Source organism: Ignavibacteriota bacterium, from assembly GCA_016212665.1.
Lineage (GTDB): Bacteria > Bacteroidota > Ignavibacteria > UBA10030 > SZUA-254 > FW602-bin19.
In genome coordinates, this window is the sequence record JACREZ010000032.1 from 173,015 (window position 1) to 230,685 (window position 57,671).

General features: G+C 42.2%; 51 protein-coding genes, 1 tRNA gene and 1 pseudogene (2 of these 53 running past the window's edge). 28 read left to right on the forward strand and 25 right to left on the reverse strand.

What is annotated here, in order from left to right; genetic code table 11:
• The 3 genes from HY960_11305 to HY960_11315 form a co-directional block, all read left to right on the forward strand.
• Positions 1-918, forward strand: the 3' portion of a protein-coding gene (locus HY960_11305) for an ATP-binding protein (GenBank protein MBI5216330.1). The gene continues 120 nt to the left of window position 1, outside the view; the window shows 918 of its 1,038 coding nt (coding positions 121-1,038); the start codon falls outside the window, past its left edge; its stop codon occupies positions 916-918.
• Between the two features lie 350 nt (positions 919-1,268).
• Positions 1,269-2,663, forward strand: coding sequence for a SpoIIE family protein phosphatase (locus tag HY960_11310; protein MBI5216331.1), 1,395 nt, complete (start codon positions 1,269-1,271; stop codon positions 2,661-2,663).
• 142 nt (positions 2,664-2,805) lie between these two features.
• Positions 2,806-2,946 (forward strand): hypothetical protein, encoded by a 141-nt coding sequence (locus HY960_11315; protein ID MBI5216332.1) that lies wholly within the window; start codon positions 2,806-2,808, stop codon positions 2,944-2,946.
• Positions 2,947-2,952: 6 nt separating this feature from the next.
• Here the strand turns inward: HY960_11315 and HY960_11320 are convergent, their stop codons facing one another.
• The 5 genes from HY960_11320 to HY960_11340 all read right to left on the reverse strand — a co-directional run bounded on the left by HY960_11320 (position 2,953) and on the right by HY960_11340 (position 5,899).
• Positions 2,953-3,684, reverse strand: coding sequence for an rRNA pseudouridine synthase (locus HY960_11320; protein MBI5216333.1), 732 nt, complete (start codon positions 3,682-3,684; stop codon positions 2,953-2,955).
• A 107-nt stretch (positions 3,685-3,791) separates the two neighbouring features.
• Complete coding sequence (gene scpB, locus HY960_11325) at positions 3,792-4,523, reverse strand: SMC-Scp complex subunit ScpB (protein MBI5216334.1); 732 nt, start codon at positions 4,521-4,523, stop codon at positions 3,792-3,794.
• Positions 4,510-5,259: a segregation/condensation protein A gene (locus tag HY960_11330; protein MBI5216335.1), complete on the reverse strand. Its 750-nt coding sequence runs from the start codon at positions 5,257-5,259 to the stop codon at positions 4,510-4,512. Before HY960_11330 ends, scpB begins: the two co-directional genes overlap by 14 nt.
• 8 nt (positions 5,260-5,267) lie before the next feature.
• Positions 5,268-5,612 carry a DUF86 domain-containing protein gene (locus HY960_11335; protein ID MBI5216336.1) on the reverse strand — a complete coding sequence of 115 codons (345 nt, stop codon included), beginning with the start codon at positions 5,610-5,612 and terminating at the stop codon, positions 5,268-5,270.
• Positions 5,609-5,899 carry a nucleotidyltransferase family protein gene (locus HY960_11340; protein MBI5216337.1) on the reverse strand — a complete coding sequence of 97 codons (291 nt, stop codon included), beginning with the start codon at positions 5,897-5,899 and terminating at the stop codon, positions 5,609-5,611. The genes HY960_11335 and HY960_11340 overlap by 4 nt, the downstream gene beginning before the upstream one ends.
• Positions 5,900-6,192: 293 nt before the next feature.
• Here HY960_11340 and HY960_11345 point away from each other — a divergent pair, with 293 nt between their 5' ends.
• Positions 6,193-8,910: a carbohydrate binding family 9 domain-containing protein gene (locus HY960_11345; protein ID MBI5216338.1), complete on the forward strand. Its 2,718-nt coding sequence runs from the start codon at positions 6,193-6,195 to the stop codon at positions 8,908-8,910.
• Positions 8,911-9,109: 199 nt separating this feature from the next.
• Here HY960_11345 and HY960_11350 read toward each other — a convergent pair whose 3' ends face one another.
• The gene (locus HY960_11350) at positions 9,110-9,460 is read right to left on the reverse strand and encodes an STAS domain-containing protein (protein MBI5216339.1); all 351 of its coding nucleotides are present in this window, start codon (positions 9,458-9,460) and stop codon (positions 9,110-9,112) included.
• A 144-nt stretch (positions 9,461-9,604) separates the two neighbouring features.
• Here HY960_11350 and HY960_11355 point away from each other — a divergent pair, with 144 nt between their 5' ends.
• The 11 genes and pseudogenes from HY960_11355 to HY960_11405 all read left to right on the forward strand — a co-directional run bounded on the left by HY960_11355 (position 9,605) and on the right by HY960_11405 (position 22,071).
• Positions 9,605-10,756: an NAD(P)/FAD-dependent oxidoreductase gene (locus tag HY960_11355; protein MBI5216340.1), complete on the forward strand. Its 1,152-nt coding sequence runs from the start codon at positions 9,605-9,607 to the stop codon at positions 10,754-10,756.
• A 113-nt stretch (positions 10,757-10,869) separates the two neighbouring features.
• Positions 10,870-11,553: a YggS family pyridoxal phosphate-dependent enzyme gene (locus HY960_11360; protein MBI5216341.1), complete on the forward strand. Its 684-nt coding sequence runs from the start codon at positions 10,870-10,872 to the stop codon at positions 11,551-11,553.
• Between the two features lie 6 nt (positions 11,554-11,559).
• Positions 11,560-12,387 (forward strand): purine-nucleoside phosphorylase, encoded by an 828-nt coding sequence (locus HY960_11365; GenBank protein MBI5216342.1) that lies wholly within the window; start codon positions 11,560-11,562, stop codon positions 12,385-12,387.
• Between the two features lie 33 nt (positions 12,388-12,420).
• Complete coding sequence (locus HY960_11370; protein MBI5216343.1) at positions 12,421-12,678, forward strand: type II toxin-antitoxin system HicB family antitoxin; 258 nt, start codon at positions 12,421-12,423, stop codon at positions 12,676-12,678.
• Positions 12,678-12,905, forward strand: coding sequence for a type II toxin-antitoxin system HicA family toxin (locus HY960_11375; GenBank protein MBI5216344.1), 228 nt, complete (start codon positions 12,678-12,680; stop codon positions 12,903-12,905). The genes HY960_11370 and HY960_11375 overlap by 1 nt, the downstream gene beginning before the upstream one ends.
• A gap of 3 nt (positions 12,906-12,908) precedes the next feature.
• Positions 12,909-13,751 (forward strand): annotated as a pseudogene (locus HY960_11380) (class I tRNA ligase family protein).
• 228 nt (positions 13,752-13,979) lie between these two features.
• On the forward strand, positions 13,980-16,457 hold the full coding sequence (locus tag HY960_11385; GenBank protein ID MBI5216345.1) for an isoleucine--tRNA ligase: 2,478 nt from the start codon (positions 13,980-13,982) through the stop codon (positions 16,455-16,457).
• A gap of 30 nt (positions 16,458-16,487) precedes the next feature.
• Positions 16,488-17,021, forward strand: a complete 534-nt coding sequence (locus HY960_11390; protein MBI5216346.1) for a TraR/DksA C4-type zinc finger protein — start codon at positions 16,488-16,490, stop codon at positions 17,019-17,021.
• 7 nt (positions 17,022-17,028) lie between these two features.
• Positions 17,029-17,664: a signal peptidase II gene (gene lspA, locus HY960_11395; GenBank protein ID MBI5216347.1), complete on the forward strand. Its 636-nt coding sequence runs from the start codon at positions 17,029-17,031 to the stop codon at positions 17,662-17,664.
• A 9-nt stretch (positions 17,665-17,673) separates the two neighbouring features.
• Positions 17,674-18,666 (forward strand): RluA family pseudouridine synthase, encoded by a 993-nt coding sequence (locus tag HY960_11400; protein MBI5216348.1) that lies wholly within the window; start codon positions 17,674-17,676, stop codon positions 18,664-18,666.
• Between the two features lie 267 nt (positions 18,667-18,933).
• Positions 18,934-22,071: a PD40 domain-containing protein gene (locus HY960_11405; GenBank protein MBI5216349.1), complete on the forward strand. Its 3,138-nt coding sequence runs from the start codon at positions 18,934-18,936 to the stop codon at positions 22,069-22,071.
• A 27-nt stretch (positions 22,072-22,098) separates the two neighbouring features.
• On the opposite strand, the gene HY960_11410 is transcribed toward HY960_11405, so the two are convergent.
• Positions 22,099-22,338: a hypothetical protein gene (locus HY960_11410; protein ID MBI5216350.1), complete on the reverse strand. Its 240-nt coding sequence runs from the start codon at positions 22,336-22,338 to the stop codon at positions 22,099-22,101.
• Positions 22,339-22,443: 105 nt separating this feature from the next.
• On the opposite strand from HY960_11410, the gene HY960_11415 reads away from it, so the two are divergent.
• Complete coding sequence (locus HY960_11415; GenBank protein MBI5216351.1) at positions 22,444-22,830, forward strand: co-chaperone GroES; 387 nt, start codon at positions 22,444-22,446, stop codon at positions 22,828-22,830.
• Between the two features lie 21 nt (positions 22,831-22,851).
• Here HY960_11415 and HY960_11420 read toward each other — a convergent pair whose 3' ends face one another.
• Entirely contained in the window at positions 22,852-23,274 is a 423-nt protein-coding gene (locus tag HY960_11420; protein MBI5216352.1) for a hypothetical protein, read from the reverse strand.
• Between the two features lie 114 nt (positions 23,275-23,388).
• Here HY960_11420 and HY960_11425 point away from each other — a divergent pair, with 114 nt between their 5' ends.
• The gene (locus tag HY960_11425; GenBank protein ID MBI5216353.1) at positions 23,389-25,464 is read left to right on the forward strand and encodes a T9SS type A sorting domain-containing protein; all 2,076 of its coding nucleotides are present in this window, start codon (positions 23,389-23,391) and stop codon (positions 25,462-25,464) included.
• A gap of 42 nt (positions 25,465-25,506) precedes the next feature.
• Here HY960_11425 and HY960_11430 read toward each other — a convergent pair whose 3' ends face one another.
• Complete coding sequence (locus tag HY960_11430) at positions 25,507-25,698, reverse strand: hypothetical protein (GenBank protein MBI5216354.1); 192 nt, start codon at positions 25,696-25,698, stop codon at positions 25,507-25,509.
• 190 nt (positions 25,699-25,888) lie between these two features.
• Here HY960_11430 and HY960_11435 point away from each other — a divergent pair, with 190 nt between their 5' ends.
• The 5 genes from HY960_11435 (at position 25,889) to trpS (ending at position 31,311) form a co-directional block, all read left to right on the forward strand.
• Positions 25,889-26,578 carry a hypothetical protein gene (locus HY960_11435; GenBank protein ID MBI5216355.1) on the forward strand — a complete coding sequence of 230 codons (690 nt, stop codon included), beginning with the start codon at positions 25,889-25,891 and terminating at the stop codon, positions 26,576-26,578.
• 229 nt (positions 26,579-26,807) lie between these two features.
• On the forward strand, positions 26,808-28,154 hold the full coding sequence (locus HY960_11440) for an insulinase family protein (protein ID MBI5216356.1): 1,347 nt from the start codon (positions 26,808-26,810) through the stop codon (positions 28,152-28,154).
• A gap of 3 nt (positions 28,155-28,157) precedes the next feature.
• On the forward strand, positions 28,158-29,603 hold the full coding sequence (locus HY960_11445; protein MBI5216357.1) for an insulinase family protein: 1,446 nt from the start codon (positions 28,158-28,160) through the stop codon (positions 29,601-29,603).
• 75 nt (positions 29,604-29,678) lie between these two features.
• Complete coding sequence (locus HY960_11450; protein MBI5216358.1) at positions 29,679-30,164, forward strand: HNH endonuclease; 486 nt, start codon at positions 29,679-29,681, stop codon at positions 30,162-30,164.
• 169 nt (positions 30,165-30,333) lie between these two features.
• Positions 30,334-31,311, forward strand: a complete 978-nt coding sequence (gene trpS / locus HY960_11455) for a tryptophan--tRNA ligase (GenBank protein MBI5216359.1) — start codon at positions 30,334-30,336, stop codon at positions 31,309-31,311.
• A gap of 37 nt (positions 31,312-31,348) precedes the next feature.
• On the opposite strand, the gene HY960_11460 is transcribed toward trpS, so the two are convergent.
• From HY960_11460 to HY960_11485, 6 genes are read right to left on the reverse strand one after another with little or no spacing between them, the layout of a single operon-like run.
• Positions 31,349-32,437, reverse strand: coding sequence for a DUF1028 domain-containing protein (locus HY960_11460; GenBank protein ID MBI5216360.1), 1,089 nt, complete (start codon positions 32,435-32,437; stop codon positions 31,349-31,351).
• 21 nt (positions 32,438-32,458) lie between these two features.
• Positions 32,459-33,601: a hypothetical protein gene (locus HY960_11465; GenBank protein ID MBI5216361.1), complete on the reverse strand. Its 1,143-nt coding sequence runs from the start codon at positions 33,599-33,601 to the stop codon at positions 32,459-32,461.
• Between the two features lies 1 nt (position 33,602).
• Positions 33,603-34,595, reverse strand: a complete 993-nt coding sequence (locus HY960_11470; protein ID MBI5216362.1) for a PorV/PorQ family protein — start codon at positions 34,593-34,595, stop codon at positions 33,603-33,605.
• A gap of 37 nt (positions 34,596-34,632) precedes the next feature.
• Complete coding sequence (locus tag HY960_11475) at positions 34,633-37,491, reverse strand: TonB-dependent receptor (GenBank protein MBI5216363.1); 2,859 nt, start codon at positions 37,489-37,491, stop codon at positions 34,633-34,635.
• Positions 37,488-40,112 carry a hypothetical protein gene (locus tag HY960_11480; GenBank protein ID MBI5216364.1) on the reverse strand — a complete coding sequence of 875 codons (2,625 nt, stop codon included), beginning with the start codon at positions 40,110-40,112 and terminating at the stop codon, positions 37,488-37,490. The genes HY960_11475 and HY960_11480 overlap by 4 nt, the downstream gene beginning before the upstream one ends.
• Positions 40,109-42,367 carry a hypothetical protein gene (locus HY960_11485; GenBank protein MBI5216365.1) on the reverse strand — a complete coding sequence of 753 codons (2,259 nt, stop codon included), beginning with the start codon at positions 42,365-42,367 and terminating at the stop codon, positions 40,109-40,111. Before HY960_11485 ends, HY960_11480 begins: the two co-directional genes overlap by 4 nt.
• 428 nt (positions 42,368-42,795) lie before the next feature.
• Between HY960_11485 and HY960_11490 the strand changes: the two genes are divergently transcribed.
• The 3 genes from HY960_11490 (at position 42,796) to HY960_11500 (ending at position 48,018) form a co-directional block, all read left to right on the forward strand.
• Positions 42,796-45,843 (forward strand): hypothetical protein, encoded by a 3,048-nt coding sequence (locus tag HY960_11490; GenBank protein ID MBI5216366.1) that lies wholly within the window; start codon positions 42,796-42,798, stop codon positions 45,841-45,843.
• An 81-nt stretch (positions 45,844-45,924) separates the two neighbouring features.
• Positions 45,925-46,434: a hypothetical protein gene (locus HY960_11495; protein ID MBI5216367.1), complete on the forward strand. Its 510-nt coding sequence runs from the start codon at positions 45,925-45,927 to the stop codon at positions 46,432-46,434.
• 123 nt (positions 46,435-46,557) lie between these two features.
• The gene (locus HY960_11500) at positions 46,558-48,018 is read left to right on the forward strand and encodes a tetratricopeptide repeat protein (protein MBI5216368.1); all 1,461 of its coding nucleotides are present in this window, start codon (positions 46,558-46,560) and stop codon (positions 48,016-48,018) included.
• A gap of 130 nt (positions 48,019-48,148) precedes the next feature.
• Here the strand turns inward: HY960_11500 and HY960_11505 are convergent, their stop codons facing one another.
• The 3 genes from HY960_11505 to HY960_11515 form a co-directional block, all read right to left on the reverse strand.
• Complete coding sequence (locus HY960_11505) at positions 48,149-49,330, reverse strand: DUF2130 domain-containing protein (protein ID MBI5216369.1); 1,182 nt, start codon at positions 49,328-49,330, stop codon at positions 48,149-48,151.
• 23 nt (positions 49,331-49,353) lie between these two features.
• Entirely contained in the window at positions 49,354-50,142 is a 789-nt protein-coding gene (locus HY960_11510; GenBank protein ID MBI5216370.1) for a hypothetical protein, read from the reverse strand.
• 128 nt (positions 50,143-50,270) lie between these two features.
• The gene (locus HY960_11515; protein ID MBI5216371.1) at positions 50,271-50,438 is read right to left on the reverse strand and encodes a hypothetical protein; all 168 of its coding nucleotides are present in this window, start codon (positions 50,436-50,438) and stop codon (positions 50,271-50,273) included.
• A 237-nt stretch (positions 50,439-50,675) separates the two neighbouring features.
• On the opposite strand from HY960_11515, the gene HY960_11520 reads away from it, so the two are divergent.
• Genes HY960_11520 through HY960_11530 form a run of 3 tightly spaced genes read left to right on the forward strand, consistent with a single transcriptional unit; the run spans position 50,676 to position 55,647 of the window.
• Positions 50,676-52,601 carry a PAS domain-containing protein gene (locus tag HY960_11520; GenBank protein ID MBI5216372.1) on the forward strand — a complete coding sequence of 642 codons (1,926 nt, stop codon included), beginning with the start codon at positions 50,676-50,678 and terminating at the stop codon, positions 52,599-52,601.
• A gap of 35 nt (positions 52,602-52,636) precedes the next feature.
• Positions 52,637-54,139 (forward strand): response regulator, encoded by a 1,503-nt coding sequence (locus HY960_11525; GenBank protein ID MBI5216373.1) that lies wholly within the window; start codon positions 52,637-52,639, stop codon positions 54,137-54,139.
• A gap of 20 nt (positions 54,140-54,159) precedes the next feature.
• Positions 54,160-55,647, forward strand: a complete 1,488-nt coding sequence (locus tag HY960_11530; GenBank protein MBI5216374.1) for a PAS domain S-box protein — start codon at positions 54,160-54,162, stop codon at positions 55,645-55,647.
• Positions 55,648-55,657: 10 nt separating this feature from the next.
• Here the strand turns inward: HY960_11530 and HY960_11535 are convergent, their stop codons facing one another.
• The 7 genes from HY960_11535 to acpS form a co-directional block, all read right to left on the reverse strand.
• Positions 55,658-55,858, reverse strand: coding sequence for a hypothetical protein (locus HY960_11535; GenBank protein MBI5216375.1), 201 nt, complete (start codon positions 55,856-55,858; stop codon positions 55,658-55,660).
• The gene (locus HY960_11540; protein ID MBI5216376.1) at positions 55,858-56,064 is read right to left on the reverse strand and encodes a hypothetical protein; all 207 of its coding nucleotides are present in this window, start codon (positions 56,062-56,064) and stop codon (positions 55,858-55,860) included. The genes HY960_11535 and HY960_11540 overlap by 1 nt, the downstream gene beginning before the upstream one ends.
• A complete protein-coding gene (locus HY960_11545) occupies positions 56,049-56,216 on the reverse strand; it encodes a hypothetical protein (protein MBI5216377.1) in 168 nt (55 codons plus the stop codon). The genes HY960_11540 and HY960_11545 overlap by 16 nt, the downstream gene beginning before the upstream one ends.
• A gap of 392 nt (positions 56,217-56,608) precedes the next feature.
• Positions 56,609-56,869: a GIY-YIG nuclease family protein gene (locus tag HY960_11550; protein ID MBI5216378.1), complete on the reverse strand. Its 261-nt coding sequence runs from the start codon at positions 56,867-56,869 to the stop codon at positions 56,609-56,611.
• 4 nt (positions 56,870-56,873) lie between these two features.
• Positions 56,874-56,948, reverse strand: a tRNA-Pro gene (locus HY960_11555).
• 76 nt (positions 56,949-57,024) lie between these two features.
• A complete protein-coding gene (locus HY960_11560; protein MBI5216379.1) occupies positions 57,025-57,429 on the reverse strand; it encodes a MerR family transcriptional regulator in 405 nt (134 codons plus the stop codon).
• Between the two features lie 75 nt (positions 57,430-57,504).
• On the reverse strand, positions 57,505-57,671 hold the 3' portion of the coding sequence (gene acpS / locus HY960_11565; GenBank protein ID MBI5216380.1) for a holo-ACP synthase. 208 nt of this gene lie beyond the right edge of the window; only the last 167 of its 375 coding nucleotides appear in the window; its start codon lies beyond the right edge, outside the window; it ends in the stop codon at positions 57,505-57,507.

Here is a 57,671-nt window from a genome sequence, read left to right on the forward strand (position 1 = left end):
GCAGAGTTCATTGATGATGCAGATATTCAAAATTTGGTAAATTCAATTTTAAAAAATCCCCCTTTAATTAAGTATGAGAATGTTTCTTTTCCTAATCTCAAAAAGGACAAGTCCGTTGGCTTATTGACAATTAGAAACAATTCTAAGACAACTTCCTTTCTTAAAAAAATATCGACAATTGAAGCGAATACTATCTATCACAGAATTGGTAGTAAATCAGAACCGACAAACGGAGAAATTAACAAAGTCAAAGAGAACAAAGAAATTGTTGAGAAGACATACAAATTCTCACAAATAAACATCAAAGACCTGTTAGATAATGTTTTCGATTTTTATAATCTTTGGGACAAAGCATATAACCCAACATACATCGTATTTAAAGACCAGTTTGTTGTTTGTTGGGCAGGCTATTCGACAAATGATGACTACTTGAGTGAAGTTGACATTCAAATTGTAAATGAAGGCACTCGACTCTTTTTTTCAGCAATTCAAGAAGTAAAAATGAATATCACAAATGAACTCATCAATATTATTGAATTTCAACGATTAGGCTTTGGTAATAATTTTGACAACTACGCAACTCATTCCAACTCAATAATCTTCAAAGACAATGGAACTTATAGTATTAACAAGCAATTTATTTTCACACCACCTCAATTTCCAATTGAAGATGTTGAAAGGCTTTATGAAAAAGCAAAGAAATTTGAGAATAGAATAAAATCAAATGAGAAAATGGACATCATAGATTGGGAGTTTGGAGAAGGGTTAGCGAACTACTATTTTCTTTGCTATTTAAATGGTATTAAAGAAGCCAGACAAGATTTTATTAATTCAATAGAATATTTAGACGGAGTCGCCGCTTTATGGCATCGGGAATGTAACGACTTATTAGAAGAGTATGAGAAAAACTACTGCTAATAGCCGTTTTGCAAAAGCGGTGGTTAAGTGCTTCTATGACAGTGAAGTGCTAAATCAATCTCTGTGCGTCTAATGAAGTTTAGTGCAAATAAACCCCGCCATCAAAATCCCGAAACGTTTTTCACTTTTAATAACATCTTTTATCGTGAAGTCAAGTTCGACACTGCAACATAAATACAAAGTCAGGATTGGCAATAGGTTACAATAGAAAATAAGGTAACAACAAACAACACATAGTAAAATCTAAAAAAACGAATCATGAAATTTGTAAAACACCAAAAGTACTTTTGAAAGATGTTTGGGTGAAAGTAAAACATTATATTTAGCCGGATGAATACTAACTTCCGATAATGCAAAACATCTTCGCACAACCATATTTATGGAACACCGTACTGGGAGTGATAGTCTCCGGTGTGGGATTCGCTGTACTTGTGCTTTCACTCTTCCGATTGAAGCAGAAAGATATTTCACTGACGGCGTTCGGTGCAACTTCCTTACTCTATGGATTACGACTGCTTATAGAAACACAACTGAGCCAATACGTTTCCTTAGAACCGCCGGCGGGATTGCTGTATCTCAATGCATTCTGTACCTACCTCATTCCTATTCCTCTTTCAGGATTTTTATCTCAGCTTTTTGGCAAGGGTTGGAGAAACTCAGGACTTTGGGTTTTTCGGGCGGCTACCTTGTTTGCCTTTGCCGGAATTGTATCTGATGCGATCCGAACAACGCCCTTGTCATTAGAGCGCCTTAACAATATTTTAGTTATCCTTTGGGCTTTCGTAATATTCAAAAACGCCTCATGGTCGGGCATACAGAAGACGAGGGAAACGCGTGTCGTGTTGATTGGATTTATCATGTTTGGACTATTCGCTGTCAATGATAATCTCGTTGCATTAAATCTTCTGCCCTGGGATTGGGGTGAAGAAGCAATTGGCTTTTTACTCTTCCTCATCTCTCTTGGATATGCCGTTGCGTATCGCTTCTTCAACAACGAGAAACAACTTCTCTCCGTCCGGCAGGAGATGGAAACCGCACGGCAAATACAATTCTCGATTCTCCCGACACGAATGCCTGACATTGATGGCGTTGAAATTTCTGCACGTTACATTCCAATGACAGCAGTTGCCGGTGACTTTTATGATATTGTTCATCTTGGTAAAAAACAGATTTGCGTTCTTGTTGCGGATGTGTCAGGGCATGGCGTTGGAGCCGCTCTCATTGCTTCAATGATTAAAGTTGCTTTTGCATCACAAACTCAGAACATGTCCAACCCTGCTGAAGTTATGAAAGCAATGAATACAATTCTTTGTGACAAGTTAGAGAGTAAGTTTATTACAGCGGGATGTGTTTTTATTGATGCAGAGAATGGAACATTGCGTTATGCAGGAGCTGGACATCCGCCGCTTCTCATCTGGAGAAAATCAGAACAACGAATGGTTGAATTGTGTGAAAACGGTCCGCTCATCGGTCCCTTCCCGGATGCAACGTATTCAAATACGAACATGAACCTTGAATCGGGTGACAGAATTATTTTATATACCGATGGCATTATTGAAACAACAAATGAATCCGGTTCTTTTTTCGGAGATGATTCCTTTACAAGGTTTATTCAATCCCATGAAAATGTTCCGGCAGAACAATTCACTGAAATGTTACTGAAACATCTTGCTGCATGGTCCGGAAAACGAGCGGATGAATCATTGGATGACGACCTTACTTTGATTGTTGTGGATAGAAGTTGAATTCACTACAGGGTAGTTCCTAAAACACTATTTTTCTTTGCGCCACTTTGCGTATTCTTTGTGTGCTTTGCGGTTAAACATTTTCATTGAGGTTTTTGGAACTACCCTACAGTATTTGAAATATTTTCATCAACACCCTTGGATGCAAGCAAAAGAATCAGGCAATAATTTGATTCATGTTCAGACTGGTCACGACACACGATTATTTATGTGGTACGATAATCCGGATGAAGTGTATTCACACATCAACACATTCTTCAAGGAAGAATTCCCAAACAAATGAAATTGACTACGCGGTCAACCCCGCCACATCCATTAACTTCTTTACTTCCGGTTTTGTCAGATGCCTCCATTCCCCTTTTGAAAGACCTTCGTACGTAATATCCGCATACGCAACGCGGTCGAGTTTTTCGACTTCGTACCCGAACGATTCAAACATTCTATGAACCTGACGATTTCGTCCTTCATGGATGATGATACCGATAACTTTCCCCTTTCCGGCACCGATGGTATAAACTTCAGCGGGTGAAGTTTTTCCATCAGAAAGCCGAACTCCCTGTTCAAGTTTTTTTGCATCATCTTTGGTCAACACTTTATCAAGCGTCGCTTTGTATGCTTTTTTAATTTCATGCCGCGGGTGCATGAGTTTGTGGGCAAGTTCTCCATCGTTCGTAAGCAAGAGAATCCCTGTCGTGTTTCTATCGAGCCGACCGATAGGAAAGATTCGTTCGCGAACTTTCACATAATCCATTACTGTCGGTCTGCCCCGTTCATCGCTCGCTGTTGTGATACAATCCTTCGGTTTGTGAAAAGCGATGTACACAAGTTTATCGAGGTTCACCACTTGTTTCCCGTTCACAAACACTTTGTCACGTTCGGTCTGGACTTTCGTCCCAAGTTCAGTTACAACCGTTCCATTGATTTTTACTTTCCCTTCGGAGATTAACTCATCCGCTTTCCGACGGGAACAGACTCCGGCATCTGCGATGAATTTATTCAGTCGTACTAAGCCTTTGGGCATTTTAAATTCGTTTCGGGTTTTCATTTCTTGCTCTTTTCTTGTGGTTCTAAAAAATAACTTTAACTTTTCACTTTGAACTTTAATCTTGTACCTATAACCGATAACGATTAACTGATAACACTTTCATCTCCGTTCGCAGGCGGCGGGAAACTTTCTTCCGGCGAAATCTCTTTCAGTTCACCTGTTTCACTCACAACCGTACTTCCAAGTTGCTCTTCAATTTCTTCTGGAGTTTTCCCCATTCGTTTCAAGATTTCCCGTTCCATTTCACTCGATTGTTCGGCAAGAATTTCATCTATCTCGCGCGGCTTGGGTAAATCCGCCAAATCGTTGATGCCGAAATGTTTGAGGAAATCGTTCGTTGTTCCGTACAGCAATGGACGACCGGGAGTTGCCGCACGACCGACAATCGTAATCAATCCTCGTTCGAGCAATTTGTGAATTGCATAATCTGCATTGACGCCGCGAATCGCTTCGAGTTCGGATTTTGTCACCGGTTGTTTGTACGCAATCACAGAAAGCGATTCAAGCACCGACTGCGAAAGTTTCCGCTTCGACTTTTCTTTTATCATCCGACCAAGCCAATCGGCAAACTCCGGTTGTGTTGCACATTGGTATCCGCCCGCAATGTGAATAATACGGAACGGACGATTCGATTGCGCGTACTCTTCGTTGATGCTCTGAATAATCGAGAGCATTTCTTCTTCCCTGATGCGAAACCGCATTCCGGTGTACTCAGTCGAACCCATGATTGTTTGAAGTTGCTTCACCGTCAGCGGCTCGTCCGAAGCGAAGATAAGCGCTTCTATGATTTGTCGTTTATTTTCAGAAGGTGGAATCGGCTGTTCCAACAGGTTGTTCTTCCTTTATTTTATACACAATAAAATCGTCTTCATGTTCCGATGGCTTCAGCCCGATAAATCTCTGCTTGACCATCTCCAACATTGCAATAATCGTGACTATGATACGAATTTTCTCCGTCATATGCTCAACTAACTCAATGAACCCGATTTCATCCCGCATCCTGAACACATCGGCGATGTAACTCATCTGTTCATCTATCGTTACGTTCATCATCTCGACATCGTGATACAATTTTTTCGGAATTCTATCAAGCACTTTCCTGAACGCGGCGATGAGATTGAACATTGTAATATCTTTCAGGCTTGCTTCCTGGTCTTCGATGGAAATCAATTTCGGGTCGGCATGAAATCCCTGACGATAGAAATACCTGCTTTGCTCAAATTCCAATCCCTGCATTGCAAGACTCGCCTCTTTGAAGCGTTTGTATTCCAACAATCGCCGGACGAGTTCTGCACGCGGGTCTTCTTCTTCTTCGACTCCCTCATCTCGCGGAAGTAACATCCGCACTTTAATTTGCATCAATTCCGCCGCCATGACGATGAAATCGCCTGCAATTTCCAAATCCAACTCTTGCAATAAATGCAGATACTCCAAAAATTCTCTGGTGATTCTCGCGATGGGAATATCATAGATATCCAACTCATCCCGTTTGATGAAAAAGAGAAGCAGGTCGAGCGGACCCTCGAATGTTTGGAGTTTTACTTTGTACATTCTGTGTTTTAAGATTTGAATGATGCCAAGACCATTTGTATTCGCAAGCCAACTTCAGGTAAATCCTTCTGGATTGTTTCCCAAATTATCTGAGTATCTACACCAAAATACTCATGTGTAACTTTATTTCGCATGGCAATCATTTCACTCCATGGAATTTCAGGATATCCGTCCTTAATTTCTTCAGGAATATTCTTTGCAGCCTCACCTATGATTTCTAAATTTCTTACTACGCCATCAATCGTTTTATCATCATCTTTGAAATCTGCATAAGACATTCCGTTTATGTATTTCTCAATTTTCGTTATTGAGGAGACAATATCCTCAAGAAACATAAGTGGTTTTCTTTTCATACTGTAATGAGAGCATTAATTATCTCTTCTCGCATTGCAGGTTTAAGAGCATCCTTCGTTACCAAATCAACCCTAATACCAAGCGAAGATGTGAGGTAATTTTCCAGATGTAGAAAATGAAAAAAGCCTACTGGCTTGGAAAATTCGACCAGCACATCAACATCACTTTCGTCATCTTGTTCGTTGCGAGTGTACGAACCAAAGATTCCTATTCTCTCCACAGAATAAGACACTCTTAAATTCGGTAGTTCTTCCACCAACTTCTTTTTGATTTCTTCTAAATTCATCATTTTGGCTGCATTAAAATACAAAGCGATTGAGCAAGATACAAACTGTAATTAGAGCGTGTTCTTATTCACTTGGTTTCTTTGTCTACATAATAAGAGTAACCAAAAATCACGGAAATGGTCCTGGACATATCAATGAGTTCAATCATCATCCTTTCCATCCTCCCTCGTCAACCTTTCCTCCCTTCCCACTGTCTTAATGCAGGTTAGAAAAAGTTCGGACAACCTGTAACCTTTTTCTTTTCAATTCCGTCTAATGGTTGTATTTGACTGTTAATATTTCAGAGTACCAAATGATTCAATCTTTACATCGTCAATCGTCAATCTTCTTTATTTTCCTGCTCCTCTTCGTCCCCGCATCATGGGCAAACGAAAGCGATGAACCGAGCAGTGTTGATACCTCTATCAAGCGTCCCGCGTTGGAAGCGCTTCGTCTTACAAACTCCATCGTTCTCGACGGCAAACTTGATGAGCCGGAATGGCAACGGGCAGGCATTACAAATTTCACTCAAAAAGACCCGAATCAGGGACAGGCAGCGAGCGAAAAAACAGAAGTATGGGTCGCCTATGATGATGCCTCATTGTACATTGCTGCGCGATTGCATGACAAACCTGATTCCATCGTCTCCCGCATAGGACGCCGCGATGCAAATATGAACTGCGATTGGTTTTATTTCGCGATTGATTCATATAACGACAAGCGAACAGGTTTTTATTTTGGTGTCTACCCGAGTGGCTCGATAACAGACGGAACGTTGTACAACGATTCATGGGATGATAACTCGTGGGATGGAGTCTGGGATGCGGCAACAAGCATTGATGAAAAGGGATGGACAGTCGAAATGAAAATTCCTTATTCACAACTCAGGTTTCCCAAGCAAGATGAATATGTTTGGGGTGTGAACTTTGGCAGGTCCATCGAGCGAAAAAAGGAAGAATCATTTTTTGTGATGGTTCCGAAAGGTGAAAGCGGCTGGGTCTCTCGCTTTGCGACTATGAACGGCATAAAAAACATCAACCCACCGACGCGTATGGAATTTCTCCCCTACACAGTTTCCAGTATGAAATTAACAAATCAGTTTTCTGACGGCGACCCGTTCAACAAAGCTGTTATGTTCAAAGGCAACCTTGGCGCCGATTTGAAACTCGGGCTCGGAAGCAACCTCACGCTCAACGCGACGCTCAATCCCGATTTCGGTCAGGTCGAAGTTGACCCGGCAGTTGTGAACCTTACTCAGTTCGAATCGTTCTTTCAGGAGAAGCGCCCGTTTTTCATAGAAGGCTCAGACTTTTTTAATTTTGGTTACGGCGGCGCAAACAATAACATGGGATTCAACTGGGGCAGTCCCGATTTCTTTTATAGCAGAAGAATTGGTCGCTCTCCATCAGGTTCGGAACAGCACAGCGGTTATGTTGACCGTCCGGCAAACACGACAATTTTGGGCGCAGGAAAAATCACCGGAAAATTGAGTGATAATTTTGCACTCGGTGGGTTAGTTGCACTCACTGAACGGGAATATTCTAAAATTGATGATGGCGCTGGAAATCAATACGATGACGTAGTTGAACCACTCGCAGGCTATTCTGTGGTTCGAGGTTTGAATGAATTCAATCAGGGAAACCAAGCAATCGGATTCATCGCTACAGGAACGAGAAGAGATTTGAATGAATCCTATCTGAAGCCATCATTCAATAAAAGCGCTTATGCGCTGGGAGTTGATGGTTGGACAAATTTAGATTCCGGTAAAACCTGGGTTTTGACCGGATGGGGAGCGGTAACACGTGTTGAAGGTTCCCGTGACCGTATCCTTGCTTTACAACAATCTCCTACTCACTATTATCAACGTCCTGATGCAGAGCATCTCGAAGTTGATAGTAATGCAACCCAACTTTCAGGATACGCAACTCGTATCGCCATCAACAAGCAACAAGGAAATGTCCGTTTCAATACTGCGCTAGGAATTATCAGCCCGGGATTTGAGACGAATGATCTGGGATTTTTATTTAGAACCGATCAAATCAACTGGCATATATCCACTGGCTATCAATGGTACGAACCGGATGATATGTTCAGAAGAAAAGGATTTCAGGTTGCAACCTTCCGGAATTTCGATTTTGAAGGGAATAAGTTTGGAGAAGGATATTTCTTCTTCTTTAACGCACAACTCCTGAATTACTGGACATTGAACGGCGATATCTATTTCAATAAAGGAATTCTTGATAATCGCATCACACGCGGCGGACCGTTAATGAAAACGACCGATAGATTCGGTGCATGGTTTGGTGTTGGAACGGACTCACGTGAAAAGATTGTCGGATTTTTAAGTTTCGATGGCGGGCGTTCAGAATCGGGCGCCTACAACTATTCGTTCAGTCCTGAGATAGAAGTGAAACCAAGTTCAAACATGAGTATTTCATTCGCCCCAAGTTACATGCGGAATACTGCTGTAGCACAATATGTCCAAACCGTCGCTGACGGTTGGGCAGACAAAACGTTTGGCAACCGTTATGTCTTCGCACATATTGACCAACATGAATTTTCGGGTAATATCCGAATGGATTGGACATTCACACCAAAACTTTCGCTTCAGTTATTCTTGCAACCGTTAGTATCTGCCGGTGCATATAATAACTTCAAAGAACTGAAAGAACCGCGCACGTTCACTTTCAATGAATATGGTGTTGATAACGGTTCTACCATTGCTTTTGTTGACTCAGTGAATACCTATGTTGTTGACCCAGACGGAAATGGCAGTGCCTCATCTTTCCTCATTTTAGATAATGGTCAGAAAAGAAAGCCAGATTTTAATTTCAAATCATTGCGCGGAAATGCAGTTCTACGATGGGAATACTTGCCCGGTTCAACACTCTTCTTCGTGTGGACACGAATTGGTTCGAGATTTGAAAACAGAGGCAACTTTGAATTCGGAAAAGATTTTGGCGATTTGATAACAAATCCGGACCACGAAGATGTCTTTTTAATAAAACTCGCGTATTGGATAACTCCGTAGATTGGTTAGGGTAAATACGGATTAGACTGCTTGGGGGCTGTCTCACAAGTTAGATTTCACCGTAGGCGCAACCTTCATGGTTGCGTTTCCACATCAATAACGCGGACATAAAGTCTGCGGCTACATCATAATCAGACTTATGAGACAGCCCCCAAGTTTTTTTCTATCAAACTGTAAACACGTTCACCTCCCACATAAGTTATTTTTTCTTCGTTTTGAAAACAGCGAGTGCGCGGTCAACTGTTTCGTACGTGTCGAAAACTTTTACTAACTGAGTAATCACAAAAAGGTTTTGCACGTTATCTCCGATGCGGGCAAGCAAAAGTTTTCCTCCTGCATCGCGTACTTTTCCAAGCGCGGAAATAAGTGAACCAAGTCCTGTGCTATTTACATATTTTACTTTTCCCAGGTCCATTACAATTTTTAAAATGCCATCAGCAATCAGGCCCGCAACTTTATCTTTTAATTCAGTTGTTTCCGGGTCGCCGATTAGATCGCCTTTGAGTGTTAATATTGCAACATCACCTTCGAATTTTTCTTTAAGCGCCATATCGTTCCTTTGGTTAATTGTTCATAGAAAAAAATGTTGGCACAAGAATACGAAACTCGGCGTTAATAATCAAACAATATTTTTATTTTCTGTTATTCGTTTTTCTCCGCCGATTTCTTATATTCATTTCCCAAAACCGAAACAATGGCAGAAAAAACAATCGCAGTCTTAGGCGGAGGAATTGGAGGGCTTGTCGCAGCGCGTCAATTACGCACATTGCTCGGCAGAAAACATAAAATTATCCTCATTGATAAATCTTCCTTTCATCATTTCCCTGCCTCTTACCTGTGGGCAATGTTAGATTGGCGAAAACCTGATGAAATCAGGAAGCCCCTTTCTTCGCTCAAACGGTATAATATTCGATTCCATAACGGATTGGTGCATGCGATGCATCTGACTCAGAATGTCATCCAAACAAATAAAGAAATCATCTGGTACGATTACCTTGTGATTGCGCTTGGCGCAGAACCTGCGTACCATCAGGTTCCGGGACTTTCGATGGCAACGCCGACATTCTACACGCTGGAAGGAGCAATCCATCTTCAACCTAAAATAAAAGCTTTGATGAATGGGAAAATTGCTATCATCATTTCGGGACTTCCATACAAATGTCCCCCCGCTCCATACGAGGCTGCGCTACTGTTAGATTATTATTATAAAAATCTCGGCAGAAAAAATATTCAAATCGAGATTTATTCTCCTGAAGAAACTCCCCTTTCTTCTGCAGGAAAAGGAATGGGAGAAGCCTTGCTAGAAATTTTGAAGAAGCGGGGCATTTCGTTCTACCCGAATCATACCATTTCCGATATTCAAGGGGGACGGAATGAAATCATTTTTAATAATGGAAGTACGATTACACCGGATATTTATACTGTCGTTCCCCCCTACCAACCTCCGCCAATTATTCGTGAATCGGGCATCACTGCGCCGAACGGCTGGGTTGCCGTTGACCCGGTAACTTTGCGAACCAAATATCCAAACGTTTTTTCCGTCGGAGATATTACCACGATTCCTCTTGCAAACGGATTGTTGCTTCCCAAAGCCGGTGTCTTTGCGGCTCGCGAAGCCGATGTCGTCGCGAACAATATCGCATTTGAAATTGCATCAAGCGGTAGCCCGAAAAGTTTTGATGGTCATGGATTTTGTTTCCTCGAAGCAGGGAACGGCACTGCTGGGTACATCAAAGGAAATTTCTTCGACCGACCTGCACCGAGTGTTTCACTTCACAAACCGAGAATGTTATATCATTGGAGAAAACTTCTCTACGAGAAGTACTGGTTCTTCCGGTGGTTTTAATCCTTTTTAATTAGTTTGCTTCACTGATTTTCTGTAGATTTTTCATCAAGATGAAGATGAAAAATCATTTTTATATTCCTTCTAAATGAACTATATTTGCACCTTAAATCTGCATGGTCGCTGAGAATGTAAAAAATATCCGCCGGCAAATCAGCGAGGTATGTTCACGAATTGGCAGGGATTCAAAAGAAATTACACTGATTGCAGTCTCGAAAACATTTGGCTCTGAACTTATCCGTGAAGCAATCTCGGCTGGAATCTCTGACATCGGTGAGAACTACGTACAGGAGTTGCAACGCAAACAACAGGAACTCTTTGCCGAACAATTTCGCTGGCATTTCATCGGTCATTTACAGAGAAACAAAGTGAAGTTTATTATCCCTTGGATTCATTGCGTCCACTCGGTTGATTCAATGAAGTTAGCAGAAGAATTGTCGCAACAATCCGGCAAGTATAACAGAACGCTCGACATACTCGTCGAAGTGAACACGTCCGAAGAAGAAACGAAGTTTGGTGTGCAACCGGAACAAACAGTGAGTTTAGTAAAAGATGTACAGCAATTGAAGAATCTCAATGTTGTTGGATTGATGACCATCGGGAAGTTTCCTGATGACCCGGAAGACTCACGTCCGACATTTCAGTTAATGCGAAGTCTTCGGAACGATGTGGAACGAAACGGAATCCGACTCCCTCATCTTTCAATGGGAATGACAAACGATTTTCACATCGCCATTGAAGAAGGCGCAACGTTCGTTCGCATCGGCACAGCGATTTTTGGAAAGCGACATTATCAATAAATCATTATGAGCAAACTCAGAGAACAAATCAACGAAGCAGTCAATTATATTCGTAAGCAGACGAAAATGAAGCCGGAAGTCGGAATCATTCTCGGTACAGGCTTGGGCGGTTTGGTGAAAGAAATCAAACAGGAATGTGTTCTTGAGTATGATAACATTCCGCACTTCCCCGTTTCCACTGTTGAGTCGCATCACGGCAGGTTGATTTTCGGTACGCTAAGTGGAAAAAAAGTTGTCGCGATGCAAGGGCGTTTTCATTTCTACGAAGGTTACACGATGCAACAAGTGACTTTTCCTGTTCGCGTAATGAAGGCGGGACTTGGTGTGAAGACATTGTTGATATCCAACGCCGCCGGTGGAATGAATCCTCTCTTCAAGCGCGGCGACATCATGCTCATCACCGACCACATCAATTTGCTTGGTGATAATCCATTGATTGGTCCGAATAATGATTCGCTTGGGCCCCGCTTCCCCGACATGTCCGAACCATACACGAAAAAATTGATTGAACTTGCACAGCAAGTCGCACTTGATGCAAAACTTCCTGTGCAAAAAGGTGTGTTCGTCGCCGTGCCGGGACCGAATCTTGAAACACGAGCAGAGTATCGTTTTCTCCGAAACCTTGGTGCAGATGTGGTTGGAATGTCAACCGTTCCGGAAGTTATCGTCGCAGCACACATGGGAATGAACGTACTTGGCTTCTCCATTATCACCGATGAGTGTTTCCCCGATTCTCTTAAGCCCGCGTTGCTTGATGAAATTATCGAAGTAGCAAACAACGCAGAACCGAAGTTGACGAGGATAATGAAGGAAGTGGTAAAGAGATTGAAGTGATTTCATTTTTCTGCATATTTATCTATCAATGAAATGACCAAAAAGAAAAAAGTAAATGAACTGAATTTTACAATCGTATTAGAAGAAGAACCTGAAGGCGGCTTTACCGTTACCGTTCCTGCATTACCGGGCTGTGTCAGTTTCGGTGAAACAATTGAAGAAGCAAGAACGATGGCACGTGAAGCAATAGAACTTCATCTCGAAGGACTTCTTGAGTTGGGCTGGATTAAGTCATCTGAACTCACTCATCGTGTTGAACTTGTTACAAATGTCAACGCCGCGATTGCTTAATGAGTAGAAAACTGCCGTCGTTTACTTGCCAGGAAGTTTTAAAGAAATTAAAGAAAGCAGGATTTATTGAGAGCCGTCAACGAGGCTCGCATTTACGTTTAGTTAAGTATGATGAAAAGCGAATGGTTACTCTTCCGATTCATTTTAAGAAGGATATTCCAAAAGGAACATTATTAGTTATCATCAAACAAGCCGGACTCACAATTGAAGAATTTTTATCACTATAATAAATGTTCAAACAACTCACAGATAAAATAAATTACTCTCAACTTGAGCAGGAAGTTCTCAAGTTCTGGAACGAACAGAAGATTTTTGAAAAAAGTATTTCCTCACGTGAAGGGAAATCCGGATTCACATTTTATGAAGGTCCGCCGACGGCGAACGGTCGTCCCGGAATTCATCATGTTATGGCACGAACCCTAAAGGATTTGGTGTGTCGTTACAAGACGATGCGCGGGTATCAGGTTCATCGCAAAGCGGGATGGGATACGCACGGTCTGCCGGTTGAAATCGAAGTGGAGAAATCGCTCGGCTTCAAACACAAAGAAGAAATTGTAAAGTTTGGCGTTGCAAAGTTCAATGAGGAGTGCAGAAAATCGGTCTGGAAATACAAAACCGATTGGGAACAAATGACACAACGAATGGGCTATTGGGTAAACTTGAATGACCCGTACGTCACGTTCGAAAATAATTATATCGAATCAATCTGGTGGTCGCTGAAACAATATTTCGACAAGGGATTGATTTACAAGGGCTACAAAGTTCAGCCATACTGTCCCCGCTGCGAAACGCCTCTCTCCTCTCATGAAGTTTCGCTCGGTTATGAAGATGTCAAAGACCCAAGCGTGTATGTAAAGATGAAAGTTAAAGGCGAGGAGAACACCTATTTTCTTGTGTGGACAACGACACCTTGGACACTCATCTCCAATGTTGCACTCGCTGTCCATCCCAATGTCGATTATGTTAAGGTAGAACATAAAGGCGAATATTTAATTCTTGCAGAAACTCGACTTGAAGTGCTTGATGGAGAGTTCATAATTATTAAAAGATACAAAGGGAACGAACTAGTCGGGAAAACATATTTTCCTATATTTTCCTCAAAGGTTAATTTGAAATATCGTTTTAATAAACGTGAATATTATTTATCTGTCAATACTGGAAGGGGGTATAAACTTCTTAATCAAAATCTAAATATTCAAGAACCCATTAAAAAAGCATATGTACGTTCTTCAAAAAAGGCAAAAAGAAAACACAATGACAGAACCCTCGTTATTGCAAGAGTAAGTAATGAACTTGTACTCATGCCTTTTGTACTCTGGTTAAAGTTGAAACCTAAGTCAACAATTATTACTTATCTATTTAACTTCAATATCTTAGATTATGATTTAGTCGATACAGATGAACTAAATCGAAATAAAAATCCGCATATATTTCAGATTTCTGGACCTCAAGCATTTTGTGTAGTTGAAGCAGACTTTGTAACAACGGAAGATGGTTCCGGTATCGTCCACATGGCCCCTGCATACGGCGAAGATGATTATCAAACAGGTCGCAAATACGGACTTCCGACAATCCATCCGGTCAACAAAAGCGGTGAGTTCAATCCCGAGGTAACCGACTTTGCAGGAAAGTTTGTGAAAGATGCCGACGCGGACATCATCCGCAATCTCAAAGAGCGTCATATTCTTTATAAGAAAGAGACTATCACGCACAGTTACCCACATTGCTGGAGATGTAAAACTCCGCTTTTGTATTATGCACGTGAATCGTGGTACATCGCCACCACAAAATATGCACAGCGCATGGTGGAGTTGAACAAGACAATCAATTGGTACCCGCCCGAAGTCGGCGAAGGACGTTTTGGAAACTGGCTTGCAGAAAACAAAGACTGGTCTCTCTCCCGCGACCGTTTATGGGGAACACCGCTTCCTATCTGGATTTGTTCCGATTGTGGAAAGCAACATTGTGTCGGTAGCGTTTCTGAACTTCAGGAGGTTTCAGGTTTGAGGTTTCAGGTTTCAGATAATAAACAGGAAACTGAAAACAGGAAACTGGAAACTGAAAACAGAAAACTCGATTTACACAAACCTTTCGTTGATGAAATCACATGGAACTGTTCTTGCGGCGGAACGATGAAGCGAACTCCAGAACTGATTGATGTCTGGTACGATTCGGGTGCGATGCCGTTTGCACAGTGGCATTATCCGTTCGAGAACAAAGAGTTGATTGACTCCGGCGAACAACATCCGGCTGATTTTATCTGCGAAGGAATTGACCAAACACGCGGTTGGTTTTATTCACTTCACTCCATCAGCACATTTTTGTTTGACAGACCTGCGTACAAAAATCTTCTTGTCAACGATTTGATTCTTGACAAAGACGGAAAGAAAATGTCCAAGTCGTTGAAGAACACGGTTGACCCGTTCATGATTATTGACAAGTACGGCGCGGATACAACGCGCTGGTATCTTGTTACCAACAGTCCGCCCTGGCGACCAACGTTGTTCAATGAAGAAGGAATGGGCGATACGCAAAGAAAATTCTTCAGCACGTTGTTGAACACGTATTCCTTCTTCAGTATGTACGCGAATATTGATGGTTTCACGTTCGATGGTCCCGGCATCAAAGTACAAGAACGACCGGAGATTGACAGATGGATAATTTCCGTGATGAATTCGCTCATCAAAGATTATATTGCGGCAATGGAAACATACGACGTGACAAAAGCCGCGCGCGCCGTCAGCGATTTCACGATTGACCAACTATCAAACTGGTATGTGCGACGCAACCGCCGACGGTTCTGGTCGAAAGCGTTACCGGCCGATGCGAACCTTGCGGCGAAAGATAAAGCGTCCGCTTATCAAACATTGTATGAGTGCTTGCTGACAATTTCGACATTGATTGCGCCCTTCTCTCCGTTCATTGCCGATGAATTGTATCGTAACTTGAACAGCGAATCGAAACGTGAACCGTTTGAATCGGTTCATCTTGCAGAGATGCCGACGCCGGATGAATCGGTGATTGATGCAGAACTTGAATCACGAATGCAGAAAACCGAAACAATCGTTTCACTCGTCCGTGCTATCCGAAACAAGGCAAATCTCAAAGTTCGTTTACCCCTCAAACGAATCATTCTTCCGATTGCTGAAGAGAAAAAGCGTCACGAAATCGAGATGATGGAAGCAATAATTCTGGAAGAAATCAATGTCAAAAAAATTGATTATGTTCATGATGATTCAGAAATTGTCTCGAAGAAAGTGAAGCCGAATTTCAAATCGCTCGGACCGAAACATGGCAAAGGCGTTCAACCGGTCGCAAATGCAATTCGGAACTTTACTCCGGCTGATATCAAACAACTACAAACAAACGGAAGTTTGACCATGCCGTTGAACGGGAGTGATGTTGTCATCGCTCTTGAAGATGTTGAAATCATTCACGAAGACATCAAAGGTTGGTTGGTCGAGTCAGACGGAACAATAACCGTTGCGCTTGATACTGAACTTACGCCTGAACTCATCGAAGAAGGATTTGCCCGTGAGTTTGTGAACCGCGTGCAGAACATGCGCAAGGATGCCGATTTTGAAGTGATGGACAGAATCAAAATTTATTTCAGCGGAACAGAATCTTTAACAAAAGCGTTACGTACATTCGATAAGTACATTATGAACGAAACGCTTGCAATAGAATTGAATAATAATTTCCAGCAAGGCGACTTCTCGGTTGAGGATGAAATCAACGGAGAACGTTGCTCGGTTGGAATTCAACGAGTTACAAATTAATCATTACAATTTTTTCAACGAGGAACGAACATGGCAACAAAAAAATCCGCTGCAAAAAAGACAACAGCAAAACCCAAAGCAAAGCCGAAGGCATCAAAGCCGGTAAAAAAGAAAGTTGTCAAAAAAACAGCGCCAAAGAAAGAAGTAAAAATCGAAATTGCTGCGCCCGTAAAAAAGGTCTCGCATAACTCTAAAGGCTACGGAAAGCGTGACCTCGAATTTTTTCGCGGAATCATTAACGAGAAGAAGAAAGAAATTTTCGAGGAACTGGAAACGCTTCGCGATACCATGATGGACTCGATGACGGGCGAATACACGAGCGAAAACCCGACATACTCCACGCACATGGAACAGGGAACCGATACGATGGAACGGGAAAAAACATTTTTGTTTGCCGCACGCGAAGGAAAATTTCTCAACTATCTCGAAGAAGCATTGAAGAGAATTGATGCAGGCGTCTATGGCAAATGCAATGTCTGCGGAAAACTTATTGAGAAAGAACGACTCGAAGCTGTGCCGCACGCTCAACAGTGTTTGGATTGCAAACTCAACAAAGGAAAATAATCTCCGAATGCGAATATTATTTCTCAGTCTTTTCATCGTCATCGCTGACCAACTCACAAAATTGTGGGTGAAAGGAATCAGTCTCCCTTCGCTTGGGATTGAGTTTCAGGGCTATCCCTACGGATACAGTCAACAAATTTGGGGAGATTTCCTCCGGATGACGTACATCGAAAATCCGGGAATGGCGTTCGGGATTGACATAGGTGGAAAATTATTTTTCTCCATCTTTTCCATTATCGCAAGCATCGGAATTATTTTTTATCTCTACAAGGTACGTGAAGAATCCATTTTCTTCCGACTTTCCCTTGCATTGATTCTCGGTGGTGCGGTCGGGAACCTGATTGACCGCGTTTTCTACGGAGTGATTTTTGATGAAGCGCCTTTATTCTATGGTCGTGTAGTTGATTTTATTGATGCTGATTTCTTTAACATCAATCTCTTCGGATATCACCTTAACCGATGGCCCGTGTTTAATATTGCCGATGCTTCTGTAACATGCGGCGTAGTATTGCTCCTCTTCGCTCAGAAAACATTGAAGCAGGAAACTCCTGCACTCCAACAATCCATTACTCCGGACATCAATAATATGGGGTCTGCGGAATCTCCTTCTCTTCCCGAAAGTTCCCAAGCGCCTCAACTTTGAGGCTCACGTATGAAAAATGTTGAAATCATCGTTCCCGACGTGAGGAAGCGGGAACGGCTTGATGTTTTTCTGACGAATCATGTTGAGAACGCGACACGCTCGAAAGTTCAACAGGCAATAAAAGAGGGCTTGGTGAAAATCAATGGTGAACCCGTCAAACCAAGCCACAAAATTTCAACAGGAGAGAAAATTACATTTCAACTTCCGAAACCTCCCGCGCCCGATGTCCTGCCTGAAAACATTCCTCTCGATATTTTGTTTGAAGATGATGAACTGCTCGTTGTGAATAAACCGGCAGGAATGGTTGTTCATCCCGCGTATGGAAATTATTCGGGAACACTTGTGAACGCGTTACTCTATCACTACAAAAACAATCTTTCCTCATTGAATGACCCGACTCGCCCCGGCATTGTTCATCGTCTCGATAAAGACACATCCGGTTTGATGCTCGTTGCAAAGAATGATGTCGCACACGCAAAACTTGCCCGGCAGTTTCTTAACAAAACAATTCATCGGGAGTATTGGTCAATCGTCTGGGGATTGTTTTCAAAAAGTCATGCACGGAAACAACGGAACACAGACATCACAGGAATTGTCGAAACATCACTCGGAAGAAGTAAATCAGACAGAAAAAAAATTGCAGTGACGGAAGACGGCAAATCGGCGATTACCGAATACAAAGTCATCGAAGAATTCGAATACCTTTCCCTCATTCAATGTAAACTCCGGACAGGTCGAACGCATCAAATCCGCGTCCACATGCACCACATCGGTCATCCCGTGTTCGGCGACCCGACGTATGGCGGAAGAAAAATCTCCTTCGGCGAAACAGATAACAAACGAAAACAGGAAGTCCATCATTTGCTGGAAATCCTCCCGCGTCAGGCGCTCCACGCAAAAAGAATTTCCTTCATCCACCCTACCTCAAAAGAAACGATGGTGTTTGAATCTGAACTGCCAATAGATATTTCATCCGTTCTGAAGATTTTACAATCTCATTAGGAATATGGAAACTGTATGTCAAGCAAAGAAAAAGGAGTGAATTACAACATCTTCACCTTTCTCCGGAACTCCCAAACTCCAACACTCCAATACTCCAATACATTACTTACTCTTTCCACACAATAACATTCGTTTCTTTTTCCAACCATTAGGAAAAGTTGAACGTTTTGCACTTTTTACAATCGGATTGTGTTGAGATAATGTTGCTTTTACCCAAAGCATTTTGTAAGTTTCTATCAGTCAATTACAATAATTCAATAATTCCAAGTGAATAAACTTTTTCTTTCTTGTTTGCTATTGTTTTGCACCGTCAGTGTTGCGCTTACTCAATCAACAGAATTCGGCAAAAACAAAGTCCAGTACAAAAACTTCGATTGGTATTTCATCCAATCAACCCACTTTGATGTTTATTTTTCCGATGGCGGAGAATACCTTTCAGAATACACTGCCGATGTTGCGGAATCCTCTTACAACTCCATCAGCAAATCGTTCCGTTATCAAATAACGAACAGAATTCCGATTGTCGTTTATAATTCTCACAACGATTTTCAACAAACAAACGTCGTCAACTCGTACCTCGAAGAAGGCATCGGAGGTGTAACAGAACTATTCAAGAATCGCGTTGTACTTCCGTTCGAAGGAGATTACGCCAAGTTCCGCCATGTCATCCACCACGAACTTGTTCACGCTGTCATCAACGATATGTTTTACGGCGGCTCACTGCAAAACATCATTGCCAATAACATCACGCTCCAACTCCCCTTGTGGTTCAACGAAGGACTTGCCGAATACGAATCGCTCAAGTGGGATACCGACTCCGATATGTTCCTTCGTGATGCAACCGTGCATGAATATTTACCGCCGATTCAATTTCTTGATGGCTACTTTGCCTATCGCGGCGGACAATCGCTATGGTATTACATCGCGACAAAATATGGTGAGGAAAAAATTGGGGATATTCTCATGCGAGTTAAATCCTCGCGCAGTGTTGAAGAAGGTTTCCGCTCTGCCATCGGCCTGAATATCAAAGAACTTTCAGAGCGATGGGAGAAAGAACAAAAAGTTCTCTATTGGCCCGACATTGCAAAGAGAAATGAGCCGGTTGATTATGCGCGACGCATCACCGACCACACGGAAGATGGAAGTTTTTACAACACAAGCCCGTCGCTTTCTCCGCTCGGCGACAAAATCGCATACATCTCAAATCAGGATGATTATTTTGATGTGTTCATCTCCAGCACCATCGAAGGTTCTTCGCCATCAAAGTTGATTAAAGGACAACGCACCGCTGACTTTGAAGAATTACATCTGCTCACGCCCGGCATGGCATGGTCTCCTGATGGAAAAGAAGTAGCGCTTGCGGCAAAAAGCGGAGAGCAGGATGCGATCATTCTTGTTGAAGTTGAATCGCAGGACGAACAGAAAATCGAATTTCATCTCGATGGAATTTTTTCTATTGATTGGTCGCAGGATGGAAACTACTTGACTTTCGGCGGCTCGAAAAACGGCCAATCCGATATTTATGTGTACAATTTCACGACAAAAGAATTGAAGAACATCACGAACGATATCTTCAGCGATGCCGACCCCGCGTGGTCTCCCGATGGAAAATCAATTTACTTTGTTTCCGATAGGAGCGAACATCTCTCGTTGATGAACAATCAACAGAATTTTAAGATGCAAACATATGCAAATCGGAAAACGGATGTCTATAAAATTAATGTTGAAAATTCAGTCGTAACCCGCCTGACCGATACCCCGCTCAACGACGAAGCCGGTCCGACTCCACTCTCAGACGGAAAACATCTCCTGCTGATTTCCGATTTGAATGGCATCAACAATGTGTACTCGCTTGATTTACAAACCGATTCACTTCGCCCGCTCACAAATTCGCTGACAGGAATTTATCAAATTTCTCTGTCGCGTGATGGAAACAAGATGGCGTTTTCTTCTCTGCACAAAGGCGGGTTTGATTTATTTTTAATGCGAACTCCCAACGAGAAAAAACTTGCGTCATCAACCATCGAGCCAACCGAGTTTATCAAACGACTAACAAAAGTTGAAACTCAAAGCGATTCCGTCTCATCCACGCAACATCAATTGGATATTTCCGATGATGTCATCGTCAAAACCGATGTTTCCGAATCTACAACGCGGCGGGAGGAAAAATCCGCTATTGACCTTCGACACTACATCTTCGATGAACGCTATCAAAAACCGGATGAAGAACCGACCGATTCGGCTACTAAAGCATCGTTTCAAAACAATGTTGATAAAGAAGGAAAATATGTCGTCAACAAATATCGCCTGAATTTCTCTCCCGACATTGTCTATGGTGCGGCGGGCTACAATACGTTTTACGGAATCCAAGGCTCAACCATCATGGCATTCAGCGACATGCTGGGCAATCACCAGATTTATCTCCTCACCAATCTTATGTTCGATTTGAAGAACAGCGATTACGCTCTCGCCTACTTCTATCTCCCCAAACGAATTGATTGGGGTATTCAGGGATTTCACAGCGCACGCTTCATCGCTCTCGATGACGGACTAACAGACGGAAGCCTCTACCGGTTCAGAAACTACGGCGCAAGTCTCATGGCAACATATCCGCTCGACAAATTCCGTCGTTTGGATTTTGGTCTCGGTTGGTTGAATGTCACCCGCGAAAATCTTTCGTACGATTTCTTCCCGCTTCAACAACGCTCGGTCATCACTCCGTCAATCAGTTATATCCATGACAATACATTATGGGGAATGATTGCCCCGGCAAACGGAACACGTTACAATATCAGTCTGCTCGGCAGTCCGAAACTCGGAGAAAACTCACTCGGCTTTTATAGTGTCACTGCAGATTACCGTCGCTATTTCAAACTATGGAAAAACTACACGTTTGCGTTGCGTTTTGCAGGCGGCGGAAGTTTTGGAGAGAACCCACAACGCTTCATCGTCGGCGGTGTTGATAATTGGATTAACAGAAAATTTGAAGACGACCGGCTCCCTATCGAAAATGCGGAAGATTATATTTTCCTCACGTCTGGAATTCCCCTTCGGGGCTACAACTACGCGGCAAAGGAAGGAACAAAGTACGCTATGACAAACATGGAATTCCGCTTCCCGTTTTTTGGATATGTTGCCGCAGGTCCTCTTCCGGTCTTCTTCCAAAGTTTGAACGGAATCTTTTTCCTTGATGTCGGCACCGCCTGGCACTCCGCATCTAACTTCAAGGGCTTCGACAAAGACGAACTTGGAAACACGTATGCAAAAGATTTATTGATAGGAACCGGTTACGGCTTACGAATGATCTTCCTCGGCTTCCTCGTCAAAATGGATGTCGCCTGGACGATTGATTTCCAATCCTCGTCACATCCACGGTATAATATTTCTTTGGGGGCGGATTATTAAATGATTTTAGCAGACAAGTACTATTTATTACTTGTCTGCTTTCTTTTCAGGTTCAATTTCTTTTTTTGATTTCTCCTGATTCAGTCTTGCTTTCCTCTTCTGCATCCCTTTATGCACCGGCGCTTTCCCTTCGCGTTTCTTCTTCTCGCGTAATTCGTACGCCTGTTTCTTCTTCTGCTTTACAGTCTCTTGTTGTGCTACAGCAACAAGAGTCGAACTGAAAAATAGTGCAATAAGTACTGCTAAAAAATATCTTGAAAGTTTCATTGTTTTTCCTTTTGAATTTTTCATTTTGAATTGATTGCAATATAACATTTTTCCCAAAATCTCCGTATGCTCTCCCCGATAAATTTTGTATATTCGGAGTGCGTTATGGACTACACAAGAAAAAAACAAATCATCATCGTTGGCGATAGAGTTCTCATCCTCCCAGAAAGCGACCGTGACCGCTCCCAGCATGGACTCTATCTCCCGCCAAGCGTCAAAGAAAAAGAAAAAGTCCATAGTGGATACGTCGTCAAAGTTGGTCCCGGCTACGCCGTTCCCAACCCGTCATTCATTGACCAGGAATCATGGTCAACAACTCCAAAAGACCCCGTAAAATACATTCCGCTGCAAGCCGAAGAAGGCGACTACGCCATCTTCCTCCGCGACCAATCCATCGAAGTCGAAATAGACGCAAAGAAATATCTCATCGTTCCCCAAACAGCAATCCTCATGCTCTTCCGGAAAGATATTCTCGGCGAACTCAACGTCTAAGAGATTCAAGTCCGTACAGGTTCATAATATTTTTCTTGATGCAACAACAGTCACCAAATGCCACAACTCCCGGTGAATGTAATGTGTAATCAGTGAGTTCATCTCCGAAACAAGCGAGGAAGGAACGATGATAAACAACCGGTAAGATTTTCCACTCTGTTTATCCTTCTGGTCAAGGAAAACATCATACTCGGTCAATGATGCCTCTATATCAAGTTCCTCAAACGATGTGCGCACAATACCGAGAACATATTCTTTCATAAGTGTATCATAAGCAAAAATATCGGGCATCTTCCCCTGCTGGTCGCCGTAGCCATCATTGTGCAACAACGCCGGTTGCGGGAATCCAAAGTCTCCCCGTACTCCCCGAACTTCAAACCCTACGGCTTGGAAATATTCGAGCAGTTCCTGAGTCAAAATATGGTTCTTTTCATCTTGCAACATTGTTGTCTTTGAGAAAAATTTTCCTGAAATTTGTACTGAATTACAACGCTTACATTCTCATGAATGTAATGATAATAAATTTTCTTCATTAAAATCAAGACTAAGGAGCTAAGGATGAGTAAGAAAATTATTGTGTTATTAATGTTAATAATTCCCCTGCAATTACCTGCACAGTGGGAAAAATTGGACGGACCATATGGTGGTTCTGTGAATTTATTTGGTTCGGTCGGTTCAGACTTGCTTGTAACAGTTAGTAATGGCAGAGAAATAAAATCTTATTTTTCGACTGACGAAGGAGCAAAGTGGAATATTATCACTACCCTTGAAGATAATATTATTAATTCTACTTTGAATACCGAGAATTATTCCTATGTAACCACAAGTAACCACGGAGTCTACCGTTCTTCCGACAATGGTTCTCACTGGATTCCTGTGAACGACGGATTGACATCACTTCAATATGGAGTTTTAGCATTGTGTGATTCATTCATATTTGTTGCTTCCCCCGACGGAGTTTTTCGTTCAACTGAACTTGATACCACCTGGGAATCTTCAAATGTCGGTCTCTCAGTTCATAAAGTTAATACCTTTACTGTTCTTGGAAATATTATTTTCGCGGGTTCTTACACTGGCGGAATTTTTCGCTCCACTGATTATGGTCTTACATGGAATGATGTTAACAGTGGTTTGATTAGCAGGTCTATTACTTGTCTTGCAAGTTATAATACTATTATCGTAGCAGGATTTGACGGCACTGGCATTTATCGTTCGTTAGATAGTGGCAAAACCTGGAATGCTATAAACTCAAGGATACCATCACTTGATATTTATGACATCATTTTTTTCGGCAATGAATTGTTTGCTAGTACTAACAATGGTGTTTTTCGCAGTTCAAATAACGGTTCAACATGGATTCTGACAAATAACGGATTATTTAGTTCCTTTGTTTACGAATTATTTTCTTCCGGGATTTATCTTTTTGCCGGTACCTATAGCGGTATTTTTCGTTCAACCGATTTTGGTTCGAGTTGGGTCTATAGTAGCAATGGACTTTCAGACTTATCCATAATTTCGATTACTGCACTTGATTCATTTTTCTTTATTGCAAATAGTAGCCATGGTGTATTTCGTTCAACTGATAATGGTGTAGGTTGGACAGAAAGTAATTCAGGAATAGTCAACCCGTTTGCAACTCAACTGCTGGTGAAAGATAGTATCCTTTTTGTCTGTACATCAGATAGTGGTATTTATAGTTCAGTCAACAAAGGGAATAGTTGGTCTGCCGTTAACTATGGTCTCTCAGACTATTATATTACAACTCTTATTAACAAGGACTCTATCCTGATAGGGGCATCATCTTCAGGAGTGATTTTTCAATCTTCCGATAATGGGATGAATTGGAAATCAGTTAACTCGGATTTCAATTCTAATGATATTCACGTTTTCGCTGTAATAGATACCTTACTTTTTGCAGGATGTAAAAATGGAGTTTTCCGCTCCCATGATAACGGTTCAACTTGGACTGCTGTAAATTCAGGATTAACCACACTCAACACATATAGTTTATCAATCGGGGATACTACTCTTTATGCAGGTACTGTAGCAGGTATTTTTAGTACAACAAATTACGGCGACACATGGAATGAGATTGGACTCGGTTTAAATTTATCTTGGGTTCGTTCTATTTTGGTAATAGGAAACGATATCATTGCGTCCACATACAATGAAGGTATTTTCAAATTCAATCGTGAAGATGAAATTTGGTATGAAGTTAACAATGGCTTAACAAGTTCGAGAGTGTTTGCTCTAACAAGTATAGGTGATTACCTGTTCGCTGGAAGCAAAGGTATTTGGAAACGCCCCCTCTCGGAAATACTAACTTCTGTTAAAGAAATTCCCAGTAATGAAATTTCAACGCATTTTGCATTAGAACAAAACTACCCAAATCCGTTTAATCCGACAACGAAAATTAGATTTCGTATTACAAAATCTGAAAATACTTCACTTAAAATTTTCGATATTCTTGGAAAAGAAATTTCTGTTCTCGTTAATGCGTATCTTCACCGGGGCGTATATGAAGTTCATTGGAATGTAAACACTCTATCATCCGAACAACCGGATGGGGTTTATTATTATCAGTTGAAAACCGATTCATACATAGAAACAAAAAAAATGTTGCTCTTGAGGTAACACGATTACTGCTCAGAACATTTTGAAGAAGAATAACCCTGCTTATCTACTACAAGTATCATAAGCAAAAATATCGGGCATCTTCCTCTGCTGGTCGCCGTAGCCATCGTTCTGAACAAAGGGCGGTTGGGGAAACGCCATCTCCCCGCGCACTCCTCTGATTTCAAATCCTATAGACTGAAAATAGTCGAACAATTCCTTAATCAGGCGATGATTCTGTTCATCGTGCAACATATGTGAGTAAAATAGTTGTCTTTGACAAAAAATTTTCGGAAGATTGTACCACGTAAGCCGAATCGTTATGTCAATGTAAAGAATTTGGTGAGATTTTTCCAACTCTGTATCGAAATCAATTTTCCATTTCTTGAGAGAACGAGAAGGCTTATGAACTAAAACTATTTTTTCAACTATTTCGGAGTCTTGTATGGATACCACTGTTATTTTCGATCCGTGGCGGGCGTTCGTGTTACAACTTGCCGAGTTTTTACCTAAGATTCTCGGCGCACTTGTTATTCTCGTCGTCGGCTGGATGATTGCTAAAGTTACTCAACTCGGTGTCACCCGTTTCCTGAAATTAATGCGTGTCGATTTTATTTCAGAGAAGGCGGGTGTGGACGAGTTTCTCCTTCACGGCGGGCTAAAACAAACCGCTGTTGATATTCTCGGGATGCTTGTCTATTGGGTTCTCATGTTGATTGTCATTCTCATCGCGCTTAATAGCATGGGTCTTCAAACAGCATCCGAACTGTTGAACCAAATTATTTTATATATTCCCAATGTCATTGTCGCAGTTGTAGTTTTTATCGTTGGATTATTTTTTGCAAAGTTCCTGCAAGCCTCGGTGGCAACATACTTCAGCAATGCCGGGGTAAAAAATGCACGTGCGTTGGGAACCATTACACAATATGCTGTAATTATTTTCGTCGTCTCGATTGCTCTGGAACAATTATCTATCGGGAAAGAGTTGGTCGTTAGCGCGTTCCAGATTGCGTTTGGTGCTATTTGCCTCGCTCTTGCTCTGGCATTCGGGCTGGGCGGAAGAGAGTGGGCTGCAACTATTTTATCAAAACATCTCCCGGTAAACGATGATGTCGAACAGCAAACGGAAGAATAATCTTCTTCCTTTACCTATGTTTGATTGATTCAATATTTGAGTCTATACTAAAAACTCTTCACAGAGTATATTCGGACTTGAAAACAATCTGTTCTCATTATGATTCTGTCATGGAATACTCTTTTTATTGCAGACTCAGAAATGAATGAAAAACTTGTTTCTCACCTCCCAAATCTTTACATTTTTGCCGTTTGAAACTATCTCTAACACTTAAAGTGAGATTTCATTAATGAAAATTTTTCTTCTATGCTTTACAAGTTTACTGTTTGTTAGTGCAATGAGTTTTGCACAATTAAATATCAAGTTCGAGCAATACCAACTCGGAAACGGAATGAATGTTATTCTTCATGAAGACCATTCCGCTCCGGTGGTTGCCACTGTCGTCATGTATCATGTCGGTTCAAAGAATGAGAAAGTCAAAAGAACCGGTTTCGCTCATTTATTTGAACACATGATGTTTCAGGGTTCCGAACATATCGGCGACGATGCACATTTCAAATTACTTTCGGAAGTCGGAGCAAGCATTAACGGCTTCACCACAGAAGACGGAACAACCTATTACGAAGTCGTCCCGAGTAATCATCTCGAACTTGCATTGTATCTTGAATCGGACAGGATGGGCTTCCTCCTCCCTGCTATGACTCAGGAAAAACTTGACAACCAACGCGACGTAGTAAAAAATGAACGCCGTCAACGGGTTGATAATGTTCCCTATGGTACGGCAGACGAGAAGATTGCAAAAGCAATGTTTCCGTCCGACCATCCGTACAGTTGGCCCGTCATCGGTTACATGGAAGATTTATCAGCCGCTTCAATGGATGATGTAAAAGATTTCTTCCGCACCTATTACGCACCGAACAATGCGTGCCTTGTTCTCTCCGGTGATTTTAATCCTGCCGAAGCGAAGCAACTTGTGGAAAAATATTTCGCCTCGTTTCCAAGGGGAAAATCGTTCGAACGTCCCGAAGCAGTTCCTGTTTCGATGAAAGAACAAACAATCGAAATCTTTGAAGATAAAGTTCAGTTGCCTCGTCTTTATGTAACGTGGCATAGCCCGAAATCGGAAACACGCGAAGATGCAGTCATGAACGTCTTTGCCCGGATTCTCAGTAGCGGGAAGAATTCACGATTGTTCAAATCATTAGTATATGAACAACAAATCGCACAATCTGCTTTTGCATTTCAAGGCGGTTCAGAAATTGCAGGTCAGTTCCAGATTCAAGTAACAGCAAAACCCGGAAAGACATTAACGGAGATGCACTCGGCAGTTACAAATATCATCAATGAAATACTACAAGGCGGCGTGGAAGAAAAAGAAATCGAAAAGGCAATCACGGGAATTGAATCTCAAATTATCAACAGCGCATCAACCGTGCTGGGAAAAGCGACCGCCCTCGCTTCTTACTACTCATACACGGGCGACCCGGACAATATCAACAAACAATTGGATGACTATAAGGGAATCACGTCCGATGAAGTAGTTTCCGTCGCGATGAAATATTTAGATAAACCGAACATGATACTCAGTATCGTGCCTGTCGGAAAACAGGAACTTGCAGTATCGAGAGGAGAATAAGCCATGAACAATATTTTTAAATACTCATTGACAATATTATTCACATTCATTTTTGTAATGACTTCATTCAGCGCTGACGAACTTGACAGAACAAAACGACCGACACCGAAACCCGCTCCCGTGGTTTCCTTGCCGGATATTCAAAAAGCAACATTAAGTAACGGATTGCAGGTCTGGTTAGTTGAGCAACACGAACTTCCGACATTTGCTTTTAATCTCGTCATCCATGCCGGTTCCGACCACGACCCGGTTTCAATGCCGGGACTGGCCACAATGACTGCCGATGTTCTTGATGAAGGAACCGCCACGCGTGACGCTCTCGCCATCGCTGAAGAACTTGAAACCATCGGCGCATCACTCAATGTCAATGCTGGCACTGACGGTTCGTTTTTCACGCTCAGTTCCTTATCCAAACATTTTGATATGGCATTGAATGTATTTGCCGATGTTCTGTTGAACCCGGTATTCCCGGAAAAAGAATTTGACCGATTGAAAAAGCAACGACTCACAACGTTACTTCAACAAAAAGACCAACCGGTCTCGATTGCCAACAATGCGTTTTCGTTCTTGCTCTATGGCTCTTCGCATCCGTATGGAAATAATTCATTAGGGACCGAAACATCACTCAATGCATTGACACAGAGCGATTTGGTCAAGTTTTATCAATCATATTATGTCCCGAACAATGCAACGCTCATCGCTGTTGGCGATTTGAACATGAACGATGTTGTTTCAAAACTTGAAGCAAGTTTGAAATCATGGAAAAAAAATGCGGTTGCGCCTCTTAACATTCCAACTCCGGCTGCAATAGAGAAATCCAAAATTTTTATCATTGATAAACCCGGGGCGGCACAATCGGAAATTCGTATGGGCTATCCTGCGTTAGCACGAAGCACACCCGATTATTTCCCTGTGCTTGCAATGAACAGAATGTTAGGCGGGCAGTTCAGCAGCCGCATCAATATGAATCTCCGCGAAAAACATGGCTTCACGTATGGCGCCCGTTCAGGATTTTCCTTCTATAAAAATGTCGGACCGTTTATCGCGAATGCGCCTGTTGTCACGGAAAAAACAGACAGTTCGTTGCAAGAACTATTCTATGAAATTAATCTCATGCGCGATAAAGGTATGACTGACGACGAATTGAAATTCGTCAAGAACGGATTGATTGGCGGTTTTGCCCTCACGTTTGAAACTCCGGCGCAAATTGCAGGCGGGTTACAAAATATTGCCTTGTACGGTTTGCCGGATAATTATTTTGCTACCTATCTCCAAAACATCGAAAATGTTTCACTGGATGATGTCCAGCGGGTGTCGAAAAAATATCTCGACACATCAACAATGTACACGCTGGTCGTCGGGGATTTGGCAAAAATAAAGGATGGAATTAAAGCATTAAATGTATCAGAAGTCATCGAATGTACGATTGATGGAACACCAAAACAATAACAGTATTCAGCAGAAGGAGTAACTGTCTTCAGCGCGCGACATGATTTTTTTAGAGAATTAAACAACAAAGTTCTTATCCTCAATAACAACTATGAACCGTTGACCATTTGCAACGTCCGGAAAGCAATCATCCTCTTATACCTTGGAAAGGCAGAGATGATTGCCGCTCGTGACGGGAAAATGGTTCGCTCGGTCAGTGTTGCAATGCCCTATCCCAGCATTGTTCGGCTTGGTGTCTTCATTCATGTTCCGTATAAAAAAATTATCCTCTCACGGAAAAACATTCTTCGCCGCGACGGACACCGGTGTCAATATTGCGGTCGGAATGAACCGACGTTGACGGTTGACCATATCATCCCGAAAGCGCGTGCCGGAGAAGATACATGGGAAAATCTTGTAGCCGCATGTGTGCAATGTAATAACCGAAAAGGAGATAAAACACCTGAGGAAGCGCACATGCACCTCAACCGGAAACCGATGCGACCGCATCATCTGTTTTTCATACGACATTTCGTTGGCTCGATTGATGAGCATTGGAAGCCGTATTTGTTTATGAATTGACGTAACGGTCAATCAACCTCACTTATACTTCCTCATTTGTTGTTCATCATTCGATATTCATTATTCTTTGACAATGAGAATATCGAATGATGAATGCTTGCCCGCCTAAGGCGGTTGAAAGTAATGAATGAAGAAGTTTTTTAAACTCTATCAGTAACAACATTAATTCATGAAAAAACGAATCTTAAGTGGAATGCGCCCCACGGGCAAACTCCATCTCGGTCATCTTGTCGGAGCGCTCGAAAACTGGGTTGCGCTTCAGTCCGAATACGAAAACTTCCACCTGATTGCAGATTACCATGCGATCACCACGAATCTTGATTCTTCCGAATTGTATCAGAATTCGCTTGACATGGTAATTGATTGGCTCGCCGCAGGAATTGACCCGGTGAAAAGTCCCATCTTCCGTCAATCGCAAATTAAGGAACACACAGAACTCCATCTCATCTTTTCGATGCTCATAACAAGCGCGCGGCTTGAACGGAATCCAACATTGAAAGATCAGGTTCGTGACCTGAATATTGAAAATGTTATTTACGGACATCTTGGATACCCTGTTCTTCAGGCGGCGGATATTTTATTGTACAAAGGAGATGTAGTCCCGGTTGGAGAAGATCAGGTTCCACACATCGAAATTACACGGGAGATTGCCCGGAAGTTTAACACACAGTGGGGAAATGTTTTTCCTGAACCGGAAGCGAAACTGACTAAGTTTGCACGCCTTCCCGGTTTGGATGGAAACATGAAGATGAGCAAATCTGCAGGTAATACAATCTTACTCTCTGATTCTCCCGATGAAATAAAAAAGCGACTTCGGACAGCAGTCACCGACACACAAAAAGTACGGAAGGGTGACCCGGGACGCCCGGAAGTTTGCTTAGTGTTCACGTATCACCAAAAATTTAATCCGTCCGAAGTTCCGGAAATTGAGCAGTACTGTAAAAGCGGTGTACTCGGATGTTTTGATTGTAAAATGAATTGTGCAACAAAAATTGCCGAAGCGTTAGCCCCAATGCGTGAAAAGCGAACTCATTATGAATCTCATCTGGGACAGGTGAAAGAAATTTTATCTGACGGAGAAACAAGGGGAAAACACATCGCACAGCAGACGATGGCTGAGGTGCACCAAGTAATGAAACTTGGATGATTGTTGATTGACGCTTGAATCAATCAATGAACCAATATTAACGATTCTCTTTCTCTTCCCGGTATTTCTGAAGCCGTTTCCAAAAGTTATCGTTTGCGGGACTTCGTTTGACAAGTTCCGCACCGATAGCAATTGCTTCATCGTAGTGTCCGAGATAGAAATGACATTCGGCGAGAGTTGAGAGAACACGGTCATTTGTTGGTTCAAGTTTCGCAGCACGTTTTGCCAAATCAAGCGCACGCTCACGGTCAATATCATACGTGGCAAGTATAAAAGCGATTCGGTTGAGAACGTCCGGGTCGTCGGGTTTGTCGCGAAGTTGAGCGTTTAAGTCGTTCACCAATCGCTGTAATTCCTCTCTTGCGGCGGTAACGTTATTCTGTTGCATAAATACTTCGATACTTTTTATCTGTGTATCGAATGTAAATCTGTTCACCCAGAGTTTATACAATCGCTTGAGTTCCTCCATCGGCGTCGGGCTGTCATCAACACGAATATCTACATACCTATCGTTCAATCCCAAATAACCGCCGTTCGCTCTCACAACAAGAAGCGCGGCAGAACGATATCCTGCATCGGCGCTCGCTCGTTCACCGCTTTCCAACGCGCTCAATAATCTGTCCGATAATGTACCACGGGCAAGTTCAAACGTTCTTGCAATAACTTTGATTATGCTTTCCGATGAGAGAATATTTCCCTGCACGGAAAATCCCGGACCGTATAAATGCGTCGCTCTTTGTACACATCCTGACCCGGTGAACGCATACGAATTTCCTTTCGCATCCACCATTCCCACCTGACGCTGTGTTGTGTCGCCATCGTTGAGAAGCATTGCACCGATAATTTCATACGGCTCCAGTCCCCGTGCAAGCATTTCTAATCCAACAGGTCCATAGGTGGTGTTTGCCGTTGCCTGTGTTGCCACAGCGCCGACACCCGCCTTCGCATACGGAACAATCGCACCGACACTAAGAACACGGGAAAGTACGGCTACACCGATGTCGCCGGTGAGCGAATCAACTGCGACAATGGAAATTGTTCCCACAACTTCTGAAGGAGTTGAAGACTGAGCCTGAGCAGAACAAATCGAAAAAAGAAAAATACAAAGTAAAAAAAGAGATTTCATCATCATACCCTAATGCTGAAATTAAAAACAGGTTGTTTGGAGAGAGAGTTTAAACCTTCGGATTATTTTGTTGCCGGTATCGGCAATGTAAATTGTACAATCGTTCGAGTAAGCAATTCCGCGCGGGTTCTTTAATCCCGGGAGAAGAGAACTTGCAGTTCTGTATTTGCCGAATGATTCGGCTTTGAATCGCCCGTTCCTGTCGAACTTCAACACGCTATCAAGTTCAGAATCTACAATAAAAACATCGCTTCTTCTTCTGTCCATTGTGGCGGCCGTGGGAACTCTGAAGCGGAAAGTTCGAATAAAATCTATACTACGTTGTTCGGGTTTTGAAGGGTCGAAGCGCGGTTCCCACCCTGAAAACTCAGCTGAAGTACGGTACGTCATCCAAATGGCGGCATAGGCAGCGCATAACGAATTTTGTAATACAATAAAATTCCTGCTTGATGGGAACATTGCAAATCCTGTTAATTGACTTATATCAGTAATTGCTGTTCCACCACAAGTACGGGTGGCGAGCGCTCCTAAAGGAGTAATCATCTTATCTTTTTTATCAAAAGAAATGACACGTGTATCCGGGTCAACAACACTGGTATTATCCGGTCCGGTACGTGCGGCTAAGAATTCATTGTCCGGCATTATCCCGATGCCCACAAATCTTCTTTTGGGTCGCTCGGCTTCTTTTCGGATAATACGCATGGGGGCGTTCTTCAAATCATGATTTATCATTATTGATGTATCGCGGCCACCAATAGTTGTGTCAAACCGAACAAGATAAATTTTATAAATTGCACCGATGGTATCTCGTCCGTTTTGTGCCATCGTTTCTCCGCAAACATATAAATCAAGTTTGAGGTTTTGAGCAATAGCAACCGGGTGGGGAACCGTTTGACTATCAAGAATTACACCCGCCGCATCCATCATGAAAATTTTGTTTCGGTCGTAATCTGCAACATAAATTAACTGGTCATTCCCGACAAGGACGGAAACAGGAGTTTCAAAACCACCATACGGCGGCGTTACTTCAACGTAACTGGTATCGCCGCGCGAACTATTTTCATTGGGATTCGGTAGTACAGCTGTGTCAAATTTTACATCGCATCCACCAACAACCATTAGCAGGCTCAGCGTAATCAACATGGAAGAGAACATCAGTTTCATATTAGAAACCCACCCGTAGGGAAAGACGATGGACACTGCCTAATTCATTAAAATTGGCATATGCATAATCAAACGTTAATGATGCAAGCGTTGAAGGTGCAGTAACACCAAATCCTAACGTCACATCATTCGCACCTGTTTTATCTCTACCAAGCAACGGTTCCCCAATCGTACGCTTCACTCCGCCACGAAGTGAGAGCCATTGGTTCCAGTTATACTCCACGCCAAGACGAACATTCTCCGCATTGTCATTCGGGTGATTAAGTTCAATTGAAGTGGTAATTTTTTGCCCTTCCATTTCAAGCGGGTCCCAGGCAATTCCGAATTTGAATTGAGTCGGCGGTGAGAATGACTGGAATGAACTGACCGTTGAATCATTGTACAATGTTACATTTCCTTTCGGAGCAACGTCCGCTCCAAAATTTGAAACAACAACCGCAAAGCGAGTTGAACCGATTCCCGTCCAATAATATGTTCCGATATCAACGAGAACTCCACGCATCTTCAATATATCAAGAGTCTCTTCAATATATTTTATAGTCACCCCGAAACTAAACTGGTCAGTCATCGTTCTGCCGTACGAAAGACCAAGTGCAACATCGCCGAAGGAAAAATATTTTCCTGTTCCTTTTGGTTGAGTCTCGGTGGTAATTTCCATGTCGTCCATGTGTAAACTTGTTAATGACATCCCTACGACATCGGTTGGCGTAAGATGATAGGCAACTCCGGCAAATTCATGTTTGATATCAACAACATATTCTGAGTGAGCAAAGACAGCCTGATTATCTGCAAACTGAGTCAAGCCTGCCGGATTCCAATAAAGCGCAGTGACATCATTTGCAATTGCAGTGAACGATTCACCCAATGCAACACCGCGTGCGCCCGCGCCAATTTTTAGAAATTGAAATGCAGAAATTCCGGCTCGTTGCCCGCCTAAGTTTGGAACGAGTTGAGCGTTCACCAAAGAAGCACAACCGAATGCCAACGCACTCATCCAAATCAGTATCGAACGCTGTAGTTGTATTTTCATCTCAGAACCTAAAAGTCAAACCAAGTAAATACGTTCGTGGATTGAGATACCTCGCCGGATTGTAAGGAAACGCATCGACAGGATATGTTAGATCAGGATACAACGGGTCATTAACAGCAGGGCTCGGATATTGCGTATTGTCTCCGTACTCGTATGCCTTTCCCGTTATCGGGTTAACAATTTGTGAATTTTTTCTATCAAATATATTTTTGATTTCAAGATTCATCGAAAGTTTTCCAAAACTCAAGTCAATAAATTTTTCGATGTTCAAATCTACATAAAACCAATCATCTCCCAACTCTGAAAGCGGATTTTTGTAATCGGGTTGGTACATATTTCTCCCAATGAGTGAATCTACATCGTACAACGAATAGTAGGTATGTCGTTTTCCTGATTGATAAAACAGTCGTACAAAGATATTCATGTTATCAAGTAAACCCTTCCCAAATCCGAATAATGGCTCGTTCTTTTTGGAAGTAACACCAATGTTCGCGCTGAATTGTAACGGTCGGTCAAATATCATCGGGACTTCCTTAATGTTTTCTTCCAAACCTTGTGAAAGATTAAAAAGCGCTTCATCAGCAGACGAACTTTTTCCCGTTGCGATGGAGTACGAACCTGAGAGGGTCGCTCTCAGTTGTTGTGAAAATCTTGTTTTATATTCAAGTTCAATTCCCCGTACTCGACTGTAATCCTGATTGATATACGTTGTGAATGAACCCCGGCGTTGGCTTGTTGCCCGAATAGTTCTTGATGTGATGTAATCAAAAATGTCTTTATAATAAGCCGTAACTGTCAAAACATCACTTTCGCCGAATTGATTACGCAATCCGAGTTCGTAAGAGACAGTTGTTTCTGGATTCAGATTCGGGTTACCGACTGTTTGTGAAGATGACCTTGCACTTGTTTTTTCAAGTTTGGAATAGACAAATTGCGGACGTGGGAGTTTCGAGAAATGTCCATACGAGAAAAATAATGTTTGGTTATCTGAGACCGGGTGAGAAATACCGAGACGTGGACTCATTCTAGCCTTGAATCTGGTATTAAACAAACTCATCGTTTCTTCGAAATATCCCTTAACGATTGATGGTGCAACATTGATTGAATCTGGATGAAGATTAAGTGCATCATCAACAAATTTTCCGGGGAACCAATAATCTAATCGTAATCCGAAATTGAGAATCATTCCCTTAATAGTAATATTATCTTGAGCGTAGAATGCGCCCTGACTCGGGTAAGTAGTATAAACATCATTATTCAAACCGAGCGGCTTAAACCAAGGAGAAACAATATCAACCATTTGCATTTCCTGATAACGATGCTCGACACCTGCTTTGAATTTATGCTTCTCTGTGAAATTATTGGTAAAGTCACCTTTGAATGTGTACTCGTTTAAATTATGGTCGCGCCATCGCGAAGGATTTCCCACATCGTAAAATCCGTCTCCCGGGATAACACCGATTGTATCCTTTTCGATATTATAATAATCCACCGGAAGAGTTATTACGTCTCTGTATTCGTTGTATTGGTCAAAATATTTTCCGTTTGCATCGCCTCGAACGTGCGCCGAGTAACGACTGAACTTTAATTCATAAAAGGCTTTCGAACTCAGTGTATGCGTGAGTGCAAATGAGTGCTGGAAATTTTTTTGTGTAAACGTATTCGCGCTATCCGGGATATACATAAACTCGTATTGAAATCCAGGGTTCGGTTCCACACGGTCAAGAGTTGAGGAAACAGTCTGAGAGTTCTGGTCAATAATCAGAGAATGAGTAAACGCGTATGTCAACTTCACTATTGATGATGGTCTCCACGTCACTTTCGATAAAAGCGACCATACATTGCTTCGTCTCGGAGCGTACAATCGGTCATCATCAATGAGCGAAGAATTCAGTTGGTTCGGAGTAATGAGAATTCTTCTGTTTGTCGGTCTCCCACTGACAATTTCGTCAGCCCATCTGGTATAACTATCTGTAAAGTTGCCTGAGAGAGTAGTAAAAAATGAAAGTTTGCTTTGCTCAGTACCCAGGATTTGGTCAAGCATCAAAGGTCCGCTCAAACTTGCTTCAATAATGTCTGTGTTAAACGAATTGAGATTGAGATGGTCTTGCTTATAGCCGAGCGACCCACTGAACTTCGGGTCGCCGTCTTTCGTGGTGATGTTTACGATACCTGAAGTTGCCTGACCATACTCAGCATTGTAACCGCCTGAAATAACTTCCATTTCCTGAATTGCTGCTGGCGGAAGTTGTAATCCGAAACCCATTCCAGCAAGTGGGTCTTGCACTGAAACTCCATCTACCAGATATGCGTTTTCGTAGGCACGGCCGCCACGGATATGAATTTCATTATCTGACTGAACAACACCTGCCTGCATCGAAACAATATCCTGTACACTCTTTACTGCCGCAATCTGAATATCCTCGCTTGTCAGTGAACGCCTGCTTTGTGTTTCTTCAAGATTGAACAACGGTTTCTCACCTACAATTACCATTTCCTGCCCGATACTGAGTACCGTTTCCTCCATCCTGATATCAAGAGTTGTTTTTTCATTGGCAACAACCTTCACGGATGAATATTGCATTGACTTATACCCCAACAACGAAACTTCAACGACGTATGTTCCGGGATTCACGTTTACGATTGTAAACTTTCCATCAAAATCACTCGCCGCACCATAATACGTTCCCTTCACCATCACGTTTACACTGGGAAGAGGTTCTTTACTCTTTGCATCAACGACGGTTCCGGTAATTGTACCTTTCGCTTGGGCAAACAGAGTCTCGTTGTGAAAAATAAACAATACACACAAGAACAGAAGTGCAAGGTTGACAGTGAATGAAGAGTTGTTCTTTTTCATCGCAGATTAAACTCCTCGAACAACACGTGCTCAAGAAAATCCTTTACCGTGTTCGCTCCGTTTAACCGATGCAAAGGTAAACCAAGAAATACAAACGATTTCGCGCCATCAATAATTCCAACATTGATATTTCCTTGCGGCTGAGTACTCCATGAACTTCCTCCATTCGAAGTGGAAAGAATTGTTCCAAACGAACCAACTCCCCAGCCAGTATCATTCGAAGAAAAGAAAATCCCGTAGAGATGTTGAGTAACTCCGGTCGGAACGGTTATCCAAGTAGTTCCTCCATTAGTTGATTTGAAAACAACTCCGTTTGTACCGCTAATCCAGATGTTTGAATTATCAAAGAAAAATATTGAATGCAAATCAGAAGCAGTTCCAAGTGTAAATTCGTTGCTGTTCCATGTAGTTCCGTTGTCAGTTGAGTTAAGCCGGACAACCTGTCCCCTATCCCCTACAATGATTGCATTGTATGTATCGGTAAAGGCGAGAGCATTTAAATCTTTAGTAGAAATACTTTGCTTTGACTGCCAGGTAGAACCACCGTTCGTGGTTGTAAGAATCAAACCTCCATCACTAACACTAATTCCGATTTGTTCTGTTGAAAACCGGACTGCATTTAGTGTTTGTTCAGTCCCGCTTGTTTGCGATTGCCAGTTTTGTCCTCCATCCGTTGTACGAATAATCAAACCATAATTTCCAACAACAGCGCCATGAGTGTTTGATATAAAATGAACATCAGTAAGGTCAGCAAATGTCACGAGGGAGCGGTTTATCCACGTTGTACCACCGTTTGTTGTTTGAAACATTGTCCCGGTATTGCCAACTGTCCATCCGTTATTTCTGTTAATCATCTGAATTGCGTTCAGCGTATCACCGTTTCCTTCGGTTTGACTTTCCCAACTAACACCGCCATTTGACGTGTGATAAATTATTCCGTTTACACCGCAAGCCCAGACATGGGTAAGTTCTCCACTGACTGCACGGAACTCACCTAAAGTTACTCCGTGTGCATAGCGAATGGGAAGCCGCGTATCTTCCTGAACATGATAGATGTACCTGCTGTCAGGTCGCTTATACACAGGACGCATGTATAAAGTATGTGTCGGAACATTTGTATTGAACATCAGATTCGGGAATATATCGGGGTCAGAAGAATCGGCATAAACATATGAACCGCCAGGCAACCGAGTATCGCCTTGTGCTGGTAACAATCTACTCGGTGTGACAAGGTCAACAGGACTAATGCTATCAATTGGAGCGAAATCTTTCAACGCACCTGATGGGTCTATCGAAGTTTCAAACATCGTTGAGTAAATTACTTTTCCCGGATGATTAGGATTGTGGATGTATTCGTACAACGGGATTTGTGCAACATTCAAACTCGGATACGGGTCGGTGTACCAAAAAACAACATCGAACAAATGCAATGTAAAAATCATCGCCGGGTCGAAAAATGGGGGTACATTCTTACTGATAAGAGCGTCTTTTTTATTTTGAGCAGAAAGTCCACGCGCCACATTCATTACTTCAAACTGGGCGAACTCCCCTCCAAGAACTTGCGGGAAGATGGAACGATAAAATGTCAAAGCGTTCACGCTATCAGAGACGATATAATCAGACACAATCAGTAATTTACCTTGGGGTTTCTTCACATACCACTTTCCACTCCCTTGTGGCATTCCGATATAGTGACTTGAGTCTCCTGCGACATCAATTGCCTGCACGAAGAAACGATTCATGTCGTTCAATTTTAATCCGCCTATGGTGCCCACCTTCACAGGAGGAGTTTTATACGTACCGGTGTAAACATCTGCACTAACAATGCTTGTGGTAGTATCGCTCACAGAACGTGGAACAACAAGAGTAATGAGTTTGACAGTGCCGGGTAAAATAATTTGGTGTGATGGATTGATAGTATCATTCAATCCAACAACATATTTGGAAATAGTTTGGTCGCCATCAGCATCGGTCCCATACCACGCGAATGTTGCGGCAGTAAAGGTTGTTTCAGGTTGTTTGAAAACTTCTGCTTGTGTGTTCGGGTCAACTGCGAAATATATTTTCGGTGGTTGATTTTTCAATGGCATTGGTTGTGTCGCACCTTTCGGGTCAACAGCATTTTCAATTCCGTGCAAATAAACATCATTGCCATCGAACATTCCATTTTCGTTTTTATCCCAATACGGTGAAGGAGAAAATCGAACTAACGCATTTGAAAAAAACGGTGTGTCTTGTTTTGACTGAGGAACAGGAATTGAGAATGTATTATCTACAGCACGAATCGCAATATGGAATGTATCTTGTTTCGTCAATAAAGGAAAGGAAACAAGAGAATCAGTTTTTGTCGTAAATCTCCAGCCAATTGTATCGGGTGAAGGCAGTTGCCCCGCTGAATCCAAGAACTTGCCTAATGCAAACAAATATCCCTTAACAACACCATCTCCATCTTCGCCCCACCAATGTATTCGCTGACGACTATTTCCTTCATGAATCATTGTATCGGGAAATATCCAGAAAAAAGTTTTGGGCTTTTTATTCGGTAACGGTCTGTCTTCTTCATTTTTACATGCAAACAAAAAAACAGTAAGAATCAAACAAAAGCGAAGAAACAATTTCATTTTATCACCAGGAACTTTCCTCGTTTGATTTCCCCTGTAGTTCTATCTTCTACCGTGAAGAGATACAGTCCGGTTGCAATTGCCTGGTCATTTTTTGTGATTAAATCCCACGCATGTTCACCACCGGCAAATTGTGCTTTCGTTGAAGCATCTCCATACTGATTAAACCACTCAATCTCCGCCCCATCATACGATGAACCTTCATGTTCAAGTTCAGTAACGACATCACCAGCGAGTGTATAAATTCTAATAAGACAACGCTCCGGTAAATTGTAAAAGTAAATCTTTCTGAGTCGTTCTTTACCACCATCCCAATACGCATTGACATAATAGGGATTCGGGTACACACCAACTTCATCTGATGAAACGGATGTAGGAGTAGTGCCGGGAACCAACCGCAATAACGACTTGGAACTTTCAAGACTAGTTACATTGGAGTCACCCTTATCATACGCTGTAACTGCATAGATATATTGCCATCCGTTCAAATGTTCAACATTAGAGCCAGCGGGGGGAAAACGATACCAGTATCGAGTTGCTCGAATTGTATCACAGACTGTTATTCCCGCACTATCTCTACAACTTACAGAATCCGGTTCAAAGGTTAATGGCTCATCGAGTAAAATATTTCCAAAACCTGTATTATAGCCAATGTCGTTATCAGTTCTGTCGAATTCGCCAACCAATTGCAGATTCAATAAAAAGTTTTCGTGGTCAAGAAAATCTTTTCCCGTTCCTGAACGATAAATTCTGTAACCTTCAAAATCTTTCGAACCACTAATCGGGTCAATAGATTCTTCGGCTGTTGTTTTGTCCCAATAGATGGTGATAGATTGGTCTTTCACTTCCGCACGAACTTTCGGTCTGCGCGGCGGAGTTGGTAATAAATATCGCGTTACTTTTCCGTCCGGCTCATACCTCAACCCAACTTCTGTTGGAGAAACAGAATCGCGACGGGCGATGTCTTCACCGTCGTCCAAAATATTGTTGCCGTTTGCGTCCTCGCCGTTGTAGGCTTGCTGAGCCCACGAGGCATTTGCGTACAAATTCTTTCGCTGTTCAACTTTATCGAATTGTGGTTGTTCACTTCCGAATTTACTGGCACACACAACTGCAAACACAACTTCTAATGTATCGTTGGGTTCTAATCTACTAAAAGGACCAGTTGAAAGAAGATACGTTGCATTACGGGGTGTGGTCCTGAGCGTCGCAAGTAAGTTTCTTGGCATTGTCCTAGTCATTCTTGAGTAACGACTTAATACTTCCCGGGCATTCCAGTCATCAGTGGGAGAAAGAAATTCTTCTTCACCGCTATTTAATCGAAATGTCCAAGCATTGTAATAGGTACGTTTGAATAAATCAGCAAGAGAATCAACTCCCGATGGAAACGGAGTTGTGCCAAGTAATTTTAATCCTACATAACTATCAGCAGGCTTGATTCCGGGGCGACCATCAAAATCAAATGAATAAGCCATCCGGTTGAGGGAATCGTATCCTTGTCCGGTTCTCTCAAAATAACCAACCGTTCCCGGGATTACACCACCAACCCGACTCGTGTTCCTCACTACCGCATTGTTCCAAAATCCTACGTAGACCGAATCAAGCGTGTCCGGACTTGCATTATAGATTTGATAACGAAGAATGGTAAAAAAGTCTGCAAAAGGAAAATTCCATGCATAACTTTCCTGATGGATTGTAATTTTCAATGGACTATGATAAAGAATTGAATCGCCTGTTGCAGGAACACGCGTATTCGTGTCAAGATAATCACAAATAAAATCCTGATGACTGACGGCATTCAGACTAAATTTTGCCGTTAATGGGCGATCATCAGCCAATGATGATAGTTCAGTCATGGTATCGCCAGAAATTGTCGTGTATTCATTTCCTTCGCCGCCCCTTCGCGAACCGCCCGCCCTATCCGTAGTACCCGTAGAGACGAGGTATTGGTTATTTCTCGAATCATTTGAATCAGCGGTAAGTACAAGCGCTCCGACCCAGATACCTCCTTGATAAATGTGTTCCTTAAAACTTCCCCGAGGATATTCACAGGAAGGTTGAGATGGCCAACGACTATTTCTAGTTCCGATGGTTCCAAAATTTGTAATCGTGAGACCTATTTGCCCTACTGTAGTATATTTATTTTCAATATCATCTGTCACTTTAGGAAAAAGTAACGGTTGTGAATAACTTTCAGAGAAGAGAAAAGTAAACATTGCAAAAACAACAAAGAAAAGTTTTCGGAGAACTTTCATAGTGTTGTTTTATGGGGGTATAGCTTGGACATAAGAAATCGTGTTGCAAATATAGATGAATTTCAAAGAATGTCCAAAAAGAAAATCAGAAAATAATTTTCCACTCAACTTTTCATAGTCGTGAGTGAAATGTTCTGTTATATTTTTGTCATTCAATTTTTGTGAACATGATTTCACTTAAGTATGAAAAATAATTTCTCATAGAAAGTGTTGACTGTTAATAAATGAATCCGTATTTTTGTGCTGTAATTTTTTTCTATTCATGCTTTCTCCCTAGGGCATGGATAGACTCCACACAGACGCTCAGGTATGCCCCCGACCTGAGCGTTTTTTTTTGGACTTTCCTTCTTGCAACCTCTTTTCTTTTTTCCTATTTTCTCATCGTTCGGTGTAACATAATTATTTACAGAACTATAACTTTTATATACATGAAACACTTATTTGTTTTCCTCCTTCTCATTCCATCAGTATTGCTTGCTGAAAATTATTGGCAACAACATGTTCATTATAAAATTGATGCAACTCTTGACCCGAAGTCACACAAGATTTTTGGCAAAGAAAAACTTATCTATACAAATAATTCACCTGATACTTTGAAAGAAATTTATTTTCGTTTGTACTGGAATTATTTCACTGAAGGAAGTCGAGGTGAAGAACTTGCCCGGCGTGCAAAATACTACTGGCATGAAAGTTCAGGAGGAACTACGATTAATAAATTTTCTATCGTTGATGGTGAAAGTGAAATTTCTCCCAAATATTCAATTGATAATACAATCATGAGAATTGAATTACCTTCTCCCTTACCTCCATCGAGCGTAATTACATTTTCGGTAGATTGGACTGGTAAAATCCCACAGGGTGGTAATCGAACCGGACATGATGGTCGGGATTATGATATCGCACAATGGTACCCGCAAATCTCGTGTTATGATAAATACGGATGGGACAAAAGCCAATACCTGGGACCTGCGGAGTTTCATAATGATTATGGAACATTTGATGTCAACATCACTCTACCAAAAAGTTTTACGCTTGGGTTTACGGGTGAATTAACAAATCCTGAAGAAGTGTACGCCGATAGCATCAGGCAAAAACTTCTCGATGCAACTGGTAAAACCGAAACTGTGCGCATTGCGGATTACTCAACGACACAATGGAAGAACGGAGAAGACTCAACAAATATTACATGGAAATTTCATGCAGAAAATGTTCGCGACTTCGCCTGGTCGGCAAACGAAAATTATATCTGGGATGTCGCTCATTACAACCCGAACGATGGTCAACAGGAAGTTACCATTCACTCACTTTACTTTCCCGATAAGGCAGAGTTCTGGAAAAACGCCGCAGAGTATGGACGCTTTTCGATTCAGTTCTTCAGTGAACACTTTGGAAGATACCCATACAAAAATTGCTTCGTTGTTGAAGGTCCGATTGGTGGTGGAATGGAATATCCCGGAATAACATTCATAGGACATTACGGTGATAAAAATTCCCACTCTCCGTTCGGAGTAATTGCACACGAGGTGGGACACAACTGGTTTCCGATGATTGTAGGTAGTAACGAAACTAACTTCGCATTTATGGATGAAGGATTTGCTACGTTCATGACTGCAAAAGCGACTGAGGAATATTGGGGAAGATATGACAATTCATTTATCTGGACTGAGTGGTATCAAAAGTTTTTTGCATTTCCGAATGACAATGTTCGCGATGCAATCCAGCGTGAATCAATTGAACTCGCTCAATCTGGTTATGAGGAACCAATTGCCACACATATTTACAGGTTTACTGAATCTCACTACGGAACTTCGATATACTCAAAAACTGCCGCATCATTATACATGCTTGAATATGTTCTGGGCGATTCCTTGTTCGAAACTGTTATGAAAGAATATTACCGCAAATGGCAATTCAAGTTAGTGTATCCGGAAAATTTTTATTCAACAATTCATGAAGTGAGTCGAAACAGAGATTTGCGCTGGTTTTTCGACCAATGGTACGACCGGACATTTACTTGTGATTATGGAATATGTGGTTTGGATTATGAACTCTCTAACAACAATAACGAGCCTGTTTATAAAACAAAGTTCCATATTTACCGACTGGGAAAAGCAATCATGCCGCTTGATGTTCAAATCGAAATGGCTGACGGAAACAAACGAACTGTTTATATCCCGGTTGATAAATGGTTCAATGCAGAGGTTGATTTCGATACAACAATTGAACTCCCGGCAAAACCTGTTCGTGCAGAAATTAATCCCGACGGACGAATTCTTGACATGAATCGACTGAACAATAGAACAGGGTTCGTCAAGACAAAAATTGAATTCGATAATACAATGATGAGTATCGCTCCAATCAATGCTTACAATCTTCGCTGGCGTCCATCCTTCTGGTATACCGATGAAGGAGGAATGAACTTGGGATACAAGGTCACCGGTTCGTACTTGGAGGATTTAAGTCGTTTTACTTTTTATCAATTGTACAACACGCGTGAACAAACGTTCAACTACGATTTGTCACTCTCTCATAACATGTATAAAATTTCTCCTATCACTTCATTCGATGCGCGTGCTTATACACTCGAAGGAAGAACAGGATATGCGCTTGTGCTCAATAAAGGATTCAGAAACAGTTACTCTGTTCCTCCCTATCATAACCTTCACTTGCAGTACGCATTTAGTGAACTCATGAATAAAGATTACTTACTCAATCCATTTGTTTGGGACGAAGGAAAGTTACACAGAATTATTGCTGGCTACACCTATTTCAACCGCGGACAAAATTGGACAGTGAATGCAGCTGTTTATGCAGAAGGTTCTTCTTCATTATTTGGACAAAGCGATTTCCAATATTCAAAAAGAACAGTTGAACTGAAATCCAATATTACACTCCCCAACGGTTCGGTGCTTGGAGTTCGGGTTTACAACGGTGTCGGTTTTGGGAATATTCCGCAACAAGTCAAATTTTATGCAGGCGGTTCATCACCTCTCGAACATTACAACGCGGCGTTTCTACGAAGCAAAGGAATGTTACCGACTGAAATCCGTGACCACGCGTTTGCACCCGGCGGAGGAAATGTTCGCGGATATTATTCTTCGATGATTTCGGGAGAAAAGATTGACGCATTCAATCTCGAATGGAAATGGAACTCGACCTTCCCATGGTACAATATGAAAATCCCTTATGCGAATTATGTTTTGAAATATTTCCGCGGCTCCCTCTTTCTTGACGCCGCACGACTCTCCCGGTCGAACGAACGACTCTGGGATGAACGGTTCGAACTTGATTTCGGAATCGGATTCAGATTAGCATCGTTAAATTCCCTACTCGGAGAAGCGGCACAATCAAACATTTTCACCGGACTTGGGTTGAGAACTCTACGCATTGATTTTCCCTTCTTCATGACAAAACCGCTTCCCGGTGAAAACAAATTCAAGTTCCGTTGGGTGATTAGTTTGAGTGAACAATTTTAAATGCTCGATTCCCAATGCCCGATATAAGAGACAATAATGGTTTGTTTGGTTGATATATTTTCACTTGATTCTTGGTGAAATGTGAACATCATCCTTCTCATCATTGTAGTTGCAGTGATTCTCTTCGTTCTGGATAAACGCGGCTACATCAAACTATTCGCTTCATTCTTTCAGCCAAAATATTTTCGCTGGTACGGGGGAATATTTGCATGGCTCATCATGTTCTTCTTTATAGCATTTCTTGTAAATTGTGTTCAAGCCGTTCTCACCATCAGAGAGAACCCTGCTTCGATGGGGGCGGCTGCAAAATTTATTGAACTCGCCATGATGATGATAGGAATCGGCTATCTTTATCAATCAATTATTGTTTATTCTCCATCAGGTTCACTCTATTCTCCGTTAATGCTGTTCCTTCGGTTGTTAATCTTCAGAGAAGAACGTGTTCACACAACTGACCTTTTTGAATTAGTTGAGAACGTTCAGAAGAAAAAAGAAGAAATAAAGAAGGAAGAACTAAAGCGAAAAAGAAAACTTCAGATTCTTGCTAAGCGTGAAAAACCGAAACCGAAAAGGTATTTCAGGCAAGATTAGAATGTAGTTATCACTTTCTTCTACCGGAGAACGAGAGAATCATAAATTTCTTGTCTTTCCCACTTGTTTTGATTAAACTACCACCATCAACAAACAAGGTTTTCCACTTTTCAGGAATCTGCTATGAACAAGAACTCATTCATCTTCTTATTTATTTTGATTTTGATAGGCGCATCCAACTGTTTCTCACAGGCGGATGAAAACCCAGCGCTTGTGCAGAAACAAGTACAGGAATTTCTTGCCAAAGGTCAGTTCGATGAAGCAATTAAAAAACTGACGGAACTTATTGAATGGGAAAACGAAGTACCGGAATTCTATTACAATCGCGGTTTCGCTTATCAACAAAAAGGGATGGATTCACTCGCCTTGCTCGATTATGATAAGACGTTGAAACTGCAACCGAACTTCCGGGATGTTTATACAAATCTTGGTTTACTTCATTTGAAACGAAATGAGTTCACAGTTGCAATCGAAAAATTGAACAAAGCAATTTCATTCGATACTACGAAGGGAGACAATTATACGTTTCGGGGAAATGCGTATCTCAAAAAAGGTCAGTTTGATTTAGCCATGAACGACTACACGAAAGCAATCGATCTAAATCCTCGTTCAGCAGAAGCATATAACAACCGCGCGGTCATGCATGTTTCAAGAAACAATGTTACGCAGGCAATTGAAGATTATACAAAAGCAACGGAACTTGATTCCACCAATGCTACAACGCATTTCAATCTTGCCGACCTCCACAAAAAAATGGGAAACCCGAATTTCGCTATCGAAAGTTATTCGAGAGCCATCAACATTCATCCGGATTATACAGACGCATATTACCGACGCGGGAAAGCATATTTCGAACTCGGGAAGTTCAGTTTCGCAGTCGGAGATTTTTCAAATGCCATCCGACTGAATCCGAACTCGGCAGATTTATACAACGAGCGCGCAAACGCGTACTTCAGCAATGGCGAGCATAACTTTGCAATCATGGATTTCACTAAAGCAATCGAACTTGACCCGCAGTTGGTGAATGCGTTCATCGGGCGTGGCATTGCATATTCAAAAAAAGGAAACCATCCGTTAGCAATTGCCGATTACAACAGCGCGTTGAAACTTGATTCGACGTCAACGGTTGTTTTTCACAATCTCGCGAACGCTTCCTTTGCTCAGGGAGATTATGATGCGGCAATAAATATGCTTACGAAAGTGCTTACAACGGATTCGTTGAACAAGGAATCGTACTCAACGCGCGGCTCGGCGTACTATCGAAAAGGAAATTATGAGAAGGCGATTGTTGATTTTAACACGGCAATCCGGTTTGATTCGAGTTATTCGAGCGTGTTCTATAACCGCGGTTTATGCTACATGAAACTTGCTCAGTTTGAAAACTCCGTTGATGATTTCAATCGTGCAATCAAACTCAACCCAGCGCATGCTCTCGCCTATCTCAACAAAGGAAATTTGTTAGAACGACAGGGATTGAAACAACTCGCCATCGAGTGTTACGAATCGTTCCTCAAGTTCGCCACTGAAGCACATCAGCAATATGTCGAACAGGCTCGGCAGAAGATACGCGACCTATCTCGTTAAACTGGTGATTTGTGAATGCTGAGTAGTTATTTGTTATTGGTCATTTGTCATTCGTGTATAGATGTAACATGAAGTTACAAAACCGTTAACCACAAACCTCTAACCAGTAACCACGAACCACGAACCAAAGCTACTCAAGTTCCAGCAAGGGAATCTCCGGCAGAGCCGTTCCGATAATTCCTTGTAGGTCGCCGTACATGCCGACGGTGCTTTTCAGAACTCTGTCAATTTGCGCTTGACGTTTCGACCAGAGTTTTTCCATCGCACGTTTCTCCGTGTTCAAATCTTCCTGCATTGTTGTGAACGATTCAATGATTGTCTCTACCCGTTGTTTGAATTCGGGACCGGAAAGATAGTTGTATATCAAATCCATCTTATCGTTCTTGTTCGCGAGAGAATTTCTTGAGTACGCAAGTTGAATGAGATTAAACCGGAGCGCAGTTGCAAGCCCGATTGCTGAAGCAAAATCCGTCACCCAGATTCCCTGAACCAAACCGAATCGCTCAATTTCTTTCGGTAAAGTAGAAGTGACAATCACAGCAATCTCTACTTTCGAGGCGCGTTGGTCGTCCTTCAGTTTCTGAATCCAACCATCACTCCATGCCTTTGTCCGTTTCGATTCCCAGATAATTTTTCCGCACGATTGTCCTTTTTCGTCCCGGATTTCCTGCAATACATCTGCGCCACGAACTCCTTTTGCAACCGGTTCAATCTTATCAAACCGAAACGCCGCTTGGAGAACATGTTCCAATTCAAGTTCCTGCACTTCACCTTGCGCTTGTTGAGAAGTCAGTTCGATTTTTCTTTTCATCTCTTCGATTTGTTTGTGCATATCGGAGAGTTGTTTGTCTTTCTCTGCCATTTTGAGATGCTGTTCATCGGCGGCACGCTTTGTTGCTTCTTCACGGATTTTATTCCGTTCCTCGTCGAGCGTTCTCTGCACTTCTAACTTGAGCGTTCGTTCCCGTTCTTCCAACTCACGCTGACGTTTCCGCAATTCAAGTTCCTGCTGTTGTGCATTGCCAAGTTGTTTCGTTTTTTCCTGAAGTTGTTCCTTCAAATCTTTCAATTCCGTCGCGAGGGAATCCTGTGCTTTCTGTTCTGCCTGAGTTTTTATTTTCGAAACTTCACGGTTGAAGGCATCACGAAATTCTTTTTGCTTGGCATCAAGCAATTGCAGATGTTCTTCTTCCTTCTTCTTCAAATCGAGTTGGAATTGTGAACGAAGTTTTTCTTCTACTTCGTGAGTGAATGCTTCACTGATTTCTATTTTTTGTCCGCACTTGGGACAGGTAATGGTTTGATTGTTCATAGTTCCTCTTTCAAAAATTTTGTTTAACCTTGTTGTTGTTCGATTAATTTTATTCCTGCATCCGTGATACTATACTCCCGGTTGATGGGTCCGCCTTCGCCGATTATCCATAGTTGCGACATCATCCTCGCGGCATCTCGTTGCAGTGCGGAACGATTGGTGCCAAGTTGCTTCCGAAGTTCATTTACTCTCATTCTTCCTTTTTGTTTGATTAATAATAATGCGTGAGCAATTCTCTTTACGATTCGTTCCGAGTGTTTGTCGTCCCCTAACTTTGTTGATTGTTTTACCTTAGCAGAAAGTTCAATGATTTGTTCATTTATGGGCTTTTCCTGATTTGAAGGAGCCGATTCGTGACCGGGAAGAGTATTGCGTTCTTCGGTCGAGTCTTTTCTGGCATGTGTAGCTTCATTCCAACGGTGGAAAGCCTCGTCCAACTGACGAAAAGCATCATCCATATAACGATGAGCCTCATCCAAGCGATGATTAGACTCATTCATGGGTTGATTAGCCTTATCCATAGGGTGATTAGCCGCTTCCCAATTGCGATAAGCCTCGTTCAAAAGGCGATTAGACTCATTGAAAGAGCGATAAGCCTCATTCAAAAGGCGAAAAGCTTCATCCTTGATGTGGTGTGCTTTTATTACCCGTTCTAAGGCTTGAATGAGGGTGTTTTGTGAAGCAATAACTTGTTGATTTGATTGTATTATATGTTTTAGATTGATGTTTTCTTGTACCAATGGTTCGTTTTGCTGTGGAGGGTTTTCCTCTGCTAATTGTTCGTTTGATTTTTCTACAGTTTGTTCAGGCATATTTATATCACCCTTTCAGGGTTCCATTATTTATTGTTTGTTTTCTATCATCATTTCATCCCTTCGGGATTTTTTTCTGAAAGTCTCTGTGGGTGTTTTATTTCTATGTCATAGATGTAGGTCGAAATTCATTCCGACCAAAGCGTGTAGGTCGGAAATGTATCTCGTATGCAATCGAGAAGCGGTTCTGCTCTGCGGATAAGATTACCAACCATTGCTTGTTGTGTTGCATTTGCTTTTTCAGTAAAAACATTCCACAACGTCTGTTCTTTCAACTTTGTCGTCTTTTTTCCCATTGGCTTTCCTTATTCATTTTGTTTGATTTGCTTACTACGTGCGCTAAGACTCTAAACTTGGTGCATAATCTAACGACTTAATTTCTAAAAGTCAAGACTCAAGACAAATGTGATGTTAATTTAATCATGCTAATACACACCCCAACCCCTCTCAAGAGGGGATTTTTATAAAAGAGTTTATTGGAAAAGTTGCCCCGAAAGCGTACATTTGCATGAAAATATTAGTAGCGACGCAGTATGAATCAAACAAACAGTCCTTCCACCAATAGTCAAACCGACAATCAAATCAACGAACGGGTGTCTTTACTCCTGAATTCATTGCCGATGGTGTTGTATTCGGCAATGCCGCATCCAAATTTTAGCCGGACGTGGATTGGTGAGAATATCGGAAACGTTTCAGGATTTCACCAGAAACAGTTCGATGACAATCCATTACTCTGGACAGAGAGAATTCATCCAGAAGACAGCGAGCGAACATTGAAAGAGTTCGGCTCGCTCTTTTTTTCCGAGAACCTTTCTATCGAGTATCGCTGGCTGTGTGCCGACGGAACGTATCATTGGTTTCTTGACCAGGCAATCCCGGTGAAGGATGAGCAGGGTCAGCCAAAGGAAATTATCGGCAACTGGTTGGACATCACAAAGCAAAAACATGCGGAGGAACAGTTGCGCGAACAAGCGGCATTGTTGCAAATTGTTCAGGATGCAATGCTCGTGTTGGATTTGGAAGATACAGTGACGTTCTGGAACAGAAGCGCCGAGCAATTGTATGGCTGGAGCGCACAGGAGACGTTGGGAAAAAGTTTCAGTGAGTTATTTTTCAAATCGGAACCGCCTGAATTGATGGAAGCGCATAAGGTTCTTATCGGCAAGGGTGAGTGGTCGGGGGAACTTTTGTTTCTCACAAAAAGCGGAAAGAGTGTCTTGTGTGATAGTCGCTGGAAGTTGGTGTATGATGCTGAGAGTAAACCTGTTTCAATCTTTGTGATGAACAGAGATGTGACCGAACAACGGAAACTCGAAGCGCAAATCCTTCGTGCGCAGAGAATGGAAAGCATCAGCACGCTTGCAAGCGGCATCGCCCACGATTTGAATAACGTCTTCTCTCCTATTTTGATGGGCGTTTCTATTCTTAAGGGGAAGGGATTAGACGAAGCGGCGATGAACATCATCAATCTCATTGAATCGAATGTGAACCGCGGTGCGGAAATGGTTCGTCAGGTTCATACGTTTGCACGCGGGATTGAAGGCGAGATGATTGTTCTTCAACCGAGACATTTCATCCACGATACGGAAACATTTGTCGCTCAAACTTTCCCGAAGTCAATTCATCTTCATGTAAATGTTGAGAAAAATTTGTGGAACATTTACGGGGAGTTAACTCAACTCCGCCGCGTGTTGCTGGAGTTGTGCCTGAATGCCCGCGATGCAATGCCGAAAGGCGGGAGTCTGACGATTACATCAAAGAATGTCGAACTGACGGAACCGTACACGAATCGTAATCTTGAAATACAACCCGGGAAGTATGTTACGATAAGCGTTGCGGATACGGGCAAGGGAATCCGGACGGACCATCTGGACAAAATCTTTGAACCGTATTTCACAACGAAAAAAGAAACCGAACATCGCGGACTCGGACTTGCTTCTGTTTTGGGAATCATCAAAAGTATAAACGGCTTTGTTGATGTTCATACCACACCCGACAGAGGAACAGAGTTTACGATTTACTTCCCAGCAGTCGAAGCCGCAACCGAACAAATGCCCGAAGCAGCACAGGAAGAAGCGCCAAACGGCAACGGTGAACTTGTTCTTGTTGTGGATGATGAGATTGATGTCATCACGACGACGAAAGATTTGCTTGAAACATGCGGGTACAACGTCGTAACGGCAATGGATGGAACAGAGGCGACTGCAATGTATCTTGAAAGGAAGACTGAAATTGCCATTGTACTTACCGATGCGATGATGCCGTTCATGGATGGCGCTTCTATGACGCGGGCGTTGCAGAAAATCAATCCCGCCGTGAAGGTAATTTTTATGAGTGGTTTACCTGCACATAAGATTGATATGGAAACAGCAGGGAAAGCAGTGAAGGGATATTTACAAAAGCCATTCACCACAGAAGCGATGTTGAATACAATCCACAAAGCAATACACGGGGTATAATTTGAGGAACATGGAGTTAGAAAAGGAAACCGACAATGGCTGAACAAACTGTTGAAACCACATTATCGCTCGAAGAACGAAAGGCGAAAGTCAGCACACTTCTCCGTCAGGTTGACGCCGAGGTGAAGAAAGGAAATCATGAACTTGCTCTGGATTTAATTCGCCGCGTCTATCAGTATGATATAAAAAATCTCTATGCCCGTGCATTTGAAGAACGCATCCTGGTGATGATGTTTGAATCGGAACGGAAGGAGATTCAAAAAGAAGAACACGCGAAGATGAAAGAGCAGGTCGAAGTGGAAGTGAAACGTCGGCTGAAAGAAATCACCTACGAGCGGGAAATCGAAGAGAAGAAACGGAAGGTGTTGGAAAAACAAAATGAACACCTTGAGAAGCGCGCTCTTGAAGCCTCCGTCAAGGAAATGACGACCACGCGGCAAAAAGAATTTGCCGCTATCAGCACTGAAGGCTCGAAAAAGATTGAAGAAGTCGAACGGAATTTGATGCAACAAATGAACTCTGTTCTTGAGGCAAAGCAACGGCAGATGGAGGAGGAATTGCAACGAAGAATACAGGAGTTGAAAGCCGTCGCAACTCCATCAGCCCAAACAACGATTCCTCCGTTATCGTCGTTACAGCAAGTGCAAATCAGCACTAACCCTGCATTCATTCGCTCGAAGGAACAGCAGGAGAAAGAACTTCAGGAACGGTTAATCACAGAACGAAAACGCATTCAGGAAGAGATGACACTGCGAATGCAGGAAGAACATAAACGCGTTCAGGAGGAACTGACCGAGCATCTGAAAAACGAACACAAAAACGAACTACGGCGCGAGGTGGAAAAAGTGCGTCAACAGGCGTTGATAGCATATCGTTACGCATTGATTTCGTTGATGCAATACAAAATACCAACCGACATACGACAAGTAATAACAGAGACGATGCGGTCTCCCCTTTCTATTACCGATGAAGAACACCGGGAACTCGAACGCTCTGCACAGGTTGATGCGTACATTCAGGCAATCAGGGCGATGTTAAGTAAAGGAGTTCCGACGCAGGAAGATACAACGGTGCTTGGCTCTCTTCAACAGTTGTATTCTATTTCACAGGAGGAACATAAGAGTCTCACAAAACGAGTGAAGAAAGAACTTGGATTGCCGGATGAAACAGCAGTGATACTTGCAATTGATGATGACCCGCCCGTGTTGGAATTTATCGCGCATATTCTGAAGCAGACGTATCTCAATGTTCATACGGCAGAAAGTGTTCCCGTCGCAGAACAACAACTCGAAACAATTACACCAAATTTAATTTTGTGTGATGTGGCTTTACCCGGCGTCGGCGGATTTACCTTCTATGAAAATATTCAAAAAGGAATGTATAGCGAGAAGTTAAAAGAAGTCCCGTTTGTTTTTGCCAGTGTACTCGGAGACCAATATCTCATCAATGCGGCAAAACAGTTAGGAGCGAAAGCGTATCTTGTAAAACCGTTCACACGGGAAACACTCGAAAGTACGGTCAAGCAAGCGCTGGCATAAAATATTCATTTACAGTAACCATGAACCACCACACAACACCGGAAAAAATTCAGGAATCAATTTATCATATTTCGGAAGCGGCATTAGCAACCACTTCCTTGCAAGAGTTATTTCAATCAATCCATACCACAATCGGGAAACTTCTCCCGGCGACAAATTTTTATATTGCCCTGTTAGACTCAGAAACCAAACTCCTCCACTTTTCATTTTGGGTTGATGAATTTGACCCGCAACCCGCTCCCCGAACATTAGGAAAAGGATTAACGGAATTTGTCCTTCGGACAGGTGAAGCGCAACTTATTCACCCGGAACGATTCGAAGAATTAGTGAACACGGGAGAAGTTCAACAGGTCGGTTCTCCTTCGATAGATTGGCTTGGCGTACCGTTGAAAATCCGGGAGAAGACCATCGGCGTACTCGTCCTGCAGAGTTACACGGAAGGAGTACGGTACGATAACGATGATAAAGAAATGCTCAAGTTTGTTTCAAACCAAATTGCGATGGCAATTGAACGGAAACGGACAGAAGATAAGTTAAAAGCCTCAGAAGCGAAATTTCATTCACTGTTTCAACATGTGTATGATGGTGTCTATCAAACGACCCCCGAAGGAAAGATCGTTACAGCAAATCCTGCATTGGTACGGATGTTAGGGTATGATTCGGAAGAAGATTTTCTCAAAGTCAATGTCGGCGCAGATTTGTACTTCAATCCGGATGAGCGGGAATACTGGTCGAACGTGCTGGAAGAAAAAGGAGTTATCAGAAACGCGGAACTACATCTGAGAAAGAAAAACGGAGAGCAGATTATTGTTCTGGAAAATGCGTACGCAGTTCGTGATGCGAACGGTAAACTTCTCTATCATGAAGGAACATTGACGGATATTACCGAACTGAAACAGTATGAAGCAGAATTGGAAGTTCAACGTGCGTATTTTGAACAGTTGTATCAGAGCGCTCCGGAAGCAATAGTGATTTTAGATAACGAAGACCGCGTATTACGAATCAACCGTGAGTTTACGCGGTTGTTTGGTTACTCGCAGGAAGAAATCATACAACGCCCGATTAACGAAGTTATTGTACCTGAATCAATGCGAAATGAATCTATCTTTCTCACACAGACGGTTGCTCAAGGACAGGTAGTAAGCGCAGAAGCAGTTCGAAAAAGAAAAGATGGAGAGTTCATTCATGTTTCCATCTTAGGTACTCCGATACTGACAGAGAATGGGCAAGTAGGTGTGTATGGAATTTACAGAGACATCACGGAACGAAAACACCGTGAAGCGGAGCGGGAGCGATTGCTGAATGATATTCAGGACGCACTTGGAAAAGTAAAAACACTCAGCGGTTTACTTCCCATTTGTGCTTCGTGTAAGAAAGTTCGTGACGATAACGGATATTGGAATCAAATCGAAGTATATGTCAGTGAACACTCCAGCGCGGATTTCACACATGGCATTTGTCCTGATTGCTCGAAGGACTTGTACGGCAACCGTGTGAACAAAAAATGAGAGCCTGTTTTCACGCAAATAATTCAAGTTGAAGCACAGGAGATAAGGAGAAGGACATGAGATGTTCTCTCTTTTTCTCGGGAGTCGGCTCGCTTTGAATTTGCCTGATTGTTCTGAAATTATGGAGAACTTGTTTCTCCCCCTGATGTAATTCCTCTTTTGAAAGATAACTCCCTCGCTGATGAACAACCTGATTATGAATATTCTGCATTAATGTTTCCTTTCTTTGAATGTTCGATTCATCTCATTCGCGAATTCCAATGCCTGTTCTTTATTGGTAAACCAATCACTTGAAATTCGTTTTCTGAACCAAAGAATTTTCTTCCAGCAACGAACAATATACGAACCGGGGTCCGAGTCATCGTGACTCACTTCAATAAAACACTTACGGACATTTGAAATTATGATATTTTCCATTGTGTGGTTTTCTTTTCTCTCTCTTCAAGAATACGTAAAAATGCCTCACCACGTATGATGGTGTAGTTTTGAAGCCACTGTTGCCATTCAAGTTCATTGAGGACGATTTCTTCATTAAGCATTTCAATTTCGGATGTGGTGTGTTTATTCATTTAACTTTCTTCGGTGTGAGTAATCGGCGAGTAATTGTACGGTGTGAAAAAAATCTGTGTTAATTGATTTGCCTCTTTCCCTCTGGATACTCGTCAAGATTTGATAGGTCAATATGGGCATTTCCTCCATGATAACCTAAAGGGTTACAAAGGAAATGATATAAACAGAAAGGGGCTGTCTCAAAAGTTAGATTTTATTGTAGGCGCAACCTTCATGGTTGCGTTTCCAAATCAAAAACGCAGACGTAAAGTCTGCGGCTACATCATAATCAGACTTATGAGACAGCCCCTACATGGTCGGAACGGCGGGATTTGAACCCGCGACCCCTTGTCCCTAAGGGATTCCCTTGGAACACCCCAAGTCCCAAAGGGATGCCTTCGGCACATGTGCGCTAACAAATACTATTCTTACTCTGCTTTATTTCTTGAAGTTCTTTCCAACCGGCGGGAGATTTTAAATAACGTTCTCGCTTTACTGCGTCTGAACGCGTATCATATTTTTCAATATGAATAATCTCCCACGGTTTACCATGTCTCGTTGAGAATGAATGCCCACTGTTGTGACGAGCAAGTCTATCTTCCAAATTTTGAGTTTGACCAATGTAATATTTTCCAGTCTTAATACTTCGTAAAATATAGACAGCGTATTTCACTTAGTCGGAACGGCGGGATTTGAACCCGCGACCCCTTGCACCCCAAGCAAGTGCGCTAGCCGGGCTGCGCTACGTTCCGTGTTAAAAAATGTTATTTGTTATCTGTTAATCGTTATTCGAGCTAATAACCAACGACCATTGACTAATGACAACACTTAAGTTAATCTAACAAGAAGTTCTTCAAGAAACCGCTTCATCTCAATCATATCATTCTGTACGCGGTTGTCAATGCTTGCTTGCCGGGCAGGTACAATCTCCATCGGTTGCGGCGTGTCGCTCAGGAGTTCGAGTTGCTGATTCGCTTCTCCTTCTGGAATAAATCCTTTCAACACATGTTTCGCACCTTCGATAGTGTATCTCTCATCCCGAAGCAGGCGTTTGATTTCAAGAATAAGTTTGATGTCGCGGTTCGTGTAAATCCTGTTCCCCGCTCTGTTCTTTGATGGTTTTAACTGTTCAAACTCTGTCTCCCAATAACGCAACACATATTGCTCCAAAGCAGTAATCTTACTGACTTCACTTATCGAGTAATAGAGCTTTTTTATTCCGGCTTGCTTCATGATGTTGTGTGAAAGTATTTTTGAACGGCTCAATAATAGGAAATTTCTTCAGCAAAAACAACAGGCGTTTCTTTCTTACGTCCTTTTCTCAATGATTGCAACTGCGGCAATGACATTTTCCGAGTGTGAAATAGACACAAACACGGTACTCCCTTTCAGTAATTCCCCCACATGTCCGTATAATTGAACTGAGGGCTTTCCCGAATCATCATTCGTCACTTCAACATCTTTCCATCTGAATC

Bases quoted from the DNA above. Each gene is read 5' to 3' on its own strand.
- HY960_11310 (MBI5216331.1), top strand. From the start codon at position 1,269: ATGCAAAACATCTTCGCACAACCATATTTATGGAACACCGTACTGGGA.
- HY960_11315 (MBI5216332.1), top strand. From the start codon at position 2,806: ATGCAAGCAAAAGAATCAGGCAATAATTTGATTCATGTTCAGACTGGT.
- HY960_11320 (MBI5216333.1), bottom strand. From the start codon at position 3,684: ATGCCCAAAGGCTTAGTACGACTGAATAAATTCATCGCAGATGCCGGA.
- HY960_11330 (MBI5216335.1), bottom strand. From the start codon at position 5,259: ATGTACAAAGTAAAACTCCAAACATTCGAGGGTCCGCTCGACCTGCTT.
- HY960_11335 (MBI5216336.1), bottom strand. From the start codon at position 5,612: ATGAAAAGAAAACCACTTATGTTTCTTGAGGATATTGTCTCCTCAATA.
- HY960_11340 (MBI5216337.1), bottom strand. From the start codon at position 5,899: ATGAATTTAGAAGAAATCAAAAAGAAGTTGGTGGAAGAACTACCGAAT.
- HY960_11345 (MBI5216338.1), top strand. From the start codon at position 6,193: ATGATTCAATCTTTACATCGTCAATCGTCAATCTTCTTTATTTTCCTG.
- HY960_11350 (MBI5216339.1), bottom strand. From the start codon at position 9,460: ATGGCGCTTAAAGAAAAATTCGAAGGTGATGTTGCAATATTAACACTC.
- HY960_11355 (MBI5216340.1), top strand. From the start codon at position 9,605: ATGGCAGAAAAAACAATCGCAGTCTTAGGCGGAGGAATTGGAGGGCTT.
- HY960_11360 (MBI5216341.1), top strand. From the start codon at position 10,870: ATGGTCGCTGAGAATGTAAAAAATATCCGCCGGCAAATCAGCGAGGTA.
- HY960_11365 (MBI5216342.1), top strand. From the start codon at position 11,560: ATGAGCAAACTCAGAGAACAAATCAACGAAGCAGTCAATTATATTCGT.
- HY960_11370 (MBI5216343.1), top strand. From the start codon at position 12,421: ATGACCAAAAAGAAAAAAGTAAATGAACTGAATTTTACAATCGTATTA.
- HY960_11375 (MBI5216344.1), top strand. From the start codon at position 12,678: ATGAGTAGAAAACTGCCGTCGTTTACTTGCCAGGAAGTTTTAAAGAAA.
- HY960_11385 (MBI5216345.1), top strand. From the start codon at position 13,980: ATGCCTTTTGTACTCTGGTTAAAGTTGAAACCTAAGTCAACAATTATT.
- HY960_11390 (MBI5216346.1), top strand. From the start codon at position 16,488: ATGGCAACAAAAAAATCCGCTGCAAAAAAGACAACAGCAAAACCCAAA.
- lspA (MBI5216347.1), top strand. From the start codon at position 17,029: ATGCGAATATTATTTCTCAGTCTTTTCATCGTCATCGCTGACCAACTC.
- HY960_11400 (MBI5216348.1), top strand. From the start codon at position 17,674: ATGAAAAATGTTGAAATCATCGTTCCCGACGTGAGGAAGCGGGAACGG.
- HY960_11410 (MBI5216350.1), bottom strand. From the start codon at position 22,338: ATGAAACTTTCAAGATATTTTTTAGCAGTACTTATTGCACTATTTTTC.
- HY960_11415 (MBI5216351.1), top strand. From the start codon at position 22,444: ATGGACTACACAAGAAAAAAACAAATCATCATCGTTGGCGATAGAGTT.
- HY960_11420 (MBI5216352.1), bottom strand. From the start codon at position 23,274: ATGTTGCAAGATGAAAAGAACCATATTTTGACTCAGGAACTGCTCGAA.
- HY960_11425 (MBI5216353.1), top strand. From the start codon at position 23,389: ATGAGTAAGAAAATTATTGTGTTATTAATGTTAATAATTCCCCTGCAA.
- HY960_11430 (MBI5216354.1), bottom strand. From the start codon at position 25,698: ATGTTGCACGATGAACAGAATCATCGCCTGATTAAGGAATTGTTCGAC.
- HY960_11435 (MBI5216355.1), top strand. From the start codon at position 25,889: ATGGATACCACTGTTATTTTCGATCCGTGGCGGGCGTTCGTGTTACAA.
- HY960_11440 (MBI5216356.1), top strand. From the start codon at position 26,808: ATGAAAATTTTTCTTCTATGCTTTACAAGTTTACTGTTTGTTAGTGCA.
- HY960_11445 (MBI5216357.1), top strand. From the start codon at position 28,158: ATGAACAATATTTTTAAATACTCATTGACAATATTATTCACATTCATT.
- trpS (MBI5216359.1), top strand. From the start codon at position 30,334: ATGAAAAAACGAATCTTAAGTGGAATGCGCCCCACGGGCAAACTCCAT.
- HY960_11460 (MBI5216360.1), bottom strand. From the start codon at position 32,437: ATGAAATCTCTTTTTTTACTTTGTATTTTTCTTTTTTCGATTTGTTCT.
- HY960_11465 (MBI5216361.1), bottom strand. From the start codon at position 33,601: ATGAAACTGATGTTCTCTTCCATGTTGATTACGCTGAGCCTGCTAATG.
- HY960_11470 (MBI5216362.1), bottom strand. From the start codon at position 34,595: ATGAGTGCGTTGGCATTCGGTTGTGCTTCTTTGGTGAACGCTCAACTC.
- HY960_11475 (MBI5216363.1), bottom strand. From the start codon at position 37,491: ATGAAAAAGAACAACTCTTCATTCACTGTCAACCTTGCACTTCTGTTC.
- HY960_11480 (MBI5216364.1), bottom strand. From the start codon at position 40,112: ATGAAATTGTTTCTTCGCTTTTGTTTGATTCTTACTGTTTTTTTGTTT.
- HY960_11485 (MBI5216365.1), bottom strand. From the start codon at position 42,367: ATGAAAGTTCTCCGAAAACTTTTCTTTGTTGTTTTTGCAATGTTTACT.
- HY960_11490 (MBI5216366.1), top strand. From the start codon at position 42,796: ATGAAACACTTATTTGTTTTCCTCCTTCTCATTCCATCAGTATTGCTT.
- HY960_11500 (MBI5216368.1), top strand. From the start codon at position 46,558: ATGAACAAGAACTCATTCATCTTCTTATTTATTTTGATTTTGATAGGC.
- HY960_11505 (MBI5216369.1), bottom strand. From the start codon at position 49,330: ATGAACAATCAAACCATTACCTGTCCCAAGTGCGGACAAAAAATAGAA.
- HY960_11510 (MBI5216370.1), bottom strand. From the start codon at position 50,142: ATGCCTGAACAAACTGTAGAAAAATCAAACGAACAATTAGCAGAGGAA.
- HY960_11515 (MBI5216371.1), bottom strand. From the start codon at position 50,438: ATGGGAAAAAAGACGACAAAGTTGAAAGAACAGACGTTGTGGAATGTT.
- HY960_11520 (MBI5216372.1), top strand. From the start codon at position 50,676: ATGAATCAAACAAACAGTCCTTCCACCAATAGTCAAACCGACAATCAA.
- HY960_11525 (MBI5216373.1), top strand. From the start codon at position 52,637: ATGGCTGAACAAACTGTTGAAACCACATTATCGCTCGAAGAACGAAAG.
- HY960_11530 (MBI5216374.1), top strand. From the start codon at position 54,160: ATGAACCACCACACAACACCGGAAAAAATTCAGGAATCAATTTATCAT.
- HY960_11535 (MBI5216375.1), bottom strand. From the start codon at position 55,858: ATGCAGAATATTCATAATCAGGTTGTTCATCAGCGAGGGAGTTATCTT.
- HY960_11540 (MBI5216376.1), bottom strand. From the start codon at position 56,064: ATGGAAAATATCATAATTTCAAATGTCCGTAAGTGTTTTATTGAAGTG.
- HY960_11545 (MBI5216377.1), bottom strand. From the start codon at position 56,216: ATGAATAAACACACCACATCCGAAATTGAAATGCTTAATGAAGAAATC.
- HY960_11560 (MBI5216379.1), bottom strand. From the start codon at position 57,429: ATGAAGCAAGCCGGAATAAAAAAGCTCTATTACTCGATAAGTGAAGTC.